Genomic DNA, 55,463 nt, shown 5'->3' with positions numbered 1-55,463 from the left:
GCCGTGCTCAAGGTGCAGGGCACGCTCGAAAAGCAACTCGCGCCGCTGAACGCCACGCTGAGCTGGCACGAGTTCACCAGCGGCCTGCCATTGCTCGAAGCGCTGAACCTCGACAACCTGGACATCAGCGCCGATGTGGCCGACACCGTACCGGTGTTCGCACAGGCCGCCGGTGCCGATCTGACCTTTCTTGCGCAAGAGGCGCCATCGCCCGCTGCGCAAGCCATCGTGGTGCGCGAAGACTCGCCGATCCGCACGGTGGCCGATCTCAAGGGCAAGAAGATCGGCTTTGCCAAGGCGGCCGGCGTGCACTACCTGCTGATCGCCGCGCTCGACAAGGCGGGCCTGTCCTTCAAGGACATCGAGCCGGCGTACCTCACGCCCGCCGATGGCCGCGCCGCCTTCGAGAAGGGGGCCATCGACGCCTGGGTGGTGTGGGACCCGTTCCTTTCCGCGGCGCAGCGCCAGTCGAAGGTGCGCGTGCTGGCCGACGGTGCCGGCATCGCCTCGTACCAGCGCTACTACCTGGCCCGCAGCAAGTTCGCCAAGGCCCGGCCCGACGTGCTGCACGTGGTCTATGCCGAGCTGGAGAAGACCGGCAAGTGGGTCAAGCAGAACTCGAAGGAAGCGGCCGCGCTGCTGTCGCCCGTGTGGGGCCTGGACGCCGCGACCCTCGAGCAGGCCAACAGCCGCCGCAGCTACGCGGTGCGGCCGGTGGTGGCCGAGGGCCTCGCCGAGCAGCAACGCATTGCCGATGCCTTCTTCTCGGAAAAGCTGTTGCCGAAAAAAATCAATGCGCTCGACGTGGCGCTGTTCAAGCCGGGAGCCTGACATCATGAGTGCCGTTCTGAAAGACCTCCAACCCCAGGCCATCGCAGGTGGCGTGCGCCTCGAAGCACGGGGCCTGCACAAGCGCTACGGCGCGCGCGAAGTGCTGCGCAACACCCAGCTCACCATCGAGCCGGGCCAGTTCCTAGCCATCGTCGGGCGCAGCGGCTGCGGCAAGAGCACGCTGCTGCGGCTCATCGCGGGGCTGGAAGAAGCAACGTCCGGTGGGCTCTACACCGACGGCAGGGCCGTGCACGGCCTGCACGACGACACACGCATCATGTTCCAGGAGGCGCGCCTCTTGCCCTGGCGCCGCGTGCTCGACAACGTGACGCTGGGCCTGCCCAGCGATGCCAAGGCGCGTGGCAAGGAAGTGCTCGCGCAGGTCGGCCTGGCCGACCGCGAGAACGAATGGCCGGCGCGTCTGTCGGGCGGCCAGCGCCAGCGCGTGGCGCTGGCACGGGCACTTGTGCATCACCCGCGCCTGCTGCTGCTCGACGAGCCGCTGGGTGCGCTGGACGCGCTCACGCGCATCGAGATGCACCGCCTGATCGAGAACCTGTGGCAGCGCCACCGGTTCACCGCGCTGCTGGTGACGCACGACGTGCAGGAAGCCGTGGCGCTGGCCGACCGCGTGATCCTGATCGAAGACGGTCGCATCGCGCTCGACGAGAACATCGCGCTGGCCCGTCCGCGCTCGCAGGGCGATCCGGCATTTGCGGCCATCGAGAAACGCATCCTCGACCGCGTGCTGCAAAAGCCCGGCGAGCCCGAACCCGAAAGCGCCAACACCAGTTGGCTCGGCACGCCCGCGCACGCGCTGCGCTGGGCCATCTGAACTTTTTCCTTCCCATCCGCCCATCCTGAAAGGCAGTTGTATGTCGCAGAACTGGAAATTCGAAACCCTGTCGGTGCATGCCGGCTACTCGCCCGAACCCACCACGCGCGCCGTGGCGCCGCCGATCTACCAGACGGTGGCCTATGCCTTCGACAGCGCGCAGCACGGCGCGGACCTGTTCGACCTGAAGGTGCCGGGCAACATCTACACCCGCATCAACAACCCGACGCAGGACGTGCTGGAGCAGCGCGTGGCCGCGCTCGAAGGCGGCATCGCGGCGCTGGCGCTGGCCTCGGGCCAGGCGGCAGTGACCTATGCGATCCAGACCATCGCCGAAGCCGGCGACAACATCATCAGCAGCACCGCGCTGTATGGCGGCACCTACAACCTGTTCGCGCACACGCTGCCGCAGTTCGGCATCACCACGCGCTTTGCGGACCACCGCGATCCGACGAGCTTCGAGAAGCTGTTCGACGAGAAGACCAAGGCGGTGTTCGTCGAGTCGTTGGGCAACCCGGCCGGCAACGTGACCGACATCGCGGCCATCGCCGAGATCGCGCACCGCCACGGCGTGCCGCTGATCGTCGACAACACCGTGCCTTCGCCTTATCTGAGCCGGCCCATCGAGCACGGCGCCGACATCGTCGTGCACTCGCTCACCAAGTACCTGGGCGGCCACGGCACCAGCATCGGCGGCGCCATCGTCGATTCGGGCAAGTTCCCGTGGGCTGAGCACAAGGAGCGCTTCAAGCGGCTGAACGAGCCCGACGTGAGTTACCACGGCGTGGTCTACACCGAGGCGCTGGGCCCGGCCGCCTACATCGGACGTGCACGCGTGGTGCCGTTGCGCAATACCGGCGCCGCCATCTCACCGTTCAATGCCTTCCTGATCCTGCAGGGCATCGAGACGCTGGCCTTGCGCATGGACCGCATCAGCAGCAATGCGCTCAGGGTGGCGCAGCACCTGAAGACGCACAAGGCTGTGAACTGGGTCAACTACGCCGCACTCGAAGACCACCCCGACCACGCGCTGGCGCAGAAATACTTCGGCGGCCGTTCCAGCGGCGTGCTGACCTTCGGCATCGGCAGTGGCCGCGAGGGTGGGGCGAAGTTCCTCGATGCGCTCAAGCTGTTCACGCGTCTCGTGAACATCGGCGATGTGCGCTCGCTCGCCACGCATCCGGCCTCGACCACGCACCGCCAACTGTCGCCCGAAGAACTGGCCAGGGCGGGCGTGACCGAAGACACGGTGCGCCTGTCGGTCGGCATCGAACACATCGACGACCTGCTGGCCGACCTTGATGTCGCGCTGGCCGCCGCGTCCTGAACGCTGCAAGAAGGAACTATGACCACACTCAACACCATCCCCGACGCCGCGCTCGACCAACTGTTTCGCAAGGCGCGCACCGTGCACGCCTTCAAGCCGGTGCCCGTGACCGACGAGGTGATCCACAAGCTCTACGACCTCGTGAAGTGGGGCCCGACCGCCTTCAACGCCCAGCCGGCGCGCTACGTGTTCGTGCGCAGCGAAGAGGCCAAGGCAAAGCTCAAGCCGGCGGTGTCGGCAGGCAACACCGCGCAGACGCTGCAGGCCGGCGTGACGGTGATCGTGGCGCACGACACGCGCTTCTACGAACACCTGCCCGCGCAGTTCCCGGCCTACGACGCCAAGCCCTTCTTCGAGAAGAGCGCCGAGGCCGCGCAGGCCACGGCCTTTCGCAACAGCAGCCTGCAGGGCGCCTACCTGATCCTGGCGGCGCGCTCGCTCGGGCTCGACGCGGGTCCGCAATCGGGCTTCAACGCGGACCTGATCGACAAGGCCTTCTTCTCCGATGGCCGCTACCGGGCCAACTTCCTTGTCAACCTCGGCGTGGCTGACCACGCCGGTACTTTCGAGCGCGGCCCCCGGCTGGCGTTCGACGAAGTGGCGCAGATCGTCTGATCCGCTGCTGCGCCATTCCCATCCCAGTCATTCCTTCACACTGAAAGAGAAACCATCATGTCCATCCAAGCCATCAACGTGCGCAACCAGTTCCGGGGCAAGGTCCGCGAGATCATCCGCGGCGACGTCGTCTCCGAAGTCGATGTCGAAACCGCCTGGGGCATCGTGACCTCGGTCATCACCACGCGCTCGGTCGACGAGCTGCAACTGAAGATCGGCTCCGACGTGGTTGCACTCGTGAAGTCGACGGAAGTTTCGATCGCGAAGCTCTGACGGACCCTCGGGCAATTGCGAACAACCCGGCGCCGTTCTGGCGCCGGGTTTTTTTACGCCCGTGCTTTGCCCGGCGCGTCGGATCGTTTCCCGCAGTCCATATATCGAACATGGCTTAGTCGGGCAGGGCATTAGGAACTGCGAACAGCTTCCTTCCGGCTCCCGCAGCCGCCTCGCAGAATCTTTTGGATTCATCGAAGCCAAGGTTGCCGTTCATGCTCAAACGTTCGTTTCTCCGCCATGCCGCTGCGTGGCCCTTGATTGCCGTGGCGCCGCGCCTGCTGGCTGCCAGTGGCGATGCGCCGTCGGTCATTCGCATCGGCGTGGCGACCGGCGGCGTGGGCAACCCGGTGCGCTTCGGTGGCTCGTCGGCGGCGCTGGTGCATTCGACGGGCGCGCTCGAGGAAGAGTTCAAGGCGGACGGCACGAAGATCGAATGGGTGTTCTTCAAGGGCGCAGGCCCGGCCGTGAACGAAGCCCTGGTCAACAAGCAGCTCGACCTGGCCTGGCAGGGTGACCTGCCTTCGATCGTGCACCGCGCGGGCGGCGTCAAGACCCGCATCATTGCGGGCTCCGGCGTGCGCAACGGCCTGTACCTGGCGGTGCCGCCGGATTCGACGGTCAAGCGCATCGAAGACCTGCGCGGCAAGCGCATCGCGCTCTACAAGGGCACCAACCTGCACCTGGCGGCCGTGCGTGCGCTGGCGGCGCACGGGCTCAAGGAAAGCGACGTTCGCCTCATCAACCTCGACCTGCCCGGCGCACAGGCCGCGCTGGCCACCAAGGACATCGACGGTGCGTTCGGCTATGTCGAGCTGTTCGTGCTGCGCGACAAGGGCGTGGCGAAGGTCATCTATTCGGCCTCGGAGGATTCGTTCAAGTACACGCGGCAGACCGTGCTGCTGGCCTCGGACGATTTCGCACGCAGCCAGCCCAAGGCCACGCAGCGCATCGTGAACACGCTGCTGAAGGTGGCACGGCGCTATTCGGACGAGTCGCGCCGCGACGAGGTGTTCCAGGAATGGGGCAAGGCCGAGGTGGCCGAGAAATACTGGCGCGAGGACTTCATCGGCCAGCCGCTGCGCACGCGCCTGTCGCCGTTGCTCGACCCGTTCCTAGTGCAGCGCTACAAGGATTCCGCCGAGCAGGCGCTGGCGCTCAAGCTGGTGCGCAGCAAGGCCGAGATCGACCACTGGTTCGACCGCAGCTTTCTGGATACTGCGCTGCGCGAACTCAAGCTGGAGAACTACTGGCCGGTGTACGAGGCCAATGGCGAAGTCAGCGGCAAGCAGGTGGCGGTGGCGCGATGAGTGGCAGCAGCAACAAACCCAAGCGCCAGATCAAGCTCAATGCCTTCCTGATGGCGACCGGCCACCATGTGGCCGCGTGGCGCCATCCCGATGTGCCGCTGCAGGCGGGGCTGGATTTTTCCCACTACAAGGCGCTTGCACAGACCGCGGAGCGCGCGAAGTTCGATGCGGTGTTCCTGGCGGACAGCGTCGGCATTCGCGAAGCCTCGGCGTCGCGCACCTTGCACCGCAGCGCGCGAGTCTCGGGCTTCGAGCCGCTCACGCTGCTGTCGGCGCTCGCGGCCGTGACAGAGCGGCTGGGCTTGATCGCCACCGTGTCGACCACCTACAACGAGCCGTACCACGTCGCGCGCAAGTTCGCCTCGCTCGATCATCTGAGCGGCGGGCGCGCGGGCTGGAACGTCGTCACTTCGTCCAACGAGGCCGAAGCGCTGAACTTCAATCTCGATCGGCATCCGGAACACGCGCTGCGCTACGAGCGGGCGCGGGAGTTCGTCGATGTGGTCACGGGCCTCTGGGATTCGTGGGACGACGATGCCTTCACGCACGACAAGGCCGAAGGCGAATACTTCGACCCCGGCCGGCTGCATGTGCTCGGCCATCAGGGCAAGCACTTTCGGGTGCGCGGCCCGCTCAACATCGCGCGTCCGCCACAGGGGCATCCGGTGGTGGTGCAGGCCGGTGCTTCGGAAGCAGGGCAGGCGCTGGCCGCGGCGACGGCCGAGGTGATCTTCACCGCGCAGCAGTCGCTGGCCGGTGCGCAGGCTTTCTATCGCGGGCTCAAGGCGCAACTCGCGCACCACGGGCGTGACCCCGCAGGCCTGAAGATCCTTCCCGGCGTGTTCCCGGTGGTGGGGCAGAGCGAGCAGCATGCGAAGGAAAAGCTCGAAGAGCTGCAGTCGCTGATTCCGTCCGACGTGGGCGTGGCGCTGCTGTCGACGGTGATCGGCGGTGTCGATCTCACGGGCTATCCGGTCGATGGTCCGCTGCCCGACAACCTGCCGGAGCCGAATGGCCCCAAGAGCCGCTTCCGCCTGGTGACCGAGCTTGCGCGCACCGAGGGGCTGAGCATCCGTCAGCTCTACCAGCGCGTGGGCACGGCGCGCGGCCATTGGTCGATCCACGGCACGGCCTCGCAGATTGCCGACCAGTTGCAGCAGTGGTTCGAGGAAGAGGCGGCCGATGGCTTCAACGTCATGCCGCCGACGCTGCCCGGCGGGCTCGATGACTTCGTGACGCAGGTGGTGCCCGAGCTGCGGCGCCGCGGCCTGTTCCGGCACGAATACGAAGGGCGCACGCTGCGCGAGAACCTGGGCCTGGCAAGGCCGGCGAGCCGCCATCTGCCGGCACGCGAGTTCAAGGCGGCCGCATGAGTGCGGTGCTGCCTCCGGCGTCGCTGCCGCTTCCCGCCGTCGTGCGGCCTTCGCCTCTTGCCGCGTTGCGCGCCTGGCTGCCGGGTGTGGGGCGCTTGCTGCTCGCGTGGCCGGTGCCGCTGGCGGTGCTGCTGCTGTGGCACATCGCGGCACGCAATGAATGGATCGCACCGCAGGTGCTGCCGTCGCCCGAGACAGTGGCCGCCACTTTCGTCGATGCACTGCAAAGCGGCGAGCTTCTTGAGAATCTGCGCATCAGCCTGTGGCGCGTGTTCGCGGGCTTCGGTGTCGGGCTGGTGGGTGGCTTGCTGCTTGGCGTGGCGATGGGTCTGTCGCCGACCTTCAAGGACTACACCTATCCGCTGTTCAAGGCCTTCGCGCAGGTGCCTGTGCTGGGCTGGCTGCCGTTGCTGATGCTGCTGGTGGGCATCGACGAGGCGCTCAAGATCATCCTGATCGCCAAGGCCTCGCTGGTGCCCATTGCGCTGAACACCTACAAGGGCATCCAGAACGTGCCGACGCGCTACATCGAGGTGGCGCGGGTGTTCCGGTTCAGCCGCTGGCAGTTGCTGTCGAAGGTGGTGTTTCCCGCCGCGCTCGCGCCCATCTGGAACGGCGTGCGCTACGGCTTCACGCACGCCTGGCTCGCGCTGGTGGTGGTCGAGCTGCTGGCGTCCAGCGAAGGGCTGGGCTACATGATCGTGTTCGGGCGGCAGCTGTTCCAGCTCGACGTGGTGCTGGCCGCGGTGGTGATGGTGGGGGCGGTCGGGTTCGTGCTCGACAAGCTGCTCGCGCTGATCGAGACACGGTTGCTGCGCTGGCGGCGTGCGGGGTTCTGATGAGCGCCAACATTTCCGTGGACCGGAATCTCTTTCGCCGCGTGCCCAAGCTCTTGCGCGGCTGGGTGCTGCCCGTGTTGCTGGTAGTGCTCTGGTGGGCCGCGGTTCGCTTCGGCTGGTCGAGTTCGCCGTTTCTGGTGTCGATCGGCAGCGTCTGGCGGCGGGCGGTGGAGCAGGCCACCAGTGGGGCGCTGTGGGACGGACTCTCGGCCAGCCTGTGGCGCGACCTGGCGGGCTTTGCCATCGGTGCGAGTGCCGGGCTGCTGTTCGGTGCAGCGCTCGGGTTGTCCCGCCTGTTCGAGAACCTCGTGGGTCCGAGCTTTCACACGCTCAAGCAGATATCTCTGTTCGCGTGGATTCCGCTGCTGTCCGTGTGGTTCGGGCTGGGCGACGCGGCCAAGGTGGCGTTTCTCTCGCTCGCGGCCTTTTTCCCGGTGGTGCTCAACACCTTCGAGGGCATCCGCAGCGTGCCCGGCGATCTGGTCGAGGTGGCGCGTGTGCTGCGCTTCAGTCGGTGGCAGCTTTTCACGCGCGTGGTGCTTCCGAGCGCATCGCCTTCGATCTTCGCGGGCGTGCATCTGGCGCTGATCTACGCGTGGCTGGCCACGCTGGGCGCGGAGTACCTGCTGGTCTCGGGCAAGGGCATCGGCAACACCATGATTGACGGGCGAGACCACTTCTGGATGGACCTCGTGATCTTCGGCGTGATCGTGGTCGGGCTCGTGGGCTTCACGCTCAACTGGATTGCCACGCGCATCGAGAACCGCCTGCTGGCCTGGCGCGGGCGTTCCGTGGCCGGCTTCTGAAGAAAGAACCAAGACATGGCACACGCAGCCACACTCGAAATACGACAACTCAGCAAGCAGTACGAGGTCGAAGGCACGCCGCTCAAGGTGCTCGACGACATCAGCCTGACCATCACGCCCGGCGAGTTCGTGAGCATCGTGGGCTCCAGCGGTTGCGGCAAGTCGACGCTGCTGCGGCTGATCGTGGGCCTGGAGGCCGACTACAGCGGCGAGGTGCTGATCGACGGCAACCGCATCGTCGGCACCAGCCTGGACCGCGGCATCGTGTTCCAGGAGCACCGGCTTTTTCCGTGGCTCACGGTGCAGCGGAACATTGCGCTCGGGCTGCTGAACGCCGGGCTCGGCGCGGCGCAAAAGCGCAGCGAGGTGCAGGCGCACATCGAGCTGGTCGGGCTCAAGGGTTTCGAGAGCGCGTACCCGCACCAGTTGTCGGGTGGCATGTCGCAGCGCGTGGCGATCGCGCGGGCACTGGTCAACCGGCCCGAGATTCTGCTGCTCGACGAGCCCTTCGGCGCGCTTGACGCGATGACCCGCGCGCATCTGCAGCAGGAGCTGCATCGCATCTGGCAGGCCGAGGGGATCACGATGATCCTGGTCACCCACGATGTCGAAGAGGCCGTGTACCTCGGCGACAAGGTGGTGGTGATGGAGCCGCGCCCGGGGCGCATCCGCCGCATCGTGCCGGTGGCGCTCGCGCATCCGCGCAACCGGGTGGAACTGGCCTTCACCCAGGTCAAGGAAGAGGTGCTGCGCGAGTTCGCGGGGGCGCCCGCGCTTGACGAAACACCACCGCAATCTCCGCCAGACACGACGGGTGGTTTGCCCGCCGGACTTCGCTTTGCCTACTGAGCCTTTCGTTCTTCCATCTACCCACTTCAAAGAGGATCTTCGATGAGCGCCATTCTTTCTTCTCCCGTCGCCGCACAGGACAACGAACTCGACATCGTCCGGCAGGCCGGCCACATCGGCGCCGAGGTGCGCGGCGTGCGACTCTCTGGTGCACTGCAGCCGGAGGTGTTCCGGTCCATCAAGGCCGCGCTGCTGAAACACAAGGTGCTGTTCTTTCGTGGCCAGCAGCATCTGGATGACGCACAGCAGGAGGCCTTTGGCCGTCTGTGGGGCGAGCTGGTGCCGCACCCGACCGTGCCCTCGAAGGACGGCACCAGGTTGCTGGAACTCGACTCGCGCCACGGCGGCCGAGCCAACTCGTGGCACACCGACGTGACCTTCGAGGTTGCCTATCCACAGGTGTCGATCCTGCGTGCTGTGGTGATCCCGGCCTATGGCGGGGACACGGTCTGGGCCAACACGGTGGCCGCGTACGAAAACCTGCCCGAAGAACTGAAGGCGCTGGCCGACCGGCTGCGCGCCATTCACGGCAACGACTACGACTACGCGGCGGCCCGGTTGCCAGCCGACCTGAATGACGAGGGTGCCAGGCGCTACAAGGAGGTGTTCACGCGCCGCCTGCTCGAAGCCGAGCACCCGGTGGTGCGCGTGCACCCCGAGACCGGCGAGCGCAGCCTGGTGCTGGGCCATTTCGTGAAGCGGCTCGCCGGCCACTCGACGCACGACTCCGGCCATCTGCTGAGCGTGCTGCAAAGCCACGTGCACCGCCTGGAAAACACGGTGCGCTGGCGTTGGACGCAGGGTGACGTGGCCATCTGGGACAACCGGGCGACGCAGCACTACGCGATCAACGACTACGGCGACCAGCACCGGGTGGTGCGGCGGGTCACGATAGCGGGCGATGTGCCATACGGCGTGGACGGCGCCAAGAGCGTGGACCGGACGGCGCCTGCGGTTCGCGCGGCTGAGGCGGCTGAGGCGGCTGCAGCCTGAGGCACGCCTATACAACATCTGGTTGTTAAGAATCGACTTTTCAGTCGTTGGAGCTTTGCGGCAGCACTCCTAAAGTGGTGGTTATCGCCATCAAGGCGAATTCCAACGCACAACAGGAGCCGCACAGCATGTCAGTGGAAGTTGAAGACCTCGTCTTGCCCGAAGCACTGGAACAGGCGCGCGCCAAGGCGGCCGAAAACAACTGGCCTTATGCCGGCGGCGTGACGCCACCGGTGGCCTGGGATCTCGTCCGCAAGGGCCAGGCCGTACTGATCGATGTGCGCTCGGGCGAGGAGCGCAAGTTCGTCGGCCATGTCCCTGAAAGCCTGCACGTGGCCTGGGCCACCGGCACCGCGCTCACGCGCAACCCGCGCTTCGTGCGCGAACTCGAAGCCAAGCTCGCGAAAGACGGCGGCAAGGACGCCGTGGCATTGCTGCTGTGCCGCAGCGGCAAGCGTTCCGCGCTGGCCGCAGAGGCCGCTGCCAAGGCGGGCTTCACCAACGTCTTCAACGTGCTCGAAGGCTTCGAGGGCGAGATCGACGACCAGCAGCACCGCGGCAGCGCCGATGGCTGGCGCTTCCACGCGCTGCCCTGGGTGCAGGACTGACCACAAAAAGCCGAATTTCCGGGGAGAAAAAATACATGGCCCATTTCGAGGTGAATGACATCGTGCGCGCGCTGCATGGCGTGCGCGACGAGTGGCGCGATTCGCAGCGCCGCTCGCGCGAACCCGGTGCGCGCGAGTTTCCGTCGCGCGAGGCGCTCGCGCAGATCGTGGAGTCGCTGAAGGGCGCGCTCTTTCCCATGCGGCTCGGGCCGCCCGATCTGCGCCACGAGAGCGAGGACTTCTACGTCGGCCACACGCTCGATGCCGCGCTGCAGGGGCTGCTGGGTCAGGCGCGGCTGGAGCTGAACTTCAACGCCCGCCATCAGCCACGCCCGGCGAGCGAAATCGACGAGGCCGCCACCGAGGCGGTGCGGCAGTTCGCGAACGCTTTGCCGGCCTTGCGCCGCCTGCTCGACAGCGATGTGCTCGCGGCCTACCAGGGCGACCCGGCCGCGCGCAGCGTCGACGAAGTGCTGCTGTGCTACCCCGGAGTGCTCGCGATGATTCATCACCGGTTGGCGCACCGGCTGTACGAACTCGATCTGCCGCTGCTGGCACGCATCGTGGCCGAGCTGGCACACGGACAGACCGGCATCGACATTCACCCCGGCGCGCAGATCGATGCGGGTTTTTTCATCGACCACGGCACGGGTGTCGTGATTGGCGAGACGGCGGTCATCGGCAAGCGCGTGCGGCTCTACCAGGCCGTCACGCTCGGTGCCAAGCGCTTTCCGACCGACACCGAAGGCAACCTGCAGAAGGGCCTGCCGCGGCATCCGGTGGTGGAAGACGATGTGGTGATCTACGCCGGCGCCACCATCCTCGGGCGCGTGACGCTGGGCAAGGGCGCGGTCATCGGCGGCAATGTGTGGATCACCGACGATGTGCCGCCTGGCGCGAGCGTCACGCAGGCCAGCCTGCAGAACGCACCGAAGGCAGGTGGGGCATGAAAGCATTTGTCGAAGACTTCGGCGTGACGGTGCGCCAGTTGCGCGAAGGCAAGGGCTGGTCGCAGGAGGAACTGGCAGAGCGTTCCGATCTCAACCGCTCCTACGTGGGCGAGGTCGAGCGCGGCCGCGTGATCCCCTCGATCGTCACCGCACAGAAGCTCGCCACGGCGCTGGGCATCAACATGGTGGGCCTGCTCATGCGTTGCGAGCAACTGGAGCAATCGCGTCTTGCGCGAAGGATCAACTTGGCGGCTATAGCCTGTTGAGGGAAAACCCGTGGCCGCCGGACACTGGCGGCCACTTTCTTTCCAACAGGAGCCTTGATCCATGAGCGCAACAGTCGGTGGTACCACCGCCCTTGGCGACAACGCCGCACGCCAGCTAGCCAATGCCACCAAGACAGTTCCCCAGCTGGAGACCATCAGCCCGCGCTGGCTGACGCACCTGCTGCAATGGGTGCCGGTGGAAGCGGGTATCTACCGCGTCAACAAGGTCAAGAATCCCGAGTCGATCAAGGTCACCTGCACCTCGCGCGAAGAAGAAAACCAACTGCCGCGCACCTTCGTCGACTACGAAGAAAACCCGCGCGAGCACTACCTCAACGCCGTGAGCACCGTGCTCGACGTGCACACCCGTATCTCCGACCTCTACAGCAGCCCGCACGACCAGATCAAGGAGCAGCTGCGCCTGACGATCGAAACGATCAAGGAGAACCAGGAGAGCGAGCTCATCAACAACCCCGACTACGGCCTGCTGGCCCAGGTGACCGACGAACAGCGCATCTTCCCGTTGACCGGTGCGCCCACGCCCGACGACCTCGACGAGCTGCTGACCAAGGTCTGGAAAGAGCCCGCCTTCTTCCTCACGCATCCGTTGGCCATTGCCGCCTTCGGCCGTGAAGCCACCCGCCGTGGCACGCCGCCGCCGACCGTGAGCCTGTTCGGTTCGCAGTTCATCACCTGGCGCGGCATTCCGCTGATCCCGTCGAACAAGGTGCCGGTGGCCGATGGCAAGAGCAAGATCCTGCTGCTGCGCGTGGGCGACAAGCGCCAGGGCGTGGTGGGTCTGTTCCAGCCGGGGCTGTCGGGCGAACAGAGCCCGGGGCTGTCGGTGCGCTTCATGGGCATCAACAACCACGCGATTGCGTCGTACCTGATCTCGCTGTACTGCTCGCTCGCGGTGCTGACCACCGACGCACTGGCGGTGCTCGACGACGTCGAGATCGGCAAGTACCACGACTATCCCGACACCTACAAGTAAGCCGCGGTGAGTACCCCTTCGATTCCGGGCGAGGCGCCGTTCGATCCGGCCATCCTCGCGCGCATGGCCAGCGCCATGTTCTCCGAGCGGCCGGGCACGCCGCCCACGTCGCTGCCGGGCGTGGCGAGCGGCCTGGTACCGGGCGCGCAATTCCCCGCCAACATTGCACCGCCGGGCTCACCACTGGTGAGCCCCGCCGGCTTCGGGCCGAGCGTGCCGGGCACGCCGATCCCGCAAGGGCAGATTCCAGGCGCGAATGTGCTGCCGGCATCGCCGACGCAGTTGCCGTCGCTCGCGAACCGTGCGCCTGCCTTGCTGCCGCATGCGGTGGCGGGCAATGGCGTGCCGGACAACGTGCTGTCCGTGGCGCCGGCTTTCGAGCCGCGCCTGGGTGGCACGGTGCTGGGTGTGCCGCAGCAGGTCAATGCGCCTGTGGCGCCGCAAGCAGCGGCATCGCCGTTCTACTTCCTGAACAACAGCTACGGTCATCCGTCGGCGGGTGCCAGCGATGGCGTCGCGATTCATGACCCGTTCGCTGGTTTTGCAGCACCCGTGACTCAGCCGGCATTGCCACCGAGTCCGCCTTCGGCGCCAGCCGGTCGCGATGCGCAGTTCTACTTTGTCGATGCGGTGCGCTTGCCCAACGGCTTCGTCACGCCGGCCAAGCCAGACCCGCGTGGCCCGGAGGCGGTGCCGCTGGCCGGCAGCGGCCAGCATCCGCCGTTCGATGTCAATGCCGTGCGGCGCGACTTCCCGATCCTGCAGGAACGCGTCAACGGCAAGCAGCTCGTGTGGTTCGACAACGCAGCCACCACGCACAAGCCACAATCGGTGATCGATCGCATCGCGCATTTCTACGCACACGAAAACTCGAACATCCACCGCGCCGCGCATGAACTCGCGGCACGTGCGACCGATGCCTACGAAGGTGCACGCGAGCGCGTTCGCAAGTTCATCAATGCGCCCGAAGTCGAAGAAGTGATCTTCGTGCGTGGCACCACCGAGGCCATCAACCTCGTGGCCAAGAGCTGGGGTGGGCAGCATGTGGGCGAAGGCGACGAGATCATCGTTTCCAACCTCGAACACCACGCCAACATCGTGCCTTGGCAGCAGCTTGCTGCCGCCAAGGGGGCGAAGCTGCGCGTGATTCCGGTGGACGATTCGGGGCAGGTGCTGCTCGACGAATACCGCAAGCTGCTCAACGACCGCACGAAGATCGTGGCCGTCACGCAGGTCTCGAATGCGCTGGGCACTGTGGTGCCGGTGAAGGAGATCGTCGAGCTGGCGCATCGCGCGGGCGCGAAAGCGTTGGTCGATGGTGCGCAGTCGGTCTCGCACATGCGGGTCGACGTGCAGGACATCGGTGCCGACTTCTTCGTGTTCTCCGGCCACAAGGTGTTCGGCCCGACCGGCATCGGCGTGGTCTGGGGCAAGCGCGAAGTGCTCGAAGACATGCCGCCCTGGCAGGGCGGCGGCAACATGATTGCCGACGTGACCTTCGAGAAGACGGTGTTCCAGCCGATCCCGAACAAGTTCGAGGCCGGCACCGGCAACATTGCCGACGCCGTGGGTCTTGGTGCCGCCGTCGACTACGTCAACAAGGTCGGCATCGAGAACATCGCGCGCTACGAGCACGACCTGCTGGTCTACGGCATGGCACAACTCGGTGCGATCCCGGGTGTGCGGCTGATCGGCACGGCAGCCGACAAGGCCAGCGTGATGTCCTTCGTGCTCGATGGCTACAGCACCGAAGAGGTGGGCCAGGCGCTCAATGAAGAAGGCATCGCGGTCCGCACGGGACATCACTGTGCGCAGCCGATCCTGCGGCGCTTCGGTGTCGAAGCCACGGTGCGGCCGTCGCTGGCGTTCTACAACACCTTCGACGAGATCGACCGGCTCGTGGCCGTCGTGCGCCGGCTGGCTGCCCAGCGCCGCGCGGGTTAGGGGCGGCTCGTTCGCCCTGGCAGCTTTCAAAGGCCCGTCGCCGATCCGCGTCGGGCCGATGCCAACTCAAGGCACGCCGGCAGAGCGGATGGGAATGAGCAGGTCCGTGTGCAGCTCGGCCTGCGACACCTGCCGGGGCGAGTTCAGGTAGTGCTCCAGCATGGGCCGGTCGTCCGGCTCGTAGCCGCTGCCCGGCAGCCAGCGGGCATACAGCGCGTTGATGGCTGCGTTGATGCGGGCATAAGGGCCGACCAGGCAGTGCAGCGCGTAGTGGCCGCCCGGCAAGTCCAGCGTTTCGAGCTTCACGTGGGCGGGCCAAGGCTCGGGTGATGCCGCCGCGGCGTAGTACCGGTAATCGCCAGGATCGGCGCCCTCGCCGCAGGAAACACCCAACCAGGCCGACATGACCCGGTCGCCGGCGTAGGCGCGCAGCCGGCGATGCGTGTGCGGAATGGTCGACAGCGGCCCCTGGTGGCGCAAGGCCTGCACTTGCTGCGCGGGCCGCTCGACGATCCGCACCAGGGCCTGGGTGCAGCCGGCCTCGGGCGCCATGCGCTGCATGTGCTGCTGGAACTCGCGCGGCGACTGTCCGGTGAAGTGGCCGAAGGCCCGCGAGAAGGCTTGCGGGCTGTCGTAACCGACCTCCAGGGCCACCTGCGTGACGCTCTGGCGGCCTTCTTCGAGCAACTGCGTCGCGCGCGCCAGTCGCACGCGACGCACCGTGGCGGCCACCGTTTCGCCGGCGATGCTGCTGTAGACGCGGTGGAAGTGAAAAGGCGAGAAATGCGCCAGCCGCGCGAGGTCTTCGAGGCGGTGCTCCGCCATCGGGTCTGCCACGATGGCCGCGACCACACGGGCCACGGGCCCGGTAGTTCTCTTCGGCGCGCAGGGTTCTCATGAGGGTGAGTGTGCCGCTTTCAGGCGTAACGTACTTAGCCGTTCTTGCGCTATGGCGCCAGGGCCGCGCCTGCCTACCGGTGGCGAGGCTGCCGGCCAACACGAAAGACTGGCGCGCCTTGGCCTCAGGAGTTGGCCGCCTGCAGAAGATGCCGCTTGAGGAATTCCACCACCTTGGCGTTGAGGGTGGCATGAAAGGCCGCGCGGTCGAAGCCCGGTTCGTCGTTGCAGATCTCCAGTTTGGCCGCGAGCTGTGTGGCTGAGCAGGGCGGCAGAAAGCCGAAGTGCGCAGCCTTGTCCGCCACGTGCCATTCGGGCGGTGCGGGCAGGTTGCGGCGAACCGCGGCCACGCTCTCCGGTGTGACGCCGTCGCCGCCGTAGGCGGAGGCCCAAAGCTGGATCGGAAGGGTCACGTTCTTCAGGCCCTGGGCGTCGAAGACGGGGCTGAACGGGTCGGCGATCACCGCCACCTTGATGCGCGCGTCATGCGTCAGCGGTGTGGCCAGGAGCTCTCTGAAGCGCTCCTGCATCAGCGTGCACAGCGGGCTCGTGGGTGCCGATGCGCAGTTGGACGAAGGCAGCGGCGGGAGCCGTTCGAAATCGGGCACGGCACCGCCGAGCACGAGGCCGGTGTAGCCGCCCCTGGAAAAACCGAAGAAGCCGATCCTGTCGGCCGCCAGCGCGCTGCGCGACGGCCACTGCTGCAGCATGTAGTCGATCAGCCGTTTGATGTCGGTGGTGCGCGTCGCTAGCGCGGAAATCCTGTCGTTCGGGCCGCCGCGGATCTGGTAGTTGTCGCTCGAATGGCTGATGGCCGCGACCACGAAGCCCGCATCGGCCAGGGCTTGCGCCGTGTCCTGGTGACCGAGGAAGGAGCCGCCATAGCCGTGCGATACCACGACCAACGGCAATTGCGCACCGGCGACCGGGCAGTCCTTGGTGGCGGGCGTGGCGCAGGGCGTCCACACGGCGCCGCGCAGCGTCGGGCCTTGCGCATCAGCAGGCACTTCGATGGTGGTGAAACCGGCGGCCTGGGCGAAGGGCGCCGCGAGGCAGTAGAGCGTTAGCAAGAGCAGGCGAAGAAGGGGCATGGCGGGTCCTGGCAAGAGAGAAAGCAAAGGCCGGGTCGCGTGGCGGGCGTGGCGCGTCTGCCGACCGCAACGGCACGGGTTGTCATGGCGGCCAGTGTGCCGATCCGGGCCGCCGCGTACTTAGCAGACTTTGCGCAAATGCACCGCTCTGGCCAGTTTGTCGCGGTGGCGCCAGAGCGTTTTTCTTGCCGCGTTATGCTGTGCGGCACCGTCAATCACGAGCCTCACACGAATGCCCCCGATCGCAGATTCCCCCGTTCCTGCCAGTGCCGATGCCTCCTGCGATGTGCTCGTGATCGGTGGCGGCCCTGCCGGCTCGACGATCGCGGCGCTGCTCGCACAACAAGGCCGCACCATCGTTCTGCTGGAAAAGGCACACCACCCGCGCTTTCACATCGGCGAATCGCTGTTGCCCGCGAATGTCGAACTGTTCGAGAAGCTCGGCGTGCGCGACCAGGTCGAGAAGATCGGCATGCCCAAGTTCGGCATCGAGTTCGTCTCGCCCGAACACGAGCACCGCAGCTACGTGGAGTTTGGCGAGGGCTGGGACAAGTCGCTGGACTCCGCCTGGCAGGTGCGCCGTTCGGAGCTCGACGAGATGCTGTTCCGCAATGCCGCCACGCGCGGCGCGCAGGCCATCGAAGGCTGCAAGGTGCGCGACGTGGCATTCGACGCCGACGGCGCCACGGTGCAAGCCGAGATGGACGACGGCGCCAAGCGCAACTGGCGTGCCCGCTTCGTGGTCGATGCCACCGGGCGCGACACGCTGCTCGCCAACAAATTCCGCTGCAAGGAAAAGAACCCCGACCACAACAGCACCGCGCTGTTCGGCCACTTCACGAATGCCGAGCGGCTCGAAGGCAAGAAGGAAGGCAACATCAGCATCTGCTGGTTCCCGCATGGCTGGTTCTGGTTCATTCCGCTGGCCGATGGCACCACCAGTGTGGGCGCGGTCTGCTGGCCCTACTACCTGAAGACGCGCGACAAGCCGCTGAAGGAATTCTTCTACGACACCATCGCGACCTGCCCGGTGCTGGTGGACCGCCTGAAGAACGCCACGCTGGTCGACGACGCGGTGCATGCCACTGGCAATTTCTCGTACTCGAGCACGCACGCCACCGGCGACCGCTATCTGCTGCTGGGCGACGCTTTCACCTTCATCGACCCGATGTTCTCGTCGGGCGTGTACCTTGCGATGCACAGCGCCTTCGACGGCGCCGAACTGGTGGCCACTGCGCTCGACCGGCCGGCGGAAATGCCCGCGACGCGCCAGGCCTTCGAGGCCATGATGCGCAAGGGCCCGAGCGAATACTCGTGGTTCATCTACCGCGTGACCAACCCGACCATCCGCGACATGTTCATGCACCCGGGCAATCCGTTCCGGGTGAAGGAAGCGCTGATGTCGCTGCTGGCCGGCGACATCTACAAGGGCACGCCGATGTGGGGCGCGCTGCGCATGTTCAAGGTGCTGTACTACGGCATCTCGATCGCCAACTTCCGCCGCACCTGGGCCGGCTGGAAGCGGCACCGCTTCAACACCCGCGACATGGGTGCGTTGAAGGGCGAGACGATCCTCAAGTCGGACTGAGATTCCACGCGGTGCGCGAGGCGCGCAGCGTGGCCACCGCGTGCGCGGTGCCCAGCCCGGGGCTGCTGAGCACCTCGATGCCGAGGTCTCCCAACAGGGCCGTCACCGGCGCCATCGAGGCCTGCGCCAGCACGATCACGTCGGAGGCGCTGGCAGCGGCGCGGATCGATTCGGCCAGCGTCTGCACATAGCGCGCGATGTCGCCGGCCTGGAAATGCACCCAGGCCTCTTCGACCAGCAGCGTGCTTGCACGAATACCGACGCCGGCCTGTGTGGCGGCTGAAAGAACGAGGGACCGGGTCGGGTCCAGCGTGCTTTCGACTGCACCGACGATCAGCACGCGGGGCCCGCTGCGCACCGCGCGGTCGGCCATGGCCCGGTCGATGCGCAGTGCGGTAAAAGCACCGCCGGTGGCCGTCTTTTCTGCAATGCCGCCGATAGTCGAGCAGGTGCACACGACCACCAGAGCGCCGTCCGACGCGGCTTCACGCATGGCCTCGTGCACGCGCGTGACCAGGCCGGCGTTGTCGACGCCGAGCGTGCGGGCATCGGCCAGCAGGTCTTCCATCACCAGGTGCTGGATGCTCAACTCGGGTGCGATCTCGCGCGCGAGGCTCCCGAAGGTCTGCACGTGCACCTGTGCCGTGTGGAGAAAAGCGAGCGTGTCGCCCATGGTGTCAGGCGGCCTCGCGGGCGCGCTTGGCCTCGTAGGCCTTGAGGTGGACGTACGCGGTGCGCAACACGGATGGCACCGCCGAGTCGCCACGCGGTGCGCGGCCCAGCAGGTCGCCGACGATGTGGTCGGCCTCGACCTGCGCACCGCGCACGATGTCCTTGTACATCGACGCGGTCATCGGCGATCCCGCTGTGGTCACCACCGCGCGGCCGCGCTGGATGGCGGCGGGGCGGGGCGCGAAGCCGTTGTGCGCAGCGATTGCGCAGCATTCGTTGAAGATCGACAGCGCCACGTCTTCGCCGCCGGCCGCCACGATGTCGCCGATCGACGCGCGCATCAGGCTCGTGAGGCCCGCCGCCGAGGCGATGAAGACCCACTTTTCCCACATGTCCTGCATGATGGTTTCGCTGGCGGTGGCATTGAAGGTCGCATCCGCGAACTGGGCCGCGATGGCGTCGACACGGGCCGAACGGCCGCCGGCGCGTTCGCCGTAGCTCAGGCCGTGCATGTCGTTCAGGTGCAGCACGCGGCCCTCGTCGTCCAGCGTGGCGGAGATCATGCACAGGCCGCCCAGCACGCGCTCCGAGCCGAAGCGCTCGACCAGCCGGTCGATGTGCTTCATGCCGTTGAGCAGCGGAAGGATGAGGGTGTTCGGGCCGACTGCTGGCGCGAACGAATCCATGGTCGCCTCCAGGTCATAGGCCTTGCTGCCGACCACGACCACGTCGAAGGGCGCCTTGATGTCCTCGGCCAGCACATGCGCCGGCGCCGGCAGTTGCAGGTTGCCGAAAGGGCTCTGCACCACCAGCCCCGTCTTCGCGAGCTGCGCCGCGCGGCGCGGGCGAAGCAGGAAGGTGACATCGCGCCCCGCCTCCAGCAGCCGACCGCCGAAATAGCCACCGAGTGCGCCCGCACCCACCACCAGAAATCTCATCGCGCATCGCTCCTGAAACCGAAACAAAGAAAGATCGGGAGCGATGATGCCCGGGAACGGGCGCGGCTGCTCTAGGTTGTTTCCTTCTCCAGCAACCGCTGTCGGGCAAAAGGCCTCAGGTCGAGGCCGTGCGAGCTGGCGCGGCCCAGCACGTGCTCGGCAACGGCTTCGCCCAGCCCGGCCGAGTGCTTGAAGCCGTGGCCCGAGCAGGCCGAGGCGATGAGCACGTTGGGCAGGCCGTCGAGCGCGTCGATCACGAAGCTGCGGTCGGGCGTCACGGTGTACATGCAGGCGCGCGCCTTGAGGGCGCGGCCATCGATCTGCGGAAAGCGGCCGGCCACGCGAAGGCGGTACATCGCGGCGGTTTCCTCGGGGCTCACTGTGCGGTCGATCGTGTCGGGCGTGGTGGCGTCGACGTACTGCTCGGTCGCGACCTTCAGCGCCGGCTGCGACGGGTCGGAGGCCGGAAAGCCGTACATGTAGTCTTCCTGCGCGTCGCCGAACATCCAGATGAAGATGGGAAAGCGGCCGGGCGCGAAGTCGGCGGCGGCGCTGCCTGCATCGAACCAGTGCATGACCTGGCGGTGCACGGAGAAATTGGCCTGCCAGTCGGCGCGGGCCTGCCGGCCGAGGAATTCGGGCAGCCACGCGCCGGCCGCGACCACCACTCGGTCGGCCGTGAAGCTGGCCGTGTCGGTGCGAACCCGCACCGTGTCGCCATTGCCCACGGGTTCGACGGACTGCACGCGCTCGCCGGTGCGGGTCTGTGCGCCCGAGGCGCGGGCCACGGCGAGCTGGGCGCCGATGGCATCCTCGGGCCGCACGAAGCCGGCGTCGTGCTCGTGGTAGCCGATCTCGTTGCCCTGCAGCTTGAACTGCGGAAAGCGCGCGTGGATGCCGGCCGCATCGAGCACATCGTGCGCGATGCCGAAGCGCTCGGCGCAGGCGATGGTGCGGCGCACGAAGTCGGCCTTGCCGTGGTGCTCGGCCACGCGGTCGCGCGGCGCGAGGATCAGGCCGCTCGTGGTGGTCATCAGCGGCTTGCCGGTGCGGGCTTCGAGCTCGCGCCAGATCGCGTGCGAGCGCTGCACGAAGGGCACGTAGTCGTCGCCTTCGCCCACGGCCAGCCGCGTGATGCGCGAGTCGCCGTGCGAGGAGCCCTGGTCGTGCGGCGGCGCGAACTGGTCGATGCCCAGCACGCGCACGCCGCGCTGCGAGAGTTGGTAGAGAGTGGCCGCGCCAAGGGCGCCAAGGCCGACGACGATGACGTCGTAGTGGGAAGACGTGGTCACGTGAGCAGGCGTTTCAGACGAGGTTCAGGTCCAGAAAGGCGTCCTTCACCTCGATGGGTTTGGGAATGAGCTTGAGCTGCGCGAACACGTCGGCCAGGCCTTGCTGTTCCTTCGCAATGGCGGGCGTGAGCGCGACCACGCCATATTGACGCCGTTCGGTCGCGAGCGCCAGCACCTTGGGCTCGACCTTGAGCTGCGGCGACAGCGTGGACACTACCTCGCCCGAGTGCGCCTGCGCCCATTCATTGGCCTTGCGCAGTTCCGCGAACACGGTGCGCAGGATGTCCTGGTTGGCACGTGCATAGCCGGGTTGCGCGAAGTGGTAGGTGCGGTTGCCGCTCAGGCCCGTGCCGTCGAACAGCAGGCGTGAATCGGTCGCGATCTGCGCGCCGGCCAGGAACGGGTCCCACAGGCCGATGGCCGCAACGCTGCCCGACTGGTAGGCCGCCACGGTGTCGGAGGCCGTGGTGATGTAGACCGCCTCGATGTCTTCATAGCGCAAGCCCGCGGCTTCGAGCGCGCGGATCAGCACGTACTGCGTGTTGTAGCCGCGACCGGTGACGACGCGCTTGCCCTTCAGGTCGCGCACGCTGCGGATCGGCGAATCGCGCGGCACCAGGAAGCCGACGCCGCCGGGGTAGGGGCTTTCCGCCGCGAGGTACACGAGGCCCTTGCCGCTGGCCTGCTGGAACACGCCGATGCCGTCGGAGGCATGGCCGAAGTCGATGGCACCGGCGGCCAATGCTTCGGACAACTGGCTGCCGCCTAGGAACTCGGCCCACTCGACTTTCACGCCGGTGGGTTCGAGCGCCTTCTCGAGCTGGCCGGTGCCCTTGAGGATGTTGAGCGTGTTGAACTTCTGGTAGCCGATGCGCAGGGTCTTGGCACGCGATTGGGCGAAGAGCGGCGCGACGGCGGCAGTGGCCGCGGCGCCGACACCGGCGCGAAGCAGCAGGCGCCGCGACAGGGCGGGCGTGAACGAATGGATGGGATTCATGAAACTGCCGCGCAGGCGCGCGGACTTGAAGGAAGAGTTGGCGAGAGGCCGGCGAATGTAGAAGTTCCAACGCCATCGCACCACGAAGCTTTTCGCATTAGCTCATGCGCAAGTCACAGGTTCATATGCAAGCGGGATTTGCTTCGTTGGCGCCGATGCACGCGCTGCCTAGAGTCGCGGCTTTCCATTTTGAAGAGCAGGCACATGACCCGCAGCACATTCATCGTTTCAAGCCTGGCGCTGGCCGCAGGCTTTCTTTCCTTCGGCGGCACCGCATGGGCCGACAAGCTCGACGACATCAAGAAGGCCGGCGTGCTGCGCGTGGCCGCCTTCGATGGCAACCCGCCCTTTGGCTACATCGACGCGACCAGCAAGAAGCAGGTGGGCCACGACATCGACCTGGCGACCGAGTTCGCCAAGAGCCTGGGCGTGAAGATCGAGCTGGTGCCGACCAACCCCGCCAACCGCGTTCCGTTGTTGACCTCGGGCAAGGTGGACGTGGTGTTCGCGAGCTTCACCATCACCGACGAGCGGGCCAAGGCGGTCGACTTCACCACGCCGTACTTCCTGGTCGGCCAGCAGTTTCTGGCGAAGAAGGGCGTGCTGAAAGATGCCGCGCAGATCAAGGACATCCGCATCGGCACCGAGAAGGGCACGACGATGGAAGCCAACCTGCGCAAGAACTACCCCGACGCGAAGGTCGTGCTGTATGACGATTCGCCCTTCGCGCTGGCCGCATTGCGCAACGGCAACGTGCAGGCCATCACCAACGACGGCGTGAAGCTCACGGCCCAGTGGAATGCGATTCCCGACAAGGAGAAGTACGAGATCCCGGCGATCACCGTGTCGAAGGAATACCTCGGCGCGGCCGTGCCCAAGGGCGAGACGCGCCTGCTCGAAGCGCTGAACACCTGGCTGGTCGACAGCGAGAAGAACGGCCGCGCGCTGGCCATCTACGACACCTGGTTCGGCCCGAACAGCAAGGCACCGCTGCCGCGCCTGCTGAAGATCGGCGACCAGCGCGTCGCTGCCGCCAACTGAAGTCGATGCGACCTTGATCGATCTGCTGCGCGAGCAACTGCTCGCGCCTCGCTACCTGGGCTGGCTGCTCGACGGCTGGCTGACGACGCTGTGGACCTCGCTGCTGGTGGCAGCGGGCGCCACGGCGCTCGGCGTTGTCATCGCGGCGGGCCGCTCGTCTGGCAGCCCCTCCTTGCTGCGCGCGACGGGCGCGTATGTCTCGCTGTTTCGCAACACGCCGCTGCTGGTACAGCTTTTCTTCTGGTACTTCGGTGCGCCGAGCGTGCTGCCCGAGGCTGTGCGCGAATGGCTCTATGCGGGGCATGTGCTGTCGTTCGAGCTGCTGTCGGCGCTTGTCGGGCTGACGCTGTATGCGGCAGCCTATGTGGGTGAGGACATCCGCTCGGGCATTCGCGGCGTGCCTGTGGGCCAGACGCTGGCGGCGTCCGCCCTCGGCTTCACGCGCGCCCAGGTGCTGGCGCATGTGGTGCTGCCACAGGCACTGCGTATCGCCTTGCCGCCGCTGCTGGGGCAATACATGAACATCGTCAAGAACACCTCGCTCGCGATGGCGGTGGGGCTGGTCGAGTTGTCGTATGCATCGCGGCAGGTGGAGGCCGAGACCTTCAAGACCTTCCAGGCCTTCGGCTTCGCGACGCTGCTGTACATCGTGACCATCGGCGCCATCGAGGTGCTGGCCGCGTGGGCGGCGCGGCGGCAGGCACCGGCGGCGGGGAGGGCGGCATGGCCGTGATCGAGACCTTGTGGGACAGCCTGCCGTACCTGCTGTGGGGCGCGTTCCCCAGCGGGCAGCTCGGCGGTGCGGCGCTCACCGTGCTGCTCAGTGCCGGGTCGGGCATCGCCTCGGCGGTGCTGGGGTTGGCGTGGGGCATCGGGCTGGCGACCGCGCAGGGCTGGCTGAAGACCGCGCTCACGCTGGTGCTCGGGTTCTTTCGCGCGATCCCGGTGCTGATGCTGATTTTCTGGACCTACTTTTTGCTGCCATTCGCGCTGGGCATCAGCGTGCCGGGCGTGCTGTCGGTGATGTGCGCGCTGTCGCTGGTGGGCGGCGCCTATCTGGCGCATGCGGTGCACGCGGGCATTCGCAGCATTGGTGCGGGGCAATGGGCGGCCGGGCTGTCGCTGGGCCTTACGCGCTGGGGCGCCTTGCGCTTCATTGTGCTGCCGCAGGCGCTGCGGATGATGCTGCCGTCGTTCATCAACCAGTGGGTGACGCTGGTGAAGGACAGTTCGCTGGCCTACATCGTGGGCGTGGGCGAGCTGTCGTTCGTGGCCTCGCAGGTGAATGCGCGAACGATGGTCTACCCGGCGGAGATATTCATGCTGGTGGGCGCCATTTACTGGCTGCTGTGCACCGGGCTCGACCGCCTGGCGAACGGGCTTGCGCGTCGCGCGCAACGGAGCGTGCTGGAACGCAAGAACTTTTCGGGAAAAGGTCTTGAGCGGTTCGCATAATCGCGTTCGTCATTTCGACCTCTTCACTTCAAGGAGTTTCACCCATGGCCCAAACCCGGATCGCCGTCGTCGTCGGCAGCCTTCGCAAGGATTCGTACAACCAGAAGCTGGCTCTGGCGCTCGCGCACCTGGCACCGTCGGACGTTACCTTCGAGCATCTGCGCATCGACGACCTGCCGCTTTACAACCAGGACGAAGACGGCAACCAGGCGCCGCAAGTCAAGCGGCTCAAGAGCGAAATTGCTGCGGCGCAGGGCCTGCTGTTCGTGACGCCCGAATACAACCGCTCGATTCCCGGCGTGCTGAAGAACGCCATCGACCATGCCTCGCGTCCCTATGGCCAGAACGCCTGGGGCGGCAAGCCGGCGGGCGTGGTGGGTATCTCGGTGGGGGCCATCGGCACCGCACTGGCGCAGCAGCATCTGCGCAACATCCTGGCTTACCTGGATGTGCCCACGCTTGGCGCGCCCGAAGTGTTCCTGCAGGCCAAGGACGACCTGTTCGACGACAAGGGCCACATCGGCAACGAAGGCTCGAAGAAATTCCTCCAGGGGTGGATGGACAAGTACGTGGCCTGGGTCAAGAGCCATTCGGCTGCCTGACGATCTTCCGGACGATCAGCCCCAAGAAAAAAGCCGCCCTCGAAGGGCGGCTTTGTTTTTGGCGCAAACCCGGGGTCAGGCGACCTGGGCGACGTCCTTCTGATTCGCGGCTTCGGCCGTCGCCACCAGGATGTCGGAGCGCGCGGCAGCCAGTGCGTTCGCCTTGGGCTCGTCGCCCATTGCCACGCCCTCGGCGCGCACGATGCGCACGTCGGTGATGCCGAAGAAACCGAAGACCACCTTCAGGTAGCTCTCCTGGTGCTCGGCGCCCTGACCCCAATCGCTGGTCGAGTAGACACCGCCGCGGCTCGAAGCCACGATCACCGTCTTGCCGCCGGCCAGGCCCACGGGGCCGGTTTCGGTGTACTTGAAGGTGCGGCCGACCTGCCCGAGGCGGTCGATCCAGGCCTTGAGCTGGGTCGGGATCGAGAAGTTGTAGAGCGGTGCGCCAATGACGACCACGTCAGCCGCGAGGAACTGGCTCACCAGCTTTTCCGACAGCGCGTTCTCGCGTTGCTGGGCTTCGGTGGGCTCGGCCTGCGGGCCGGTCTTGATGGCGATGGCGTCCGCGCTGAAATGCGAAGGGGCGTCAACGGCGAGGTCGAGGTACTCGACGGTGGTGTCGGGGTGTGCCGCCTTCCAGGCGGCCACGGTCTCCGCCGTCAGCAGGCGGGAGGTCGAATAGGCACCGAGGATGCTGGAGTCGATGTGGAGCAGCTTCATGTCGTTCACTTTCAAGTGAGGGTGTCGGCACTCAAAGTGGCCGGCGATGTGAGAATTCTATTTTTGAGTCGAGTGATTGATAAGTAGCCAAAATTTGCATAGATCGTCCTGATTGCAGGACAATCGACGCCATGCAAGACCTCAACGACATGGTTTTCTTCGCCGAAGTGGCCGAACGCGGCGGCTTCGCTGCCGCCAGCCGGGCACTGGGCATTCCCAAGTCGCGCCTGTCGCGCCGGGTGGCGGAGCTGGAAGAACGGCTCGGCGTGCAACTGATGCAGCGCAGCACCCGGCGCCTGTCGCTCACGCCGGCGGGCGAGATCTACCTGCGGCACGCAGCCGCCATGCGCGATGCGGCGCAGGCGGCCGCCGAGGCGGTGGCGCAGGTGCAGACCGAGCCCAGCGGGCTGGTGCGGCTGAGCGTTCCGATCACGATGGCGTACAGCGGGGTGTCGCAGCTGCTGCCGATGTTCATGGAGCGCTATCCGGCGGTGCGGGTCGACGTGCGGGTCATCAACCGTCCGGTCGACCCGATCGAGGAAGGCTTCGACATCGCATTGCGGGTGCGGCCCGTCGTGGAGGAAAGCGCGACGCTGGTGGCGAAGATCCTGGGCACCGGCCGCGGGGTGCTGGTGGCCAGTCCGGCGCTGATGCAGCGGCAGGGGCCGGTGGCAACGCTGGCCGACCTTGCGCGGCTGGACACCATGACGATGTCGGTCAACGGCGAGGGCCGTAGCGAGTGGCGGCTCACGGGTCCGAATGGCGTGAGCCGCGTGCATGTGCACACGCCACGCTACGTGGCGGACGACATCGCGACGCTGCAGCTCGCCGCGATCGCCGGCATCGGCGCCACGCTGCTGCCGGGCTACATGTGCGCTGCCGACATCGAGGCGGGCCGGCTGGTGAAGGTGCTGTGCGACTGGCGACCGGAGGAGGCCGTTGCGCACATGGTGTTCCCGCCGCGGCGGGCGCTGGTGCCGGCAGTGCGGCGGCTGATCGATTTCCTGTTCGAGCACCTGCAGGGCGTCGAGGGTGCACCTTTGCTGAGGCCGGACGGGGAACCCTGCGATTCACATCCCGTTATGCGGAAAATGCCATAACCAAACAAGTAGATATTCGTTTGTCATCCTTGCCGGGGTTCGCACAATCCAAGGCTCCCATCCATTCAGGAGCGACCATGGCAACTTTGCGACTCGGCGACACCGCCCCCAATTTCACCCAGGATTCCAGCGAAGGCCCCATCGACTTCTACCAGTGGGCCGGTGACTCCTGGATCGTTTTCTTCTCGCACCCGGCCGATTTCACGCCCGTGTGCACCACCGAACTGGGCAAGACCGCGGCGCTGTCGGGCGAATTCGCCAAGCGCGGCGTCAAGCCCATCGCGTTGAGCGTCGATCCGGCCACCAAGCACAAGGAGTGGATCAGCGACATCAACGAGACGCAGAACACCACGGTCAACTTCCCGATCATTGCGGACGCCGATCGCAAGGTGGCCGACCTGTACGACCTGATCCATCCGAACGCCTCGGCCACGGCCACGGTGCGCAGCGTGTTCATCATCGACCCGAAGAAGGTGATTCGCACCACCATCACCTACCCGGCATCGACCGGCCGCAACTTCGACGAGATCATCCGCGTGATCGATTCGCTGCAGCTCACCGACAGCCACAAGGTGGCAACGCCCGTGAACTGGAAAGACGGCGACGACGTGGTCATCGTGCCGAGCATCCAGGACCCGGCCGAGCTGGCAGAGCGCTTCCCCAAGGGTTTCAAGGCCGTCAAGCCTTACCTGCGCATCACGCCGCAGCCCAACAAGTAAGCCGCAGGCCTCATCCGCCATGAACACTCGCGTGATCATCGTGCCTGGTTGGCGCGACTCCGGGCCCGGCCATTGGCAGAGCCTGTGGGAAGCGCGCATTCCGGGCGCTGCGCGGGTGGCGCAGGACGACTGGGCTTCGCCCAAGCGCGACGCCTGGGTGTCGACGCTGGCCAAGCTGGTGCTCGACACCACAGGCCCGGTCGTGATCGTGGCGCACAGTCTGGGCTGCATCGCCACGGCGCACCTGCCGGCCGCTGCGGCCGCCCGTATTCAGGGAGCGCTGCTGGTGGCTCCGGCCGACCCCGAGCGCCGCGCGGTGCTGTCGGACTTCGCGCCCGTGCCCTACGCAGCGCTGCCGTACCGCAGCATCGTGGTGGCCAGCAGCAACGACCCCTATTGCCCCATCCGTCTTGCGGGTGCCTATTCCCGCGCCTGGGGCAGCGAGTTCGTGCGCATGCAGAATGCGGGCCACATCAATATCGATTCGGGGCACGGAGACTGGCCGCTCGGCCTGGCCCTGCTGCAATCGTTGACCGACGAACCCGCCGCCTGGTCGGCGGGTCGTGAATTTTCAGAAAACCTGGCCACTACATGACTTCCAGAATCAAGACCTTCGTCGCCGTGCTCGCGCTGGCGTCCTCCGCACTCGCCGGCAGCAGCGCCTTTGCACAAGGTTCGTCCAGCACGTCGCTGCTGAACGCCTCGTACGACGTGGCGCGCGAGTTCTACAAGGACTACAACGCGGCCTTCGTTGCGCACTACAAGAAGGTCACCGGCAAGGACGTCAAGATCGACCAGTCGCACGGCGGCTCCAGCGCGCAGGCACGTGCCGTGGCCGACGGCCTCGATGCCGACGTGGTGACCATGAACACCTCCACCGACATCGACTTCCTCGCCAACACCGGTGTGGTCGCGAAGGACTGGACCAAGAAATTCCCCGACAACGCATCGCCGACCACGTCGACCATGCTGTTCCTCGTTCGCAACGGCAACCCCAAGGGCATCAAGGACTGGGACGACCTGGTCAAGCCGGGCGTGCAGGTCGTGATCGTCAACCCCAAGACCGGCGGCAACGGGCGCTACGCCTACCTTGCGGCCTGGGGCTACATCAAGAAGAAGGGCGGCACCGATGCGCAGGCCGCCGAGTTCGTCGGCAAGCTCTTCAAGAACGTGCCCGTGCTGGCACGCGGCGGCCGCGACGCCACCACCGCCTTCCTGCAACGCAACATCGGCGATGCGCTGATCACCTTCGAGTCGGAAGTGGTGTCGATCGACCGCGAGTTCGGCACCGGCAAGGTCGATTCGATCTATCCGTCGATCAGCATCGTGGCCGAGAACCCGGTCGCTGTGGTCGAACGCACCGTCAACAAGAAGGGCACGGGCGAGTTGGCCAAGGCCTACCTCGACTGGCTCTACTCTGAAGAAGCGCAGGAAATCGCCGCCAAGCATGCGCTGCGTCCGCGTTCGCAAGCCGTGCTCAAGAAGTACGCATCGACCTTCAAGCCACTGCAGCTCTTCACCGTGCAAGAACTGTTCGGCAGCCTCGGCGAAGCGCAGAAGGTGCACTTCAATGACGGTGGTCAGTTCGACAAGCTCTACACGCCTGGCGCGAAGTAAATGAGCGGCGCTGTTTCATCGGCGCTCCCGTCCGCGGGAGCGCCGCTTTCGCGTGCCAATCGGGCAAGGGGCAACAAGCGCGTGTTGCCGGGCTTTCACATCACGCTCGGCTTCTCGATTTTCTATCTCTGCCTGATCGTGCTGATCCCGCTGTCGGCGCTGGTCTTCAAGACCTTCACGCTGAACTGGGACCAGTTCTGGGTGGCCGTGACCGCGCCGCGCGTGATGGCCTCGTACCGGCTGACCTTCGGCGCCTCGCTGATCGCGGCTTTGGTGAATGCCGTGTTCGGCCTGCTCGTGGCCTGGGTGCTGGTGCGCTACAAGTTTCCGGGCAAGCGCATCGTCGATGCGCTGGTCGACCTTCCGTTCGCATTGCCGACCGCTGTGGCCGGCATTTCGCTGACCGCGCTGCTCGCGGGCAATGGCTGGATCGGCCAACTGCTGGAGCCGCACGGCATCAAGCTGGCCTTCACGCCGGCGGGCATCGTGATTGCGCTGATCTTCATCGGGCTGCCCTTCGTGGTGCGCACGGTGCAGCCGGTGCTCGAAGATGCCGAGAAGGAGCTTGAAGAAGCCGCCACCTCGCTTGGCGCGACGCGGCTGCAGACCTTCACGCGAGTGATCTTCCCGTCCATTGCGCCCGCGCTGCTGACCGGCTTTGCCATGGCCTTCGCGCGCGCCATCGGCGAATACGGCTCGGTGATCTTCATCGCCGGCAACATGCCGATGATTTCGGAGATCACGCCGCTCATCATCATCGGCAAGCTGGAGCAGTACGACTATGCGGGTGCCACCGCCGTCGCGCTGGTGATGCTGGTCATCTCTTTCGTGCTGTTGCTGGTCATCAACGGCCTGCAGGCATGGCAGCGCCGCCGCGCAGGAGCCTGACATGAGCGCACCTTCCAAAGTCATTCGCCGCGCACAGGCCGGCACCACCGAAGCACCGTGGGTGCGCTGGCTGCTGATCGGCATTGCGCTCGCGTTCATGTTCCTGTTCCTCGTGCTGCCGCTGGCGGCCGTGGCAACCGAGGCATTGCGCAAGGGCGTCGGCGCCTATCTTGAAGCGCTGAAGGAACCCGACGCCTGGAGCGCCATCCGCCTCACGCTGATCACGGCCGCCATCACGGTGCCGCTGAACCTCGTGTTCGGCGTGGCCGCGGCCTGGGCGGTCGCCAAGTTCGAGTTTCGCGGCAAGGCCTTCCTCACCACGCTGATCGACCTGCCGTTCGCGGTGTCGCCAGTGGTGGCGGGCCTGATCTATGTGCTGGTGTTCGGTGCACAGGGCTGGATCGGCCCCTGGCTCGCTGAGCACGACATCAAGATCATCTTTGCCGTGCCCGGCATCGTGCTGGCCACCGTGTTCGTGACCTTTCCGTTCATCGCGCGCGAACTCATTCCGCTGATGCAGGCACAAGGCACCGACGAAGAGCAGGCCGCCATCGTGCTGGGCGCGACCGGCTGGCAGACCTTCTGGCGCGTGACGCTGCCCAACATCAAGTGGGGCCTGCTGTATGGCGTGATCCTGTGCAATGCGCGCGCCATGGGCGAGTTCGGCGCGGTGTCGGTGGTGTCGGGCCACATCCGCGGCCAGACCAACACCATGCCGCTGCACGTGGAAGTGCTCTACAACGAATACCAGTCGGTGGCCGCCTTCGCCGTGGCTTCGCTGCTGGCGATCCTGGCGCTGGTTACGCTGGTGATCAAGTCGGTCATCGAGTGGCGCCACGAGCGCGAGATGAAGGCCATTGCCGAGCTGCCGCCGGAACGTCCGCCCGAGCCCACGGCGGCCTGAGAGAGAAAGAACAGAAGATCATGAGCATCGAAATCCGCAACATCAGCAAGCAGTTCGGCGACTTCCGCGCGCTGCGCGACGTGAACCTCGACGTCGAGTCGGGCGAGCTTGTCGCGCTGCTCGGCCCCTCGGGCTGCGGCAAGACCACGCTGCTGCGCATCATCGCGGGGCTGGAAACGGCCGACACCGGCAGCATCCTGTTCTCGGGCGAAGACACGACCGACGTGCATGTGCGTGAGAGGCAGGTCGGCTTCGTGTTCCAGCACTACGCGTTGTTCCGCCACATGACCGTGTTCGAGAACGTCGCCTTCGGTCTGCGCGTGAAGCCGCGCAAGGAGCGTCCGAGCGACGCGCAGATCAAGGCCAAGGTGACCGACCTGCTCAAGCTGGTGCAGCTCGACTGGCTGGCAGACCGCTACCCGTCGCAACTGTCCGGCGGCCAGCGCCAGCGCATCGCGCTGGCCCGCGCGCTGGCGGTGGAGCCCAAGGTGCTGCTGCTCGACGAACCCTTCGGCGCGCTCGACGCCAAGGTGCGCAAGGAGCTGCGTCGCTGGCTGCGCCGGCTGCACGACGAACTGCACGTCACCTCGATCTTCGTCACGCACGACCAGGAAGAAGCGCTCGAAGTGGCCGACCGCGTGGTGGTCATCAACAAGGGCCAGATCGAGCAGGTCGGCTCACCGCAAGACGTGTGGGACAAGCCCGCGAGTCCCTTTGTCTACGGTTTCCTCGGCGACGTGAACCTGTTCCATGGCCGGGCGGACAATGGCGCGGTGCAGCTCGACGGCATGCGCCTGGATTCGCCCGAGCACAGTGGCGCGCGCGACGCCAAGGCGCTGGCCTATGTGCGGCCACATGACCTGGATGTGACACGTTATGTGGCCGGCGCCACCGGCATCGTCGCCACGCTGTCGCGTGCGATTGTGGTCGGACCCATCGCAAGGCTGGAACTTGAGCCCACCGAATCGAATCCAGATAATCCGGGCTCCGGAACCATCATCGAAGCGCAACTCCCTGCGCAACAGTTCCGCGACCTGGGCTTGAAGGAAGGCGACACCGTCGTCGCCAATCCACGCAAGGCCAGGGTGTTCGTCGAAGAAGAATGGGTATCTCCTTGATCGATTGGTACTTCGGCGCGCCGCGCCGCGCGTATGGGCTGATCTGCCTGGCCTGCGTCCTGATGCTGGCCTTCGGGCTTTACCTTCAGCACGTGGTCGGGCTCGAACCGTGTCCCATGTGCATCGTGCAGCGCTATGCGCTGGTGCTGGTGGCGCTCTTCACGGGGCTGGCGGGTGCGTTCCGTAACAGGGGCCTGCAGATCACCGGTGGCCTGCTGGCCCTGGTCTCTGCCATCGGCGGCGCCTACACGGCGGCCGCGCAGAGCTGGCTGCAGTGGTATCCGCCCGAAGTCGTGTCCTGCGGGCGCGACCTGTACGGAATGATCGAAACCTTCCCGCTCAAGCGCGCGCTGCCGCTGATCTTCCGTGGCGGCGGCGACTGCTCGAAGGTCGACTGGACGCTGTTCGGCCTGACGCTGGCGAACTGGTCGTTCGTCGCGTTCACGGTGCTCTCGCTGCTGCTGATCACGCTGCTGGTTCGCTCGCGCCGCGCGCGCTGAACACGCAGCGGCCGATAGCGGCTGCATTCGATGGAATTCGATTGCCTCGCTGGCCTGCAAAGGCCGGCGGGGCTTTTCCTTTTCGGGGCGAGGAAGAGTCCCTTGGTGGCATCACCCCCTTTAGCAGCCCTTAAGCATGCGGCGATAGGATCGATCCACTCCAGCAGCGTGTTTCACTCCCACCTCATTGCATGCCAAACACCCCACCGCGGCGATCGCGCAAGCTCCTTGTCGGTATCACCGTTCTTGTCGTCCTGGCCATCGTCGCCTTTTTCTGGCTGAGCCCCGCCAAGAAGACCGAATACCTCACCGCCGCCGTGCAGCGCGCCGATCTCGAGAACGCGGTGCTCGCCACCGGCGTCCTGCAGGCGCTCAGGCAGGTTGAAATCGGTGCGCAGGTCAGCGGCCAGCTCAAGTCGCTCAAGGTCGTGCTCGGCCAGACCGTGAAGAAGGGCGACTGGCTGGCGGAGATCGATCCGGTCATTTCGCAGAACACGCTCGCGCAGGAACAGGCCAAGCTGGAGAACCTGCAGGCGCAAAAACTGGCGAAGGAAGTGCGCGTCAAGCAGGCTGAACTGTCCTGGGCACGCCAGCGCGAAATGCTCGCGCAGGACGCCGCGGCGCGGCAGGACATGGAAAGCGCCGACGCCGAGCTTCGCGCGCTGCGCGCCGACGGGGTGTCTTTGGACGCGCAGATCCGCCAGCAGAAACTCGCGCTCGCGTCGGCGCAGACCAACCTGTCATACACGCGCATCGTCGCGCCCATCGATGGCGACGTGGTGTCGATCAGCACGCTCGAAGGCCAGACGGTGGTGGCCTCGTTCCAGGTGCCCACGCTGATGAAGCTGGCCGACCTGTCGACCATGACGGTCAAGGCCCAGGTGTCCGAAGCCGACGTGGTGCGCGTGAAGCCGGGGCAGCCGGTGTACTTCACCATCCTCGGCGACCCCGACAAGCGCTACCACGGCACGCTGCGCGCCGTGCAACCTTCGCCCGAGAAGATCAACAACGCGGTGTTCTTTAACGCGCTGTTCGACGTGCCCAACCCCGACCGCACGCTGCGCGTCGACATGACGGCGCAGGTCGCGATCATGCTGGGCGAAGCCAGGCAGGCGCTGACCGTGCCGCTGACCGCACTCGGTGCGCGCGACAAGGATGGCCGACAGGAAGTGCGCGTGCTCAAGGCCGACCAGAGCGTCGAAAAGCGGCTCGTGCGCGTCGGCATCACCAACAACTTCCAGGCCCAGGTGCTCGAAGGCCTGAAAGAAGGCGACAACGTCATCACCGGCGATCCCTCGACATTGGAGAAGTCGGACGACGGCAACGGCGGCAGAGGAAAGCGCCAGTGACGCAGCCGCAGGCGAATCAGCCTTTGCTGACGCTGCGCGGCATCGGCCGCAGCTTTCCCTCGGGCGAGCAGGAAGTGCAGGTGCTGAAAGACGTCGACCTCGACATCGGCAACGGCGAAATGCTGGCCATCGTCGGTGCCTCGGGCTCGGGCAAGTCGACGCTGATGAACATCCTCGGCTGTCTCGACCGACCCAGCACCGGCACCTACACCGTCTCGGGCAAGGACGTCGGCACGCTCGACAGCGACGCGCTGGCCGAGCTGCGGCGCGAGCACTTCGGCTTCATCTTCCAGCGCTACCACCTGATGCAGCACCTGACGGCCACGGGCAACGTCGAGGTGCCCGCCGTCTATGCCGGCACCGATGGCGAAGCGCGCGAGACGCGTGCCCGCGAACTGCTGGCGCGGCTGGGACTTGGCGATCGCACCGAGCATCGGCCGAGCCAGCTCTCGGGCGGCCAGCAGCAGCGGGTGAGCATTGCGCGCGCGCTGATGAACGGTGGCCAGGTCATCCTTGCCGACGAGCCGACCGGCGCGCTCGACAGGAAAAGCGGCCAGGAGGTCATCGCGATCCTGCGCGAACTGCACGCGCAAGGCCACACCATCATCATCGTGACGCACGACATGCAGGTGGCCAGTTGCACCGAGCGCATCATCGAGATTGCCGATGGCGTGATCGTGGGCGACCGGCCGAATGTGCCCACTGTGACGGCACCCACGCAGGCCATGGGGACCGAGGCGGTGCAGCCCGTCGTGAGCCCGCCCAAGCTGGGCATCGCGCGCTTCAGCACGGGCTGGGCCCGGTTTGTCGAGGCCTTCCGCATGGCATGGCGCTCGATGATGGCGCACCGCATGCGCACCGCGCTGACCATGCTGGGCATCGTCATCGGCATCACCTCGGTGGTGTCGATCGTGGCCATCGGGGAGGGCGCCAAGCGCTTCGTGCTGTCGGACATCAAGGCCATCGGCACCAACACGCTCGACATCTACCCCGGCCATGATTTCGGCGACGACAAGGCGTCCAGCATCCGGACCCTGATGCCGACCGACCTGCAGGCGATTGCGGCGCAGCCCTATGTGCACAGCGTGACGCCCTCGACCTCGCGCAGCCTGCGGCTGCGCTACCGCAGCATCGACATCAACGGCAACGTGAGCGGCGTCAGCGACAGCTTCTTTCGCGTGCGCGACATCCAGATGGCCAGCGGCGCGGCCTTCAATGCGAACGACGTGCGGCAGCAGACCCAGGTGGTGGTGATCGACCAGAACACGCGGCGCAAGCTGTTCACCGACGGCAGCGACCCGGTCGGCAAGGTGATCCTCGTCGGCAACCTGCCGTGCACGGTGATCGGCGTGGCGGCAGAGAAGAAGAACATGTTCGGCGAGAACAAGTCGCTCAACATCTGGCTGCCCTACAGCACGGGCGCGAGCCGGTTGTTCGGGCAGCAGCACTTCGATGCAATCACGGTGCGCATCGGCGACGACCAGCCGACCCGGGCGGCCGAGGACAGCATCGTGCGGCTGCTCACCATGCGCCACGGCAGCAAGGATTTTTTCACCTACAACATGGACAGCATCGTGAAGACGGTCGAGCGCACGAGCCAGTCGCTCACGCTGCTGCTGTCGCTGATCGCGGTGATCTCGCTGGTGGTGGGCGGCATCGGCGTGATGAACATCATGCTGGTGTCGGTGACCGAGCGCACCCGCGAGATCGGCATTCGTATGGCCGTGGGCGCGCGCCAGAGCGATGTGCTGCAACAGTTTCTGACCGAGGCGGTGCTGGTGTGCCTCGTGGGTGGGTTCATCGGCGTGACGCTGTCGTATGGCATCAGCTTTGTGTTTTCGCTTTTCGTGAAGCAATGGCAAATGATCTTTTCAATGGGCGCCGTGGCGTCGGCCTTCTTGTGCGCGACGCTGATTGGCGTGTTGTTCGGCTATCTGCCGGCACGCAATGCAGCGCGGCTGGACCCGATCGAGGCGTTGGCTCGTGAGTAGGGCGCGTCTTTGTCTGCGGTTGAGTGCGGTCGCCATCGCGTTGGCGCTCGGCGGGTGCACCGCGTTCCAGCCCGAGCGCCGCGAGCAGCGGCCGATCGAAATGCCGCAGGCGTGGCAGCAGCAACAACGGCCGCAGTCGGCTGCTGCGGTGAATGCGGCTGCGATGCCTGCGACCCGTTGGTGGAACGCATTCAATGACCCGCAGCTCGACACCTTGATCGACAGCGCGCTGCGCACCAACAGCAACCTTGCCGCAGCGGGCATTCGCGTGCAGCGCGCGCAGTTGCAGGCAAGCCTGGCCAACACGAACCTCACGCCCAGCGTGGCGGGGCAGGCCAGCGTGAATCGCAGCTATGACCTGAAGCGCGGCGGCGTGGTCGGCTCCGCGTCAGGCTCGATGGTGACGCTGAGCTACGAGCTGGATCTGTGGGGCCGACTTTCTGCATTGCGCAGCGCCGCCGATTGGGAGCTGAAGGCCACCGAGTCCGACCGGCAGGCCGCTGCGCTCGCGCTCGTGGGCACCACGGCGGGGCTCTATTGGCAGACGGGGTATCTGAATCAGCGCATCGCGTTGAGCGAGGCGGGCATCGAGGACGGCCGGCGCATTCTTGTGCTGGTGCGCGTGAAGTACGCCGCCGGGGCCGTGTCGGGACTCGACTTGGCGCAGGCAGGCCAGAACCTCGCGAGCCAGGAAGCAGCACACACCCAATTGCTGCAGCAGCGCGTCGAGGCGCGCAATGCGCTGGCGATCTTGTTTGATCAGCCGCCCGAGGCGATGGCGGTGGAGCCGTCGCAGTTGCCGACCCTTGAGCTTCCGGTCATCGATGCCGGCCTGCCGGCAAGCCTGCTGGGCCGTCGCCCCGATCTGCGTGCAGCCGAGCAGCGCTTGCGCGGATCGCTGGCGAATGTCGACGCCACCCGAACCGGCTTCTATCCGACGCTGAGCCTCACCGGCTCGCTGGGCACGTCGAGCACTGCATTGGGCGAACTGCTGAAGAACCCGGTCGGCACGCTCGGTGCAGGGTTGGTGTTGCCATTTCTGCAATGGAACACGGCGCGGATGACCGTGGCGGTTTCGCAGACGCAATACGAGGAGGCGGTGCTCGGCTTTCGCCAGTCGCTCTACACGTCGTTGTCCGAAGTGGAGAACGCACTGTCGTCGCGCACGCAATTGCGTGATGAGAGCGAGAAACTGGTGCTGGCGTTGCAGCAGGCGCAGCGTGCGGAGAAGCTGTCCGAGGTTCGCTACAAGGCGGGTGCGACGGCGCTGCAACCGGTGCTCGATGCCAAGGACAGGCGTCGCACTGCCGAGGTGTCGCTGGCCCAGAATCGATTGAACCAACTCAATGCGACGATGACGCTCTACAAGGCGTTGGGTGGGGGCGCTGTCGTCCTGTAACGGTTTGCCGGTCTTGACTGGGGCGCGGCGCCAGGCACCCCGTCAAGAACTACAAAGGCAAAGTATCGAACGCAGCGTAGACCGTGGCCAGCCACGACTTCACGCGCTGGCGCTCCAGCAGCCCCAGCGCATGCACACCTTCCCGGTCATGCACTGCCTTCCAGAAGCTGGTGTTCTGCGCATCGATCTTTCGCATGCTGGCTTCGTGCAGACGCGGCAACGCAATCACGCGGGCCCCATTGGCTGTCGCCTTGGAGAGCGACTGCGAAGCCAGCAGCATGCCGAAGTCGCTGCCTCGACCGTAGTTCTGTACCACGATGTAGTTGGGCCGGTTGCCGAAGGTGTCGATCAGCGAGCCGAGCAGGTCGGTCGAGTCCTTGCCGTCGTCCAGCACATGCCAGAAGTTGACGGTGACGCCGATCTCGGCGAACACGTCGAAAAGGTCTGATTCCTTGATCCAGCGCGACAGCGGCGCCAGCGTCTGGGCCGCGAGGTCGACGATCACGCTTTGCTGCGGGTTGCTCTCGAAGCCATTCACGACCGTGTCCAGCCCCTCAAAACTGTCGACCACCACGGGCGAGGCAAAGCCTTCGTAGAAGCGGGTGAAGGAGCTGTGCGAGCGATCGGTGTCGAAACCCGTGAACGGACGGCTGTGGTCGATGAAGTACTGCGCCAGCACGCGCGCCGTGACCGACTTGCCGACACCGCCTTTTTCGCCGCCGATGAAATTGATGGAGCTCATGAGTTGCTGCAGCCTCGAATGGGTTGAGGGGTGAAGGGCGGATTCATTCTAGGGGGCCGTTTTGTCTGCTTAACTTACTTGGGCATCAGCGTGAAGAGCGGCATGACCACGCCCATGATCCAGTTCTGGCCGAAGTCGAGTGCCGCCCGGCGGTACTTCTCGTCGGCCTGCGCGGCCAACAGGTCGAGCCGCGCGATCACCTTCGACAGCTCGCGGTCGGCCACGAGATTGCGGCCGCGGTCGCTGATTTCGGTGGCCAGCAGCAGCGGCTGGCCGTCGGGCCCGGTCTTGGAGGAGATCAGCCAGAGCGAGATGTCGAAATTGCGGGCGACCCGGTAGCTGTTCTCGGCGTCGATGCCGTCGATCATGGTCTGGTCCCAGGTGTTGCCGTTGGCCTGCTTGAGCATCGTGGCCCAGCCGTACACCAGCGCCGCGACGCGATCGCCCTGGTAAGCCTGCGGCCCGGTCTCGAAGGCCAGCCGGACGGCGTCGATGCCGGTGGCGCCGTGCAATTCGGGCAGCGTGGTGTCTTTCAGCACGGCATCCCAGGTGCGCTGGACGGCTTCGTCGATGCTGGCCGCCGACTTGCGCCATTCGCGCGGGTTGCGCCGGTACAAGGTGTTCTGCACACGGCGGACCGATTGCAGGTTGTCGCGCAGCGACAGGTTGGCAATGCGGTTGGTGCCGGATTGCAGCCATTCCTGGCTGGCATAGGGCTCGGCGCGATCGGTGGAGCGGACCGACGAGCAGCCGGCCAGACCGAGCAGGGCGGCGGTGCCTGCCAGCAGGCAAATGCGTCGTACGGCAAGGGGGGGTGAAACCGGGGAATCGCTCATGCCCTGACGTTATCATCCACGGCTGGGGCGGCGGTCTGCTGCAAGCTGCAGGCCCGTGCAATTTTCCTTACAAATCAATACCTTGGCGCTACGTCGAGGCAGGCCGACAAGTCGTGCGTCTTAATTCCATCAAGCTTTCGGGCTTCAAGTCGTTCGCCGAACCCACCAACTTCCTGCTGCCGGGCCAACTGGTTGGCGTGGTGGGGCCCAATGGTTGCGGCAAGTCGAACATCATGGATGCGGTGCGCTGGGTGCTTGGCGAGTCGCGCGCGTCGGAGTTGCGCGGCGAGTCGATGCAAGACGTGATCTTCAACGGCACGACCACCCGCAAGCAGGCCAGCCGCTCGAGCGTGGAGCTGGTGTTCGACAACGCCGATCATCGCGCCGGCGGCCAGTGGAATCAGTTCGGCGAAATTGCCGTGCGGCGCGTGCTCACGCGCGACGGCACGAGCAGCTACTACATCAACAACCAGCCGGTGCGCCGCCGCGACGTGCAGGACGTGTTCCTGGGCACGGGTCTCGGCCCGCGCGCCTACGCCATCATCGGCCAGGGCACGATCAGCCGGATCATCGAATCCAAGCCCGAAGAACTGCGCCTGTTCCTCGAAGAGGCCGCCGGCGTCTCCAAGTACAAGGAGCGCCGCCGCGAGACGGAAAACCGCCTGGGCGACACGCGCGAAAACCTCGTGCGGGTCGAAGACATCCTTCGCGAACTCAACGCCAACCTCGAAAAGCTGGAGAAGCAGGCCGAGGTGGCCGCGCGCTACAACACGCTGCAGGGCGAGGCCACGAAGAAGCAACACCAGTTGTGGTTTCTCAAGCGCAGCGAGAGCGATGCCGACCAGGCCAAGATCAAGGCCGATTCCGAAAAGGCCATCAACGACCTCGAATCGCGCACCGCCGACCTGCGCCGCATCGAAGCCGAACTCGAAACCGTGCGCCAGGCCCACTACGCGGCCGGCGACCAGGTCAACCAGGCGCAAGGCAAGCTCTACGAAGCCAGCGCCGAAGTCGGCCGGCTCGAAGGCGAGATCCGCTTCGTGGTCGAAGGCCGCCAGCGCGTCGAACAGCGCCTGGTGCAACTGCGCGAGCAGATGGGCCAGTGGGGCACCCGCCGCACCGACGCCGAAGCCGAGATCGAAACGCTGGCCGGGCAGGGCGTCGATGCCGAAGAGCAGACCATCCTGCTGGCCGCGCAGCTCGAAGAACACGACGCGCGCATGCCCGAGCTCGAAGAGGCCGTGCAGCGCGCGCAGGACGAGGCCAACGCCCAGCGCACGACGGTGTCGCAGGTGCAGCAGCAGATCCAGGTGCTGGCCGCCGACCAGCGCAACATCGAAGACCAGAGCCGCCAGCTCACGCAGCGCAGCGAACGCCTGCGCGCCGATCAGAACGCATTGGCCGCGCCCGACGAGGACCGGCTGCTCGAAATGCAGGAACAACTGGCCGCCGCCCAGGAAGCCGCCAGCGAAGCCGATGCGCGCCTGCAGGAACTGCAGGAGACCGTTCCGCAACTCGACGACGACCGCCGCACACGCCAGCAGGCCGTGAACACCGAGGGTGCGCGCCACGCCGAGTACTCGGCCCGGCTCGAAGCGCTGCGTGCCCTGCAGGAAAAAGTCAAAACCGACGGCAAGCTGGCCCCCTGGCTCGCCAAGCACGGCCTCGACGGCCTGCAAGGCCTGTGGAGCCGCATCCACATCGAGCAGGGCTGGGAAAGCGCGCTCGAAGCCGCGTTGCGCGAGCGCCTGGGTGCGCTCGAAGTCAGCCGGCTCGACATGGTGCGTGCCTTCGGTAACGATGCGCCGCCTGCCAAGCTCGCCTTCTACAGCCCGCCAGCCGCCGGTGCACCGCAGGGTTCGGCCGCGCTGCCGCGCCTGTCGAGCCTCTTGCGCCTGAATGACGCCGGCCAGCAAGCCTTGCTGAACGACTGGCTCCACGGCTGTTATACGGCCCAGAGCTTCGAGGAAGCACTGGCCCAGCGCGCCACGTTGCAGCCCGGCGAAGTCATCTATGTGCAGAGCGGCCACGCCGTGTCCTCGCACAGCGTCAACTTCTATGCGCCTGATTCCGAACAGGCCGGCCTGCTGGCCCGCCAGCAGGAAATGGAAAACCTGGAGCGTCAGCTTCGGGCCCAGACGCTCATCAACGAGGAAGCGCGCACCGCGCTGATTCGCGCCGAAGCCGCCTATGGCGATGCCGCCTCGCGCCTCGTGACCGCGCGGCGCGAAGCGGCCGACACCCAGTCGCGTGCCCACGAACAACAGGTCGAGACGCTGCGCATGACGCAGCTCGCCGAGCAGACCCGTGCGCGCAGCGAGCAACTGGCCACGGACCTTGGTGAAGTCGACGCGCAGCTCGAAGAGCTGCAAGAAAAACGCGTTGCCGCCGAAGGCCGCTTCGAAGAACTCGACATGCAACTGGCCGACAGCCAGGAGCGCCACGCCCAGCTCGACGAACGCGTGATCGACGCCGGCCGTGCGCTGACGGCCAGCCGCGAGCAGCACCGCAGCCTCGAGCGCCAGGCGCAGGAAGCCACCTTCTCGCAACGCACGCTCGAAGCCCGCCGCGGCGAACTCAACCGCGCCATCGAAACCGCCTCGCAACAGGTCGTGGCGCTCACCGACGAAGACGAGCGCGCCCGTGCCGAACTGAGCCGCCTGTCCGATGCCGCCGCGCAAGCCGGGCTGCAGGATGCCCTGTCGCTCAAGCTCGAACGCGAGACCTCGCTGGGCGCTTCGCGCAGCCAGTACGACGACCTCACGCTCAAGCTGCGCGCCAGCGACGAGCGCCGCCTGCAGCTCGAACGCGAGCTTGACCCGCTGCGCCAGCGCATCACCGAATTCCAGCTCAAGGAACAGGCCGCTCGCCTGGGTGTCGAGCAGTACCAGCAACTGCTGGACGACGCCGGCGCCGACTTGGAAGCCGTGGCGCTGTCGATCGAGACCGACAAGGTGCGCCTGACCGGCCTGCAAGGCGAAATCGATCGCCTCAACCGCGAGGTCGTGGCGCTGGGTGCGGTGAACCTGGCCGCGCTCGACGAACTCGCCATTGCGAGCGAGCGCAAGACCTTCCTCGATGCCCAATCGGCCGACCTGAACGAAGCCATCGGCACGCTCGAAGACGCCATCCGCAAGATCGACGCCGAAACGCGCGACCTGCTGGGCGGCACCTTCAAGATCGTCAACGAGCACTTCAGCCGCATGTTCCCCGAGCTGTTCGGCGGCGGCAATGCGCGGCTGGTGATGACGGGCGACGAAATCCTCGATGCCGGCGTGCAGGTGCTGGCGCAGCCACCCGGCAAGAAGAACCAGACCATCCACCTGCTGTCGGGCGGCGAGAAGGCGCTCACGGCCATTGCGCTGGTGTTTGCGATCTTCCAGCTCAACCCGGCGCCTTTCTGCCTGCTGGACGAAGTGGATGCGCCGCTGGACGACGCGAACACCGAGCGCTATGCCAAACTCGTGACCGCCATGAGCCGCGAAACCCAGTTCCTCTTCATCAGCCACAACAAGATCGCCATGGAAATGGCCGAGCAACTGATCGGCGTCACGATGCAGGAACAGGGCGTGTCGCGGATCGTCGCGGTCGACATGGAGTCGGCCGCCTCGATGGTCGAAGCCGCTTGAACCGGGCGGCCCCATGAGCAATCTCACTCTTGCCCTGGCCATCTTCGGTGGCCTCGTTCTCGCGGCTGTCGTGGGCTACGAAACCATGATGTCGCGCCGCAATGCGCCGCGCCAACCCGACGCGGTCGATACCGCACTGGCCGATGCCGAGCGCGCGCTGTCGTCTTCGGGCGATGACGTGGAGCCAATGCTGCATGTCGACCCGCACCAGGTGTCGGGCACCGCCGATCGCCATGAACCGCTGTTCGACCCCGACCTGCCGGCGCCCAGCGGCGTGCCCGTGCCGACCGGCGAGCGTCGCGGCGGGCTCGATCCGCTGATCGACGTGATCGCACCGATCTCGCTGGACGGCCTGGCCTCGGGCGATGCCGCCATTGCCGCCATGCCGCCGACGCGGCGCGCGGGCAGCAAGCCGGTGGCCATCGAAGGCCTGAACGAGCGCAACGGCCAGTGGGAGCCACCCGTGCCCGGCCAGCGCTACAGCGCGTTCCAGGTCGGCGTGCAATTGGCCAACCGCACCGGCGCGCTCAACGAGATCGAGTACTCCGAGTTCGTCGTGAAGGCGCAGGCCTTTGCCGACTCGGTCAACGGCTCGCCCGAGTTTCCCGAGATGCTCGACGAAGTGGCGCGTGCCCGCGAGCTCGACCAGTTCGCCAGCGCGCACGATGCGCAACTGGGCTTCGTGCTGCGCGCGCTGCATGCGGCCTGGAGTCCCGGCTACGTGCAGCAGAACGCCGCGCGGCTCGGCTTCGTGGCCGGCATCATTCCGGGGCGCATGGTGCTGCCGACCGGTGAGGTCGGATTGCCGCCGATCCTCGGGCTGGCCTTCGACACCCAGGCCGCGCTGGCCGACGATCCGGCGCAATCGGCCATCCGCGAATTGAGCCTGAGCCTGGATGTGCCGCAGGTCGATCGCGGCGAGGAGCCGTTCCGCCGCATGCGCGAAGCCGCCGCCACGCTCGCTCGCGAGATGGACGGCGTGGTGACCGACAGCGACGGCCAACTCCTGCGCGACGAGACGATGGACGTGATCGGCATCGACCTCGAGCAGCTCTACGACACGCTCGATGCGCGCGACCTGGCGGCCGGCTCCCCGCTGGCCCGCCGCCTCTTCAGCTAAGGATGTCGGCCCCCCGGCTTGCCACTGCGTGTGCTTCGCCACCCCTCGAGGGGGAGGCGCGGCCCGCCTTGGGGCGGCCCGACGGCGGCCGCATCATTTTTCCGGAACACACCCCATGACGACGCGCGACGAAGCGGCACGCGAAGCCGCCGCACTGAGCGAGCAGCTTCACAAGCACGCCCATCTCTACTACGTGCTCGACGCGCCCGCATTGCCCGACGCCGAGTACGACAAGCTGTTCCAGCGCCTGCAGGCGCTGGAAGTCGAACACCCCGATCTGCGCACGCCCGATTCGCCGACGCAGCGTGTGGGCGGCAAGGTGCTCGATGGTTTCACCAAGGTGCGACACAAGGTGCCGATGCTGTCGATTCGCACCGAGACCGACATCACACCCAGTGGCGCCAGCGCCTTCGATGCGCGTGTGCGCAAGGAGCTGGGCCTGGCCGAAGACGGGCCGCAGGTCGAATACGTCTGCGAACTCAAGTTCGACGGCCTCGCCATGAACCTGCGCTACGAGCACGGCGTGCTGGTGCAGGCGGCCACGCGCGGTGACGGCGAAGTGGGCGAAGAGGTCACGCAGAACATCCGCACCGTGCGCGAGATTCCACTGAAGCTCAACGGCAAGGCGCCGCCGGTGGTCGAGGTGCGCGGCGAGGTCTACATGAAGCGCGCCGACTTCGATGCGCTCAACGAGCGCCAGCGCCAGAAGATCGCGGCCGGCCAGAAGAACGAGAAGGTGTTCGTCAATCCGCGCAATGCGGCGGCCGGTGCCGTGCGTCAGCTCGATCCGGCGATTGCCGCGGAGCGGCCGCTGAGCTTCTTTGCCTACGGGCTCGGCGAAGTCACGCCGGCCAGCGAAGGCGGCCCCGACTGTCCGACGCAGTTCGATTGGCTGCAACAGTTTCATGCCTGGGGATTTCCCCTTGCAACGCAGACTGCGCGTGCGAAAGGTGCTATCGAACTCATAGCATTCCACGAGAACATCGGCCGTCAGCGCGATGCCTTGCCCTACGACATCGACGGCGTGGTCTACAAGGTCGACAGCGTGGAGCTGCAGCGGCAACTGGGCTTTGTCTCGCGCGAGCCGCGCTGGGCCGTGGCGCACAAGTACCCCGCGCAGGAACAACTGACCGAAGTGCTCGGCATCGAGATCCAGGTCGGGCGCACCGGCAAGCTCACGCCGGTGGCCAAGCTCGCGCCGGTGTTCGTCGGCGGCGTCACGGTGACCAACGCCACACTGCACAACGAAGACGAGGCCCGCCGCAAGGACGTGCGCGTGGGCGACACGGTCATCGTGCGGCGCGCAGGCGACGTGATTCCCGAAGTGGTCGGCGTGGTGCCCGAAAGCCTCGCCAAGCCCGATGACCAGCGCGGCCCGGTGTTCACCATGCCGCACCAGTGCCCCGTGTGCGGCTCGGAGGCCGTGCGCGAAGAGGAAGAGGTCGACTACCGCTGCACAGGCGGGCTGTTCTGCGCGGCGCAGCGCAAGGAGGCGATCCTGCACTTTGCGGCGCGGCGCGCGGTCGATGTCGATGGGCTGGGCGACAAGCTGGTCGAGCAACTGGTCGACGCCAATCTGATCCGCACCTTGCCCGATCTCTACAAGCTCGGCTTCACCACGCTGGCGGGGCTGGACCGCATGGCCGAGAAATCGGCCAAGAACCTCGTCGACGCGCTCGAAGCCTCGAAGAAGACCACGCTGCCGCGCTTTCTCTTTGGGCTCGGCATCCGGCATGTGGGCGAGAGCACCGCGAAGGATCTGGCCAAGCATTTCGGCAAGCTGGACGCCATCATGGACGCGACCGAAGAGCAACTGCTCGAAGTCAACGACGTGGGGCCGGTGGTGGCGCAAAGCCTGCGTACCTTCTTCGACCAGCCCCACAACCGCGAGGTGGTCGAACAGTTGCGCGCCTGCGGCCTGACATGGGAAGAGGGCGAGCCTGCCGCCCGTGCGCCCAAGCCATTGGCGGGCCTGACCTTCGTCATTACCGGCACCCTTCCTACGCTGGGCCGCGACGAAGCGAAGGATAAATTGGAGGCAGCCGGTGCAAAGGTCGCCGGTTCCGTCAGCAAGAAGACCCATTACCTCGTGGCCGGTGAAGAAGCCGGCAGCAAGCTCGACAAGGCCCGGGACATCGGGGTCGAGGTGATCGACGAGGCGCGTATGCTGGAAATACTGACCAACGGTATTCCGGAAAAATGAAGCGGTAGCGGCAGGCTCTCTTTACCGGCCGTTACGCGACTTCATCCAGCCGCAGTCAACAGGGTCTACAACCTGGCGTTGAAAGCAAACTGAAGGCCAACAAGGAGAGCCCCTCATGCAAAAAATTCGTGTTCTTGGCGCCACCATCGCCCTTGGCGGCCTTGTGCTGCTGACCGGTTGCGCCGTTCCTGGCGATCCCTATTACGGTGGGGGCTATGCGGGTGGGGGTTATTCCTCGGGGGGGTATTACACCGATCCCTCGCCGGTGGTGGTCCAGCCGGCGCCAGTCTATATCAATGGCGGGGGCTACTACGAGCGCCGGCCATCGTATTACGACCGCCCGTATTACGACCGTCGCCCCTACTACAACAACAACCGGCCCGGTTATCCCTATCCAGGCGTACGGCCGGGCAACTACCCGCGTCCGCCTGTCGTCGGGATTCCAGCCCAGCCCGTTCGGCCGGGTGGACTTCCTGCAACCGGCCGGCCAGCGTTGCCCAATCTGCCGGGCACGCCGATCCACAGCACGACGAATCCCGCCAGGGACCAGTGACGACTGGGCTGATGGCCGCACTTGGCGACCAAGGCCGGGGAGCCCCGCGATAATCCCGCCATGGCCATCCGCGAAATCCTCAAGATGGGCGACCCCCGGCTGCTGCGCATTGCGCAGCCGGTCGCCGCCTTCGACACCGACGAACTGCACCTGCTGGTGCGCGACATGTTCGAGACCATGCATGCCGTCAACGGTGCGGGCCTCGCGGCGCCGCAGATCGGCGTGGACCAGCAACTGGTGATCTTCGGCACCGACATCGTCAATCCCCGTTATCCCGATGCACCGCCAGTGCCCCGCACGGTGCTGCTCAACCCCGTCATCACGCCGCTGGGCGATGAAGAGGAAGAGGGCTGGGAAGGGTGTCTTTCGGTGCCGGGCCTGCGCGGCGTGGTGCCGCGCTTCGCCAATGTCCGCTATACCGGCTTCGACCTGTATGGCGACCCGATCGACCGGGTTGCGAGTGGCTTTCATGCGCGCGTGGTGCAGCATGAAGTCGACCACCTGCTGGGCAAGCTCTACCCGATGCGGGTGCGCGATTTCTCGCGCTTCGGCTACACCGAGGTCCTGTTTCCAGGCCTCGATACCGCCGATGACGACTGACTGATCCGGCTCAGTTGTACTTGCTGCTCAGGGCGAAGCGGCCGCCACCCATGAACGCGAGGGCGAGCGCCGCGAACAGGAACATGCCCTGCAGTTCCAGTGCCCAGCCGCCTTGCTTGCCGAGCGCCGTCAGGTCCTTCATGTGGACCAGCGCGAAGGCCACCAGCATGTTGATCACGACGACCCATGCAGCGGGCCGTGTGTAGAGCCCGATGATCAGCAGCACAGGCGCCACCACTTCACCGATGTAGACCAGGTAGGCCAGCGCGCCCGGCAGTCCATGCTGTGCCAGCATGCCGGAGATGAAGCCGACGCCGCCCTGCAGCTTGGCAATGCCGTGCAGCAGGATCAGGACGCCAAGCGAAACGCGCAGGATGAACTTGCCGGTGTCGTCGGATTTGACCATTGTGTTGTTTCCAGTTGAGAGTGATTCGAGGGCCGTATGGTAGTGAACCGGCGGCGCTTCGGGGAGGTCGATTGCGGGGCGTGCAGGCGCATATGCATCCAACCCGGAGTTCTTTGGCAGAGTGCCGTGTCGCCCCGTACACTGCCTTTTGCTTACTGTTGAGGAGAACACCAATGAAGAACCGATTCGCCGGATTCCGTCCGGCCCTGCTTGCTGCTGCGTCCGTTGTCGCCTTTGCCTCTGCGGCGCCAGCCTTTGCCGGCAAGACGCTCGATGCGGTCAAGCAACGCGGCACCGTCAAGTGCGGAGTGACCAACGGCGTGGCGGGTTTCTCCGCCCCCGACACCCAGGGCAACTGGTCGGGTCTCGACGTCGACACCTGCCGCGCCATTGCGGCCGCCGTGCTCGGCGACGGCAAGAAGGTCGACTTCGTGCCGCTCAATTCGCAGCAGCGTTTCTCGGCCCTGCAGGCCGGCGAGATCGACATCCTCGCTCGCAACACCACCTGGACGCTCACGCGCGACGCGTCGCTCGGCTTCAACTTCACCACCATCACCTACTATGACGGCCAGGGCTTCCTGGTGCCGAAGAAGCTCAAGGTGACCAGCGCCAAGCAGCTCAAGAACGCCACCATCTGTACGCAGTCGGGCACCACCAACGAGAAGAACGTGTCGGACTACTTCCGCGCGCAGGGCATCCCGGTCAAGACCGTCGTGTTCGAGAGCTTCGAGGCGTCGTTCAAGGCCTTCTTCTCGGGCCGCTGCCAGGCCTTCACCACCGACGCCTCGGCGCTGGCCGGCCTGCGCAACAAGGAAGCGCCGAACCCTGACGACTACATCATCCTGCCCGAGCTGATCTCGAAGGAACCGCTCGCGCCGCTGGTGCGCCGTGGCGACGACGAATGGTTCGCCATTGCCAAGTGGGTGCCCAACGCGCTCATCGAGGCGGAAGAGTTCGGCATCACGCAGGCCAATGCCGACGAACTCAAGGCCAACAGCAAGGACCCGGCGCAGCAGCGCCTCGTCGGCACCGGTGAAGACCTCGGCAAGCTGCTGGGCCTCGACAAAGACTGGTCGTTCCGCGCGATCAAGGCCGTGGGCAACTACGGCGAAATGTTCGAGCGCAACGTCGGACCGAAGTCGGTGCTCAAGCTGCCGCGCGGCTCGAACAACCTCTGGAGCAAGGGCGGTCTCATTTACGCACCACCGGTTCGATGAGCCGGGAGGCCTCGCGCCGCGGCGCCTGGCTGGCCTGGGCTGTCCAGGCGCTGCTGGTGCTGGCCGTCGTGGCCGCCGCGGTCTGGGTGGTGCATCACGCGCTCGAAGTGCTGCGCGCGCGCGGCGTCCGCTCCGGCTTCGACTTTCTTACCGAGCCTGCGGGTTTCTCGATCAGCGAAGGCTGGCTCGACTTCGATGCGAGCCAGCCCTTCTGGCGCGCCTTCCTCGCGGGCCTGATCAACACGGTGCGCGCGGCGGTGCCCGCGGCCATCTTTTCCGTGGTGCTCGGCACGCTGATCGGCATTGGCCGGCTGGCGCCGCACGTGCTGCTGCGCGGCATCTGCACCGCGTATGTCGAGCTGCTGCGCAATGTGCCGCTGCTGGTGCAGTTGCTGATGCTGGCCTTCGCGATGGCCAATCTGCTGCCCGATCCGACCGAACCCGTGCATCTGATGCTCGGCGTGTGGCTCAGCAAGGGCGGACTCAGCGTGCCCTGGCCCGTGGCGGGCGAGGGCGGCTGGTGGCCCACGCATTTCGAGTGGCCCGAGCGTGGTGATTTCGGCGTGAGCGGTGGCGCTGCGCTGAGCCCGGAGTACGTGACCATCGTGGCGGGCCTGTCGTTCTATTCGGCGGCTTTCGTGGCCGAGATCGTGCGTGCCGGCATCCTGTCGGTCTCGCAGGGGCAGGTGCTCGCGGGGCAGGCGCTGGGGCTGTCGTCGGGGCAGCAGTTGCGCATCGTGATCCTGCCGCAGGCGCTGCGCGTGATCGTGCCGTCGCTCACCAACCAGTTGCTGAGCCTCACCAAGAATTCGTCGCTCGCCGTGGCCGTGGGCTATCCGGAGCTGGTGTCGGTGGCCAACACCACCATCGGCTCGAACGGCCGGGCCTTCGAGTGCATTGCGATCATCATGGCGATCTACCTGCTGCTGTCACTGCTGATCTCCTTCGGCATGAACCGCTACAACGCGCGCGTCGCGCTGCGGGGCTGGCGATGAGGAACGTCGCGCAAGGCCCGATCGCGTGGCGCAGCGAACTCTGGGGCTCGCCGTTGCGCGCGCTGGCCACCGTGCTGTTGCTGGCGCTGCTCGTGTGGGGCGGTTTTCACGCCATCGAGTGGGGCGTGGTGCATGCCGTGTTCCGCCCCGATGCGGAAGCCTGCCGCGCGGTGCAGCACGGCGCCTGCTGGGGCGTGGTGGCCGAGAAATGGCGGCCGATGCTGTTCGGCCGCTTCCCCTATGAAGAGCAATGGCGCCCGGCGATCGCGGTGGTCGTGCTGTCGGCCGTCACCGTGCTCAGCGCGTGGCCGCGCAGTTGGCGCTGGTGGCTGGTGCCGCTCTGGGTTGGCGCGCTGCTGCTGTTCGTGCTGCTGATGCGCGGCGGTGTCGCCGGCCTGAGCCCTGTGCCGACAAGCCGATGGGGCGGCCTGCCGCTGACCATCGGGCTGGCCGTGGTCGGACTGGCGCTGGCCTTTCCGCTGGCGCTGTTGCTGGCGTTGGGGCGCCGCTCGGGTTGGCCGGTGGTGCGCACGCTGAGCGCGAGCTATATCGAGCTGGTGCGCGGCGTGCCGCTGATCTCGGTGCTGTTCATGGCCTCGTTCCTGCTGCCGCTGCTGTGGCCGGCGGGCTGGCAGCCCGACGTGCTGGTGCGCGTGCTCGCGGGCCTCACGCTGTTCGTGGCGGCTTATCTGGCCGAGATCATCCGTGGTGGCCTGCAGGCCGTGCCGCGCGAACAGACCGAGGTTGCGATGGCGCTCGGCTTCGGCCGCTGGCCGGTGCAGCGCGACATCGTGCTGCCGCAGGCGCTGCGCCTCGTGGTGCCGGCGCTGACCAACAGCGTGGTCGGCACGCTGAAAGATACCTCGCTGGTCACGGTGGTCGGTTTGTTCGAGTTGACGGGTGCACTCGGCCTGGCGCTCGGTGGTGATCCGACCTGGCGGCCGTTCTACCTCGAGGGCTACCTGTTCATCGCTGCGGTGTACTGGGTGCTGTGCTTCGGGCTCTCGCGCTACAGCGTGTGGCTCGAAAAACGCCTGTCGGCTGCGCCCTGAGCTGGACCGCCAAAACGCCTGTTGTACACTCCGGCCCTCATGTCGAGCCACAACTTCACCCCCGCATCCGCCGCAGCCTCCATGGCTTGCATGATGCCGCCTGCCTCCGTGCAGGCGATGGTTGTTGCTCGAATGATTACCACCATTACCAACGCGGCCACCTGAGCACGCACAGGTGGCCGTTCCGGCAGCCACCTGGTGTATCGCTCTCTCCCCGAACGAATGAACCCAGCTCTGGCAGCTGGGTTTTGTTTTTTCGTCTGGAGATGTCCATGTACCGCGAACCCGCTGAATCCCTCGAGCCCCTGCACAGCCTGAACACCGATCGGGCGGCCATTCGTCCCCTGCGTGTCGGGATGATCGGCATCGGCACCGTGGGCTCGGGCACCTTCCGCGTGCTGGCCCGCAACCGGGCCGACATCGCTGCCCGCGCCGGCCGGGCGATCGAGTTGGTGATCGTGGCGGCCCGCAATCTCGAACGGGCCGCAGCGATCGTCCAAGGCAGAGTGCCGCTCACTTCCGACCCGCTGCACGTGGCCACGCACCCCGACGTCGACGTGGTGGTCGAGGTTGCCGGCGGCACCGGCCCCGCGCGCGACTGGGTGCTGGCAGCCATCGCGCACGGCAAGCACGTGGTCACGGCCAACAAGGCACTGCTGGCGGTGCATGGCACTGAAATCTTCGCCGCCGCGCGGGAGCAGGGCGTGGCCGTGGCCTACGAAGGCGCGGTGGCCGTGAGCATTCCCATCATCAAGGCGCTGCGCGAAGGCCTTGCGGCCAATCGCATTGAATGGGTGGCCGGCATCATCAACGGCACCACCAACTTCATTCTGAGCAAGATGCGCGATGAAGGGGTGGACTTCGCCGCCGCGCTCGCGCAGGCCCAGTCGCTCGGCTATGCGGAAGCCGACCCGAGCTTCGACATCGAAGGTATCGATGCCGCCCACAAGCTCACGCTGCTGGCCGCCAATGCCTTCGGCATGCCGCTGCGCTTTGTCGATGCGCAGGTGGAGGGCATCACCGCCTTGCAGAGCCTCGACGTGGCCTGTGCCGAGCAGCTGGGCTATCGCATCAAGCTGCTGGGCATGGCGCGCCGGCAGGCGGCGGGTGTGGAGCTGCGCGTGCAGCCCGCGCTGGTGCCTGCCGATCACCTGATGGCGCACGTGAATGGATCGATGAACGCAGTCATGGTCAAGAGCGATGCTGCTGGCCTGACGATGTACTACGGCGCGGGTGCCGGCTCGGAGCAGACCGCATCGGCTGTGATCGCCGACCTGGTCGACGTGGCGCGGCTCGATGGGGTCCATGCCGCAAACCACGTGCCGCATCTGGGTGTGCATGCCCACGCGACGAACGCCTTGCCGGTGCTGCCGCGCGCCGCTGTGCACACGGCGCACTACCTGCGCGTGCCGGTGCACTCGGTCAGCCAGATCCAGGCGGTGACGGCCTGCCTTGCCGAGCAGCGTGTACCGGTTCGGCAGGTCGTCCTGGCGACAGAACGACCCGACGTGGGCCCGCAGGTGCTGGTGCTGACGGGGCCGGTATTGCAAAGCGCGGTAGACCTCGCCGTGCATGCGCTGCAGGCGCGGGCCGAGGCGGCCGGCCCGGTGGTGACGCTGTGTGTGGAAGCGCTGGAAGCCTGAGCGTCTTTCCCCGCCGCCTCAGACCGTCTGTGCGCGCAGCTCCGATGCGCCGGCATCGGGCAGCGGCTCGTCGTGCAGCCCCAGCGCGATCGCTTCGCGCCGCGGCGCTGCAGTGGCCAGGCTGACGATCACGACCACCGCCGCGTTGATCGCCATCGCGATCAGTCCGGCCTCCCATTGCGGCACTGCCGTGGCCCAGAACTTCGCCGCGAAGGGCGCCAACAATGCGACAAAGCCCGCCACCAGCCCGGCCAGCACGCCGACCGCACTCGTGCGCTTCCACAGGAAGCCGAGGAACACGCCGGGCGCGAGCATGCCGATGGCCGAATAGGCGTCGAGCAGGATCTTCACCAGCGAGCCCTTCTGGCTGACCGAAAGCCAGACCGCGATCGCCGCGAACACCACCAGCGAGCCGCGCGATAGCGCCAGCGACCCACGCTCGCCCAGGCCAGGCCGGAACGGCCGCACCACGTTGCGCGTGAAGATCGAGCCGGCCGTCAGCAACAGCAGCGAGCCCGGCGCCAGCGCCAGCAGGAAGCCCGTGCCCGCGAGAAGGCCGACCGTCCACGCCGGATAACGGTCCGACACGAACTGCAGCAGCGCCGCGTTCAGGTTGCCACCCGGCGGCTGCGTGTGGACCAGCAGCGCTGCGAAGCCCAGCAGGATGATGAAGAAATAGGCCAGCGAATACAGCGGCTGCCAGATCGCGTTGCGGCGGATCGCCGTGGCGCTGTGCGCCGTGTACGACATCTGGAACAGGTGCGGAAAGACCCAGTTGCCCAGCGCGATGTTGATGGCCGAGGTCATGAGCCAGATCGCAGTGGTCGGTGAGGTGGCGTCCAGGCCCGGGAACTTGCCGATGCCGGGGTGCTGCGCCTCGGCCATCGAGAACAGGTCGAGCAGCGAGGCCGCGCCGACCTTGCTGGCCACGGTCACGCTCAGCAGCACCACGACGATGACCATCAGCACATCTTTCACGCCGGCCGCGAAAGCGGCCGAACGCACGCCCGCCGCGAAGACGAAGGCCACCATCAGCAGGCCCGCGCCCATCGTCGCGGCCTCGCTCGAGATACTGCTGCCCAGCGTGAGCTGCACGATCAGCCCGAGGCTCACCAACTGGATCTGCACGTACACGACCAGCGATGCGATGCCCACCACGCCCGTGAGCACGCCGAGCCAAGGCGCGTCGTAGCGCGCGGCGAAGAAGTCCGATTGCGTGAGCAGCCGCCCGAGCCGGCCCGCGCGCCAGATCTTCGGCATGAGCCAGTAGCCCACCGCGTAGCTCATCGACACCGAGCAGAACGCGAGGTAGGCGGGTGCGCCCAGCGCCCACGCGTAGCCCGAGATGCCGAGCACAGCGAAGGTCGTGTAGACCTCGCCGGCATTCATGAACCAGAACACCAGCGTGCCTAGGCTGCGTCCGCCGACGGCCCAGTCGGCAAAGCTCTTGCCGTGGCGGGTGCGGCGGCCGTAGGCGATGGCGCCCGCCACCGTGGCGAGCAATATGGCGAGGACGATCGCAAGCTTCATGGCGCGCCGTCCTTGCTTGCGTTGTCGGCACGAAGGCTCTTTGCCAGAAAGTCGGCTTCTTCGGCTTCCACGCCGGCCCGCCCATCGAGCTTGAAAACGAGCGCAATCACCACGCTCGTGAGCACGATGCCGGCCATCTGCCAGAACATCGGAAAGGGCAGTCCGAAGGGCGTGGCGGCGATGTCGTTCACTGCCGGCGCCAGGCAGGCTTGCCAGACGAAGGGAAAGACCAGCAGCCATCGATGACCGAGGCGGCGTGGCTTGCTGCTGTTGCGCGCGGTGGGGGCGTCGACCATCTCAGCTCCTGTAAAGTGATACTGCACAAAATCCGACGGAGTGTGCAGCCAGGTTGCTGCAAAGCGCAAGATGGTATTCCGCTATTTTTTTGAACTTTCCATTGAAATAAAAGGAATTTTCCTCAGCGCACCGGGTTCGGGCGCACGCACCGTTGACGTGCAGTTGCACAGCACATACCATCGCCATCCAATGAAGCCATACTGCACAAAATCAGGATGCCCGCATGATCGGTGAACGACTGAAGGAGTTGCGGACCGTGCGCGGCCTGTCGCTGCGCGAGCTGGCGACCCAGGCGGGCGTGTCGGCCACGTTGCTCAGCCAGATCGAGCGCTCGGTCACCGACCCCAGCCTCGAGACCATGCGCCGGCTGGCCGGCGTGTTCGGCGAATCGGTGTCCTCGCTGTTTTCTGCGCCGGCGCCGCCTTCGGTATGGATCAGCCGACCGGGCGAACGCTCGCTGCTCACCGCGCCCAAGGGGCAGGTCGGCTACGAGCGCCTCACGGCCGGCAACGGGCAGCTCGAAGTGCTGCGCGCCGTGCTGCAACCGGGGCAGGTGTCGGCGGACGAGCCGCGCGGCCATGCCTCGACGGAGTGCGTATACGTCGTCGGCGGCGCGCTGGTGGCGCAGATTGCGGGCGTCGATTACCCGGTGCTGGCCGGCGAAAGCATCTCGTTCGACTCGCGGCTGCCGCACCGCTACATGAACCAGTCGCAGGCGCCGACCGAAATCATCTTGTCGGTGACGCCACCCAACCCCTGAACCTGCAAGGCCCCCGATGACCACCGACACCCGCTTCACGCTCCATGACCTGCGCGTCGAGGTCGTCGCCCCCGAAGGCGCCAAGCTCTATTGCGGCGCCAAGGTCGGCGACTTCTTCGAGCTGCGCGGCGAGATGCTGCATCTGCCCGAGGGGCAGGGCTTTTCCATCTATTCGCTCGGCGCCTT

The 55,463-nt window shown here is 66.3% G+C and carries 55 protein-coding genes (2 of these 55 cut by a window edge); 43 read left to right on the top strand and 12 right to left on the bottom strand.

Features of this window, described 5'->3' with window-relative positions; genetic code table 11:
- The 16 genes from H7F35_RS30740 to H7F35_RS30665 all read left to right on the top strand — a co-directional run.
- On the top strand, nucleotides 1-831 hold the 3' portion of the coding sequence (locus tag H7F35_RS30740; protein WP_187110278.1) for an aliphatic sulfonate ABC transporter substrate-binding protein. The gene continues 150 nt to the left of window position 1, outside the view; the window shows 831 of its 981 coding nt (coding positions 151-981); its start codon lies beyond the left edge, outside the window; the stop codon is at nucleotides 829-831.
- Between the two features lie 4 nt (nucleotides 832-835).
- The gene (locus H7F35_RS30735; protein WP_187110277.1) at nucleotides 836-1,666 is read left to right on the top strand and encodes an ATP-binding cassette domain-containing protein; all 831 of its coding nucleotides are present in this window, start codon (nucleotides 836-838) and stop codon (nucleotides 1,664-1,666) included.
- Between the two features lie 40 nt (nucleotides 1,667-1,706).
- Nucleotides 1,707-2,993: an O-acetylhomoserine aminocarboxypropyltransferase/cysteine synthase family protein gene (locus tag H7F35_RS30730; RefSeq protein ID WP_187110276.1), complete on the top strand. Its 1,287-nt coding sequence runs from the start codon at nucleotides 1,707-1,709 to the stop codon at nucleotides 2,991-2,993.
- Nucleotides 2,994-3,011: 18 nt separating this feature from the next.
- The gene (locus H7F35_RS30725) at nucleotides 3,012-3,608 is read left to right on the top strand and encodes a malonic semialdehyde reductase (protein ID WP_187110275.1); all 597 of its coding nucleotides are present in this window, start codon (nucleotides 3,012-3,014) and stop codon (nucleotides 3,606-3,608) included.
- Nucleotides 3,609-3,665: 57 nt separating this feature from the next.
- Nucleotides 3,666-3,881, top strand: coding sequence for a molybdopterin-binding protein (locus H7F35_RS30720; protein WP_187110274.1), 216 nt, complete (start codon nucleotides 3,666-3,668; stop codon nucleotides 3,879-3,881).
- A gap of 215 nt (nucleotides 3,882-4,096) precedes the next feature.
- Nucleotides 4,097-5,191, top strand: coding sequence for an ABC transporter substrate-binding protein (locus tag H7F35_RS30715; protein WP_187110273.1), 1,095 nt, complete (start codon nucleotides 4,097-4,099; stop codon nucleotides 5,189-5,191).
- Nucleotides 5,188-6,564, top strand: a complete 1,377-nt coding sequence (locus H7F35_RS30710; RefSeq protein ID WP_187110272.1) for an LLM class flavin-dependent oxidoreductase — start codon at nucleotides 5,188-5,190, stop codon at nucleotides 6,562-6,564. Before H7F35_RS30715 ends, H7F35_RS30710 begins: the two co-directional genes overlap by 4 nt.
- A complete protein-coding gene (locus tag H7F35_RS30705; RefSeq protein WP_187110271.1) occupies nucleotides 6,561-7,403 on the top strand; it encodes an ABC transporter permease in 843 nt (280 codons plus the stop codon). The genes H7F35_RS30710 and H7F35_RS30705 overlap by 4 nt, the downstream gene beginning before the upstream one ends.
- Entirely contained in the window at nucleotides 7,403-8,209 is an 807-nt protein-coding gene (locus H7F35_RS30700) for an ABC transporter permease (RefSeq protein ID WP_187110270.1), read from the top strand. The genes H7F35_RS30705 and H7F35_RS30700 overlap by 1 nt, the downstream gene beginning before the upstream one ends.
- Before the next feature lie 15 nt (nucleotides 8,210-8,224).
- Complete coding sequence (locus tag H7F35_RS30695) at nucleotides 8,225-9,058, top strand: ABC transporter ATP-binding protein (RefSeq protein WP_187110269.1); 834 nt, start codon at nucleotides 8,225-8,227, stop codon at nucleotides 9,056-9,058.
- A gap of 42 nt (nucleotides 9,059-9,100) precedes the next feature.
- Nucleotides 9,101-10,051: a TauD/TfdA dioxygenase family protein gene (locus H7F35_RS30690; RefSeq protein WP_187110268.1), complete on the top strand. Its 951-nt coding sequence runs from the start codon at nucleotides 9,101-9,103 to the stop codon at nucleotides 10,049-10,051.
- 128 nt (nucleotides 10,052-10,179) lie between these two features.
- Nucleotides 10,180-10,659 (top strand): rhodanese-like domain-containing protein, encoded by a 480-nt coding sequence (locus H7F35_RS30685; RefSeq protein WP_187110267.1) that lies wholly within the window; start codon nucleotides 10,180-10,182, stop codon nucleotides 10,657-10,659.
- A gap of 35 nt (nucleotides 10,660-10,694) precedes the next feature.
- Nucleotides 10,695-11,609: a serine O-acetyltransferase EpsC gene (epsC, locus tag H7F35_RS30680; protein WP_187110266.1), complete on the top strand. Its 915-nt coding sequence runs from the start codon at nucleotides 10,695-10,697 to the stop codon at nucleotides 11,607-11,609.
- Complete coding sequence (locus H7F35_RS30675) at nucleotides 11,606-11,875, top strand: multiprotein-bridging factor 1 family protein (protein WP_187110265.1); 270 nt, start codon at nucleotides 11,606-11,608, stop codon at nucleotides 11,873-11,875. Before epsC ends, H7F35_RS30675 begins: the two co-directional genes overlap by 4 nt.
- Nucleotides 11,876-11,936: 61 nt before the next feature.
- On the top strand, nucleotides 11,937-12,869 hold the full coding sequence (locus H7F35_RS30670; RefSeq protein WP_013541112.1) for a family 2A encapsulin nanocompartment shell protein: 933 nt from the start codon (nucleotides 11,937-11,939) through the stop codon (nucleotides 12,867-12,869).
- 63 nt (nucleotides 12,870-12,932) lie between these two features.
- Nucleotides 12,933-14,813, top strand: coding sequence for a family 2A encapsulin nanocompartment cargo protein cysteine desulfurase (locus tag H7F35_RS30665; protein WP_261803724.1), 1,881 nt, complete (start codon nucleotides 12,933-12,935; stop codon nucleotides 14,811-14,813).
- A 66-nt stretch (nucleotides 14,814-14,879) separates the two neighbouring features.
- On the opposite strand, the gene H7F35_RS30660 is transcribed toward H7F35_RS30665, so the two are convergent.
- Nucleotides 14,880-15,674 (bottom strand): GyrI-like domain-containing protein, encoded by a 795-nt coding sequence (locus H7F35_RS30660; RefSeq protein WP_261803421.1) that lies wholly within the window; start codon nucleotides 15,672-15,674, stop codon nucleotides 14,880-14,882.
- Between the two features lie 161 nt (nucleotides 15,675-15,835).
- Complete coding sequence (locus H7F35_RS30655) at nucleotides 15,836-16,801, bottom strand: alpha/beta hydrolase family protein (protein WP_187110263.1); 966 nt, start codon at nucleotides 16,799-16,801, stop codon at nucleotides 15,836-15,838.
- Between the two features lie 232 nt (nucleotides 16,802-17,033).
- On the opposite strand from H7F35_RS30655, the gene H7F35_RS30650 reads away from it, so the two are divergent.
- A complete protein-coding gene (locus H7F35_RS30650) occupies nucleotides 17,034-18,389 on the top strand; it encodes an NAD(P)/FAD-dependent oxidoreductase (protein ID WP_187110262.1) in 1,356 nt (451 codons plus the stop codon).
- Here the strand turns inward: H7F35_RS30650 and H7F35_RS30645 are convergent.
- The 4 genes from H7F35_RS30645 to H7F35_RS30630 all read right to left on the bottom strand — a co-directional run bounded on the left by H7F35_RS30645 (nucleotide 18,376) and on the right by H7F35_RS30630 (nucleotide 22,288).
- On the bottom strand, nucleotides 18,376-19,062 hold the full coding sequence (locus tag H7F35_RS30645; protein ID WP_187110261.1) for an Asp/Glu/hydantoin racemase: 687 nt from the start codon (nucleotides 19,060-19,062) through the stop codon (nucleotides 18,376-18,378). The two genes, H7F35_RS30650 and H7F35_RS30645, sit on opposite strands and share 14 nt — an antisense overlap.
- Before the next feature lie 4 nt (nucleotides 19,063-19,066).
- On the bottom strand, nucleotides 19,067-19,999 hold the full coding sequence (panE, locus tag H7F35_RS30640; protein WP_187110260.1) for a 2-dehydropantoate 2-reductase: 933 nt from the start codon (nucleotides 19,997-19,999) through the stop codon (nucleotides 19,067-19,069).
- A gap of 71 nt (nucleotides 20,000-20,070) precedes the next feature.
- Nucleotides 20,071-21,291 carry an N-methyl-L-tryptophan oxidase gene (solA, locus tag H7F35_RS30635; protein WP_187110259.1) on the bottom strand — a complete coding sequence of 407 codons (1,221 nt, stop codon included), beginning with the start codon at nucleotides 21,289-21,291 and terminating at the stop codon, nucleotides 20,071-20,073.
- A 13-nt stretch (nucleotides 21,292-21,304) separates the two neighbouring features.
- Nucleotides 21,305-22,288, bottom strand: coding sequence for an aliphatic sulfonate ABC transporter substrate-binding protein (locus tag H7F35_RS30630; RefSeq protein ID WP_187110258.1), 984 nt, complete (start codon nucleotides 22,286-22,288; stop codon nucleotides 21,305-21,307).
- A 204-nt stretch (nucleotides 22,289-22,492) separates the two neighbouring features.
- Between H7F35_RS30630 and H7F35_RS30625 the strand changes: the two genes are divergently transcribed.
- The 4 genes from H7F35_RS30625 to H7F35_RS30610 are packed head-to-tail and all read left to right on the top strand — an operon-like array spanning nucleotide 22,493 to nucleotide 25,386.
- Nucleotides 22,493-23,329 carry an ABC transporter substrate-binding protein gene (locus H7F35_RS30625; protein WP_187110257.1) on the top strand — a complete coding sequence of 279 codons (837 nt, stop codon included), beginning with the start codon at nucleotides 22,493-22,495 and terminating at the stop codon, nucleotides 23,327-23,329.
- 22 nt (nucleotides 23,330-23,351) lie between these two features.
- Entirely contained in the window at nucleotides 23,352-24,062 is a 711-nt protein-coding gene (locus tag H7F35_RS30620; protein WP_222622061.1) for an amino acid ABC transporter permease, read from the top strand.
- Nucleotides 24,053-24,784, top strand: a complete 732-nt coding sequence (locus H7F35_RS30615; protein WP_187110256.1) for an amino acid ABC transporter permease — start codon at nucleotides 24,053-24,055, stop codon at nucleotides 24,782-24,784. The genes H7F35_RS30620 and H7F35_RS30615 overlap by 10 nt, the downstream gene beginning before the upstream one ends.
- A 44-nt stretch (nucleotides 24,785-24,828) precedes the next feature.
- On the top strand, nucleotides 24,829-25,386 hold the full coding sequence (locus tag H7F35_RS30610) for an NADPH-dependent FMN reductase (RefSeq protein ID WP_187110255.1): 558 nt from the start codon (nucleotides 24,829-24,831) through the stop codon (nucleotides 25,384-25,386).
- A 75-nt stretch (nucleotides 25,387-25,461) separates the two neighbouring features.
- On the opposite strand, the gene H7F35_RS30605 is transcribed toward H7F35_RS30610, so the two are convergent.
- Nucleotides 25,462-26,109 carry an FMN-dependent NADH-azoreductase gene (locus H7F35_RS30605; RefSeq protein ID WP_187110254.1) on the bottom strand — a complete coding sequence of 216 codons (648 nt, stop codon included), beginning with the start codon at nucleotides 26,107-26,109 and terminating at the stop codon, nucleotides 25,462-25,464.
- Between the two features lie 131 nt (nucleotides 26,110-26,240).
- Here H7F35_RS30605 and H7F35_RS30600 point away from each other — a divergent pair, with 131 nt between their 5' ends.
- The 11 genes from H7F35_RS30600 to H7F35_RS30550 all read left to right on the top strand — a co-directional run bounded on the left by H7F35_RS30600 (nucleotide 26,241) and on the right by H7F35_RS30550 (nucleotide 37,694).
- Complete coding sequence (locus H7F35_RS30600; RefSeq protein ID WP_187110253.1) at nucleotides 26,241-27,209, top strand: LysR family transcriptional regulator; 969 nt, start codon at nucleotides 26,241-26,243, stop codon at nucleotides 27,207-27,209.
- A gap of 77 nt (nucleotides 27,210-27,286) precedes the next feature.
- Complete coding sequence (locus H7F35_RS30595; protein WP_187110252.1) at nucleotides 27,287-27,928, top strand: peroxiredoxin; 642 nt, start codon at nucleotides 27,287-27,289, stop codon at nucleotides 27,926-27,928.
- A gap of 19 nt (nucleotides 27,929-27,947) precedes the next feature.
- Nucleotides 27,948-28,523 carry an RBBP9/YdeN family alpha/beta hydrolase gene (locus H7F35_RS30590; RefSeq protein WP_187110251.1) on the top strand — a complete coding sequence of 192 codons (576 nt, stop codon included), beginning with the start codon at nucleotides 27,948-27,950 and terminating at the stop codon, nucleotides 28,521-28,523.
- Nucleotides 28,520-29,545: a sulfate ABC transporter substrate-binding protein gene (locus tag H7F35_RS30585; RefSeq protein ID WP_187110250.1), complete on the top strand. Its 1,026-nt coding sequence runs from the start codon at nucleotides 28,520-28,522 to the stop codon at nucleotides 29,543-29,545. Before H7F35_RS30590 ends, H7F35_RS30585 begins: the two co-directional genes overlap by 4 nt.
- Nucleotides 29,546-30,433 carry a sulfate ABC transporter permease subunit CysT gene (cysT, locus tag H7F35_RS30580; protein ID WP_187110249.1) on the top strand — a complete coding sequence of 296 codons (888 nt, stop codon included), beginning with the start codon at nucleotides 29,546-29,548 and terminating at the stop codon, nucleotides 30,431-30,433.
- 1 nt (nucleotide 30,434) lies between these two features.
- Nucleotides 30,435-31,337, top strand: coding sequence for a sulfate ABC transporter permease subunit CysW (gene cysW, locus H7F35_RS30575; protein ID WP_187110248.1), 903 nt, complete (start codon nucleotides 30,435-30,437; stop codon nucleotides 31,335-31,337).
- A gap of 20 nt (nucleotides 31,338-31,357) precedes the next feature.
- Entirely contained in the window at nucleotides 31,358-32,455 is a 1,098-nt protein-coding gene (locus tag H7F35_RS30570) for a sulfate/molybdate ABC transporter ATP-binding protein (RefSeq protein WP_187110247.1), read from the top strand.
- Nucleotides 32,440-32,955 (top strand): disulfide bond formation protein B, encoded by a 516-nt coding sequence (locus tag H7F35_RS30565; protein WP_187110246.1) that lies wholly within the window; start codon nucleotides 32,440-32,442, stop codon nucleotides 32,953-32,955. The genes H7F35_RS30570 and H7F35_RS30565 overlap by 16 nt, the downstream gene beginning before the upstream one ends.
- A gap of 191 nt (nucleotides 32,956-33,146) precedes the next feature.
- Nucleotides 33,147-34,304 (top strand): macrolide transporter subunit MacA, encoded by a 1,158-nt coding sequence (macA, locus tag H7F35_RS30560; RefSeq protein ID WP_187110245.1) that lies wholly within the window; start codon nucleotides 33,147-33,149, stop codon nucleotides 34,302-34,304.
- On the top strand, nucleotides 34,301-36,295 hold the full coding sequence (gene macB / locus H7F35_RS30555) for a macrolide ABC transporter ATP-binding protein/permease MacB (RefSeq protein ID WP_187110244.1): 1,995 nt from the start codon (nucleotides 34,301-34,303) through the stop codon (nucleotides 36,293-36,295). The genes macA and macB overlap by 4 nt, the downstream gene beginning before the upstream one ends.
- Complete coding sequence (locus H7F35_RS30550; protein WP_187110243.1) at nucleotides 36,252-37,694, top strand: efflux transporter outer membrane subunit; 1,443 nt, start codon at nucleotides 36,252-36,254, stop codon at nucleotides 37,692-37,694. Before macB ends, H7F35_RS30550 begins: the two co-directional genes overlap by 44 nt.
- Nucleotides 37,695-37,743: 49 nt before the next feature.
- Here the strand turns inward: H7F35_RS30550 and H7F35_RS30545 are convergent, their stop codons facing one another.
- Both H7F35_RS30545 and H7F35_RS30540 read right to left on the bottom strand, forming a co-directional pair.
- Complete coding sequence (locus H7F35_RS30545; protein ID WP_187110242.1) at nucleotides 37,744-38,436, bottom strand: mobilization protein; 693 nt, start codon at nucleotides 38,434-38,436, stop codon at nucleotides 37,744-37,746.
- Nucleotides 38,437-38,510: 74 nt separating this feature from the next.
- Complete coding sequence (locus tag H7F35_RS30540) at nucleotides 38,511-39,272, bottom strand: hypothetical protein (RefSeq protein WP_187110241.1); 762 nt, start codon at nucleotides 39,270-39,272, stop codon at nucleotides 38,511-38,513.
- A gap of 113 nt (nucleotides 39,273-39,385) precedes the next feature.
- On the opposite strand from H7F35_RS30540, the gene smc reads away from it, so the two are divergent.
- From smc to def, 5 genes are all read left to right on the top strand, one after another.
- Complete coding sequence (smc, locus tag H7F35_RS30535) at nucleotides 39,386-42,901, top strand: chromosome segregation protein SMC (RefSeq protein ID WP_187110240.1); 3,516 nt, start codon at nucleotides 39,386-39,388, stop codon at nucleotides 42,899-42,901.
- 13 nt (nucleotides 42,902-42,914) lie between these two features.
- The gene (locus H7F35_RS30530) at nucleotides 42,915-44,021 is read left to right on the top strand and encodes a cell division protein ZipA C-terminal FtsZ-binding domain-containing protein (RefSeq protein ID WP_187110239.1); all 1,107 of its coding nucleotides are present in this window, start codon (nucleotides 42,915-42,917) and stop codon (nucleotides 44,019-44,021) included.
- 115 nt (nucleotides 44,022-44,136) lie between these two features.
- Nucleotides 44,137-46,224, top strand: coding sequence for an NAD-dependent DNA ligase LigA (ligA, locus tag H7F35_RS30525; RefSeq protein ID WP_187110238.1), 2,088 nt, complete (start codon nucleotides 44,137-44,139; stop codon nucleotides 46,222-46,224).
- A 115-nt stretch (nucleotides 46,225-46,339) separates the two neighbouring features.
- On the top strand, nucleotides 46,340-46,777 hold the full coding sequence (locus H7F35_RS34945) for a hypothetical protein (protein WP_261803420.1): 438 nt from the start codon (nucleotides 46,340-46,342) through the stop codon (nucleotides 46,775-46,777).
- 60 nt (nucleotides 46,778-46,837) lie between these two features.
- Complete coding sequence (def, locus tag H7F35_RS30515) at nucleotides 46,838-47,377, top strand: peptide deformylase (protein WP_187110237.1); 540 nt, start codon at nucleotides 46,838-46,840, stop codon at nucleotides 47,375-47,377.
- Between the two features lie 10 nt (nucleotides 47,378-47,387).
- Here def and H7F35_RS30510 read toward each other — a convergent pair whose 3' ends face one another.
- Nucleotides 47,388-47,783, bottom strand: a complete 396-nt coding sequence (locus tag H7F35_RS30510; RefSeq protein WP_187110236.1) for a DoxX family protein — start codon at nucleotides 47,781-47,783, stop codon at nucleotides 47,388-47,390.
- A 173-nt stretch (nucleotides 47,784-47,956) separates the two neighbouring features.
- Between H7F35_RS30510 and H7F35_RS30505 the strand changes: the two genes are divergently transcribed.
- From H7F35_RS30505 to H7F35_RS30490, 4 genes are all read left to right on the top strand, one after another.
- Nucleotides 47,957-49,000, top strand: a complete 1,044-nt coding sequence (locus tag H7F35_RS30505; RefSeq protein WP_187110235.1) for an amino acid ABC transporter substrate-binding protein — start codon at nucleotides 47,957-47,959, stop codon at nucleotides 48,998-49,000.
- On the top strand, nucleotides 48,997-49,995 hold the full coding sequence (locus H7F35_RS30500; protein WP_187110234.1) for an ABC transporter permease subunit: 999 nt from the start codon (nucleotides 48,997-48,999) through the stop codon (nucleotides 49,993-49,995). Before H7F35_RS30505 ends, H7F35_RS30500 begins: the two co-directional genes overlap by 4 nt.
- Entirely contained in the window at nucleotides 49,992-51,047 is a 1,056-nt protein-coding gene (locus tag H7F35_RS30495; protein WP_187110233.1) for an amino acid ABC transporter permease, read from the top strand. Before H7F35_RS30500 ends, H7F35_RS30495 begins: the two co-directional genes overlap by 4 nt.
- Nucleotides 51,048-51,319: 272 nt before the next feature.
- A complete protein-coding gene (locus H7F35_RS30490) occupies nucleotides 51,320-52,690 on the top strand; it encodes a homoserine dehydrogenase (protein WP_187110232.1) in 1,371 nt (456 codons plus the stop codon).
- Between the two features lie 18 nt (nucleotides 52,691-52,708).
- Here H7F35_RS30490 and H7F35_RS30485 read toward each other — a convergent pair whose 3' ends face one another.
- Both H7F35_RS30485 and H7F35_RS30480 read right to left on the bottom strand, forming a co-directional pair.
- The gene (locus H7F35_RS30485; RefSeq protein WP_187110231.1) at nucleotides 52,709-54,220 is read right to left on the bottom strand and encodes a sodium:solute symporter; all 1,512 of its coding nucleotides are present in this window, start codon (nucleotides 54,218-54,220) and stop codon (nucleotides 52,709-52,711) included.
- Nucleotides 54,217-54,516, bottom strand: coding sequence for a DUF3311 domain-containing protein (locus H7F35_RS30480; protein ID WP_187110230.1), 300 nt, complete (start codon nucleotides 54,514-54,516; stop codon nucleotides 54,217-54,219). The genes H7F35_RS30485 and H7F35_RS30480 overlap by 4 nt, the downstream gene beginning before the upstream one ends.
- 224 nt (nucleotides 54,517-54,740) lie before the next feature.
- Here H7F35_RS30480 and H7F35_RS30475 point away from each other — a divergent pair, with 224 nt between their 5' ends.
- Complete coding sequence (locus tag H7F35_RS30475) at nucleotides 54,741-55,277, top strand: cupin domain-containing protein (RefSeq protein WP_187110229.1); 537 nt, start codon at nucleotides 54,741-54,743, stop codon at nucleotides 55,275-55,277.
- Between the two features lie 16 nt (nucleotides 55,278-55,293).
- On the top strand, nucleotides 55,294-55,463 hold the 5' portion of the coding sequence (locus H7F35_RS30470; RefSeq protein WP_187110228.1) for a TIGR04076 family protein. 184 nt of this gene lie beyond the right edge of the window; 170 of the gene's 354 nt are visible here — the first part of the coding sequence; it begins with the start codon at nucleotides 55,294-55,296; its stop codon lies off the right edge, out of view.

Source organism: Variovorax sp. PAMC26660 (assembly GCF_014302995.1).
Lineage (GTDB): Bacteria > Pseudomonadota > Gammaproteobacteria > Burkholderiales > Burkholderiaceae_C > Variovorax.
The sequence above is the reverse complement of the archived record's forward strand: the minus strand, read 5'-3'. Positions and strand labels throughout refer to the sequence as shown.

Coding starts and splice junctions, on each gene's coding strand:
- H7F35_RS30605 (WP_187110254.1), bottom strand. CDS start 26,109: ATGAAGCTGCTCCACATCGACTCCAGCATCCTCGGTGCCTATTCGACC.
- H7F35_RS30595 (WP_187110252.1), top strand. CDS start 27,287: ATGGCAACTTTGCGACTCGGCGACACCGCCCCCAATTTCACCCAGGAT.
- H7F35_RS30510 (WP_187110236.1), bottom strand. CDS start 47,783: ATGGTCAAATCCGACGACACCGGCAAGTTCATCCTGCGCGTTTCGCTT.
- H7F35_RS30590 (WP_187110251.1), top strand. CDS start 27,948: ATGAACACTCGCGTGATCATCGTGCCTGGTTGGCGCGACTCCGGGCCC.
- H7F35_RS30615 (WP_187110256.1), top strand. CDS start 24,053: ATGGCCGTGATCGAGACCTTGTGGGACAGCCTGCCGTACCTGCTGTGG.
- H7F35_RS30585 (WP_187110250.1), top strand. CDS start 28,520: ATGACTTCCAGAATCAAGACCTTCGTCGCCGTGCTCGCGCTGGCGTCC.
- H7F35_RS30550 (WP_187110243.1), top strand. CDS start 36,252: ATGCAGCGCGGCTGGACCCGATCGAGGCGTTGGCTCGTGAGTAGGGCG.
- H7F35_RS30625 (WP_187110257.1), top strand. CDS start 22,493: ATGACCCGCAGCACATTCATCGTTTCAAGCCTGGCGCTGGCCGCAGGC.
- H7F35_RS30655 (WP_187110263.1), bottom strand. CDS start 16,801: ATGCCCCTTCTTCGCCTGCTCTTGCTAACGCTCTACTGCCTCGCGGCG.
- H7F35_RS30675 (WP_187110265.1), top strand. CDS start 11,606: ATGAAAGCATTTGTCGAAGACTTCGGCGTGACGGTGCGCCAGTTGCGC.
- H7F35_RS30475 (WP_187110229.1), top strand. CDS start 54,741: ATGATCGGTGAACGACTGAAGGAGTTGCGGACCGTGCGCGGCCTGTCG.
- H7F35_RS30495 (WP_187110233.1), top strand. CDS start 49,992: ATGAGGAACGTCGCGCAAGGCCCGATCGCGTGGCGCAGCGAACTCTGG.
- H7F35_RS30600 (WP_187110253.1), top strand. CDS start 26,241: ATGCAAGACCTCAACGACATGGTTTTCTTCGCCGAAGTGGCCGAACGC.
- H7F35_RS30670 (WP_013541112.1), top strand. CDS start 11,937: ATGAGCGCAACAGTCGGTGGTACCACCGCCCTTGGCGACAACGCCGCA.
- H7F35_RS30540 (WP_187110241.1), bottom strand. CDS start 39,272: ATGAGCGATTCCCCGGTTTCACCCCCCCTTGCCGTACGACGCATTTGC.
- H7F35_RS30685 (WP_187110267.1), top strand. CDS start 10,180: ATGTCAGTGGAAGTTGAAGACCTCGTCTTGCCCGAAGCACTGGAACAG.
- def (WP_187110237.1), top strand. CDS start 46,838: ATGGCCATCCGCGAAATCCTCAAGATGGGCGACCCCCGGCTGCTGCGC.
- H7F35_RS30720 (WP_187110274.1), top strand. CDS start 3,666: ATGTCCATCCAAGCCATCAACGTGCGCAACCAGTTCCGGGGCAAGGTC.
- H7F35_RS30570 (WP_187110247.1), top strand. CDS start 31,358: ATGAGCATCGAAATCCGCAACATCAGCAAGCAGTTCGGCGACTTCCGC.
- H7F35_RS30645 (WP_187110261.1), bottom strand. CDS start 19,062: ATGGGCGACACGCTCGCTTTTCTCCACACGGCACAGGTGCACGTGCAG.
- panE (WP_187110260.1), bottom strand. CDS start 19,999: ATGAGATTTCTGGTGGTGGGTGCGGGCGCACTCGGTGGCTATTTCGGC.
- ligA (WP_187110238.1), top strand. CDS start 44,137: ATGACGACGCGCGACGAAGCGGCACGCGAAGCCGCCGCACTGAGCGAG.
- H7F35_RS30565 (WP_187110246.1), top strand. CDS start 32,440: ATGGGTATCTCCTTGATCGATTGGTACTTCGGCGCGCCGCGCCGCGCG.
- H7F35_RS30480 (WP_187110230.1), bottom strand. CDS start 54,516: ATGGTCGACGCCCCCACCGCGCGCAACAGCAGCAAGCCACGCCGCCTC.
- H7F35_RS30650 (WP_187110262.1), top strand. CDS start 17,034: ATGCCCCCGATCGCAGATTCCCCCGTTCCTGCCAGTGCCGATGCCTCC.
- H7F35_RS30700 (WP_187110270.1), top strand. CDS start 7,403: ATGAGCGCCAACATTTCCGTGGACCGGAATCTCTTTCGCCGCGTGCCC.
- H7F35_RS30725 (WP_187110275.1), top strand. CDS start 3,012: ATGACCACACTCAACACCATCCCCGACGCCGCGCTCGACCAACTGTTT.
- H7F35_RS30735 (WP_187110277.1), top strand. CDS start 836: ATGAGTGCCGTTCTGAAAGACCTCCAACCCCAGGCCATCGCAGGTGGC.
- H7F35_RS30545 (WP_187110242.1), bottom strand. CDS start 38,436: ATGAGCTCCATCAATTTCATCGGCGGCGAAAAAGGCGGTGTCGGCAAG.
- H7F35_RS30665 (WP_261803724.1), top strand. CDS start 12,933: ATGGCCAGCGCCATGTTCTCCGAGCGGCCGGGCACGCCGCCCACGTCG.
- H7F35_RS30485 (WP_187110231.1), bottom strand. CDS start 54,220: ATGAAGCTTGCGATCGTCCTCGCCATATTGCTCGCCACGGTGGCGGGC.
- H7F35_RS30505 (WP_187110235.1), top strand. CDS start 47,957: ATGAAGAACCGATTCGCCGGATTCCGTCCGGCCCTGCTTGCTGCTGCG.
- cysT (WP_187110249.1), top strand. CDS start 29,546: ATGAGCGGCGCTGTTTCATCGGCGCTCCCGTCCGCGGGAGCGCCGCTT.
- H7F35_RS30610 (WP_187110255.1), top strand. CDS start 24,829: ATGGCCCAAACCCGGATCGCCGTCGTCGTCGGCAGCCTTCGCAAGGAT.
- H7F35_RS30490 (WP_187110232.1), top strand. CDS start 51,320: ATGTACCGCGAACCCGCTGAATCCCTCGAGCCCCTGCACAGCCTGAAC.
- H7F35_RS30695 (WP_187110269.1), top strand. CDS start 8,225: ATGGCACACGCAGCCACACTCGAAATACGACAACTCAGCAAGCAGTAC.
- H7F35_RS30730 (WP_187110276.1), top strand. CDS start 1,707: ATGTCGCAGAACTGGAAATTCGAAACCCTGTCGGTGCATGCCGGCTAC.
- cysW (WP_187110248.1), top strand. CDS start 30,435: ATGAGCGCACCTTCCAAAGTCATTCGCCGCGCACAGGCCGGCACCACC.
- epsC (WP_187110266.1), top strand. CDS start 10,695: ATGGCCCATTTCGAGGTGAATGACATCGTGCGCGCGCTGCATGGCGTG.
- H7F35_RS30710 (WP_187110272.1), top strand. CDS start 5,188: ATGAGTGGCAGCAGCAACAAACCCAAGCGCCAGATCAAGCTCAATGCC.
- H7F35_RS34945 (WP_261803420.1), top strand. CDS start 46,340: ATGCAAAAAATTCGTGTTCTTGGCGCCACCATCGCCCTTGGCGGCCTT.
- H7F35_RS30630 (WP_187110258.1), bottom strand. CDS start 22,288: ATGAATCCCATCCATTCGTTCACGCCCGCCCTGTCGCGGCGCCTGCTG.
- macA (WP_187110245.1), top strand. CDS start 33,147: ATGCCAAACACCCCACCGCGGCGATCGCGCAAGCTCCTTGTCGGTATC.
- H7F35_RS30690 (WP_187110268.1), top strand. CDS start 9,101: ATGAGCGCCATTCTTTCTTCTCCCGTCGCCGCACAGGACAACGAACTC.
- H7F35_RS30500 (WP_187110234.1), top strand. CDS start 48,997: ATGAGCCGGGAGGCCTCGCGCCGCGGCGCCTGGCTGGCCTGGGCTGTC.
- H7F35_RS30705 (WP_187110271.1), top strand. CDS start 6,561: ATGAGTGCGGTGCTGCCTCCGGCGTCGCTGCCGCTTCCCGCCGTCGTG.
- H7F35_RS30715 (WP_187110273.1), top strand. CDS start 4,097: ATGCTCAAACGTTCGTTTCTCCGCCATGCCGCTGCGTGGCCCTTGATT.
- H7F35_RS30530 (WP_187110239.1), top strand. CDS start 42,915: ATGAGCAATCTCACTCTTGCCCTGGCCATCTTCGGTGGCCTCGTTCTC.